This window comes from Paenibacillus sp. J31P316, from assembly GCF_056269105.1.
This window is the reverse complement of sequence record NZ_JBWDNI010000008.1, coordinates 57,672-115,342: the sequence shown is the minus strand read 5'-3', so window position 1 is coordinate 115,342 and position 57,671 is coordinate 57,672. Positions and strand designations below refer to the sequence as shown.

Genomic DNA, 57,671 nt, shown 5'->3' with positions numbered 1-57,671 from the left:
CTTGGCCGAATTGCGGAACTGGACGGTCAATGGACGACGACCCTAATCGGCATCGGGTGCGGGCTGTCGAGTACCGGATGCGCGGGAACCGGAGATGATGTTCATGGACATTTCATCATTGACGTCTCAAATCAAGGATCCGCTGATCAGGCGGGGCGTGGAGGAGGCCATTCGCAAGACGCTGCTGCCCGCGCTGCGGGAAGAAGCGTTTCGCGGTCATTTTATCGTGGACGCGGACGGTACGTTTTTCGGCAAGGAATCGGTCTTTCCGGGCTTGGACGCCTGGGAGATCGCAGGAGCTTATCTAAGCCTGGGCAAGACGCGAAGCATGCTTGATTTCTTCGCGTTCGTCCAGGCTTCTCAGCGTTCCGACGGGCATATTCCGTTCGCGGTCTTTCCCGACCAGCCGAACCTGGACCTATCCACGCATATGCGCGGCGTGAATTATCCGGAGGATGTCTTCTCTTATCCTTCGCCCGAGGCAGGGCAATCGCAGGAAGCAGGCGCGAATGAACGGCGCTGGGTTCGGCTGTTCAAGCATTGGGTGCCGACCAATCCCCTCGGCGTGTTGGCCCCGGTGAGCTATCTCCTGCTCGCGGAGGAGATCGTTCGGCATACGAATGATCTTCAGTGGTTACGCGGGAAGCTGGACTCTCTCGACAGGGCGGCCGCGTACATCCTGTCGCGCAAATCGGAGAACGGCATGATCGACGGCGCGGGCTTCTATATCGAATTGCATTCCCGTTACGATTGGGACGGCGTTACGCAATGTTATTCGATTCACGCCTTCCGCACGCTTGCGCAGCTTTATCGGGAAACGGGCAATCCCGCACGCGCGGAGGATTGGGAGCGGGAAGCCAAGGTGCTGGAGACTGATTTTCAGAAGCTGTTCTGGCAAGGCGATCATTTCGCGGAATATATCCATCCCGAGCACGGCTTGGTGGACTTTCACGGTCTGACGGACGTCAATTGGGCGGCGATCGCATTCGGGATCGCAACCGATGAGCAGGCTGCCGTAGTCTGGCCGTTGATGAAAGCGGAGGAGCGGCTGTGGCGCGGCGATATGCCGAGCCAGACGATCGCCGTTCATTATTTGTTCCGGGAATGGGAGCTGCATGAACGGCTGCCTTTCGAAGGAAGGAATATGGGGCCGCTCCATGACGTCTCCGCGATGGGCCGGGTCTGGTATTTGGAAGCGCTCTCTTGCTTGCGGATGAACGATACCGAACGATTGAAGACCTCCGTTCGTCTCGTATGCCAGATGGGCGAGCGGCATGATTGGTTCTGGTATGAGCGTTATCAGCCGATGCAGACATGGGACGTGCAGCCGACAGGCGCTTATAAATATTGCGAGTATGCAGCGATCCTTGTGCGGCTCGTGCTGGGTCACCCGCAGTTGTTCGCGTAGACAGGTTTGAAATTTTCCGTAGAAATTTTCTGTAGGATGCATGAGCGGGAAGAGACGATGATGAACGGGAGCTGAGCGCAGATGAGGGCGACATTGTTGTTGGATGCTTTAACGGAGCTGCTGGAGGATGCCAGCGACAGGCTGTTAGCGGGCGATATCCTGGGTACCGCCGATCCGAGGGAAATCGCGGATGCCATCGGGAACTTCTGCGTCAGACGCTTGAATAGTCCCGTCAAGCAATGCTTATATGCCGGCTTCAGCGTCGGGGCGTCCTTTGGCTTGGAGCTCGAGGACCGCAGGCAGGTTTTTATGAAGATCCATAAACTGACCGGCCCGGAGACGATTACGGCTAATTCCAAATTATCGCTTACCGCGTCTTCGACGGTACAGAAGCATTTGGCGGAGAGCGGTTTTCCGTGCCCGGAAGTGCTCATCATGCCGGAGGAGTTCGGAGCGGGGATCGTCACGCTCGACGCTTATTCCGCCCCGGGGGAGCTGCAGGATGCGCACAACCCCGAGATTCGGAGGGCAATGGCGGAGACGCTGGCGGATCTTATCGCGCGGACGCGTCCGTACCGATCGCTGCCGGGGCTGATCCCGGGCAGCTTCTGCGCGAGCAGCACGCTGTTCCCCGTCCCGCACAACGCCTTGTTCGACTTCGATAAGGAATATGAAGGCTCGGAGTGGATCGACGCGATCGCGGGCTCGGCCAAAGCCGAGATCGAGGCGAACCGCTCGCCGGGCAACCTGGTGCTGGGCCACGTGGATTGGTCCGTCAAGCATTTTCGCTTCGACGACGGGAAGGTCGTCATGATCTATGATTGGGACAGCCTGAAGCTGGAGGACGAGCTTCATCTGCTCGGTCTCGCGGCGGCGACGTTTCCGTCGACCTGGGACATCCCTGTCCTCCTCACGCCGTCGCGAGAAGAATCCCGCTTGTTCGTCCGCGAATACGAAGCGGCCCGCGGCATCCCCTTTACGTCACGGGAGCTGGCGACCATATCCGCCGCGGCGACCTATGTGATGTCCTACGTCGCCAGATGCGAGTTGGCCATTAATCCGAACAACGAGCGTTACGAAGGGAGTTTCCGTCAAGCGCTGCAAGCGATGAAGGGAGACCGCTTTATTGACTGGTAGACGGTGACGACCGGCGCGTGCCGGAGAGGGGTTTCCAATGAGAGCGAAGCTGAAGGTGCCTTCATTATCGCTGTATGTACGGCTCGTGCTGACATTTCTTCTGGTGCTGCTTCCCCTGTACGGGCTGACCTTGACGATGAGCGAGATCAACTCGAATGTCGTGAAGGACGAGGTGGCCAAATCGATGACGTCCCGGGTGCAGCTCTATCTGGATGTCCTGGAGGAGGACTTCGATCGCATTCTCAGCTTTCAACAGGAATTCGTCAACAACGAGGATCTGCTCAAATTAAGCACGGCCGCGAACATCATGCCCGACTTCGATAAGTCGCAGGCGATACTGCGGCTGCAGAGCCGGCTCTATCTGATCAAGGATTCGAGCCAATTCATCGAGAATGTCAGCGTGTATATCCCCTTGCTGGACCGGACGATTTCTTCGAACGTCAAGTATGTCGAACAATTTGACAGGGAGGCTTACGAAGGACTGATTCAAGAAAGCAACCGGTACGTGTCTCCCTTCGTCAATTGGCAGGACCGGCTGTACATCAGCGATTTCTACCCGGTAACGGCTTCCTTGAACGACCAGCCGCCGTTGTTCGTGGTCGGTATCGAGCTCTCGAGGGACGCGATCCGGCAAGCGCTGCAGAAGTTTACGATCGACGGCAAAGGCGGGGCCGTTCTGATTTACGACAAGGAAGCCGACCTGCTCTTCGCCAATCGTGAAACAGAGTCCCGCAAATCGATGATCAACGCCTTTCTCACCGACCGGACCAGCGATCCGGAACAGCCCGTATCGCTGGAATCGATGGCCATCGGGAAAGAGTCGAACTTCGCCGTCTTCGACACCTCGAGCCAGTTCGGGTTCACCTTGATGATGTACGTGCAGGAGAAGCACATCCTTGGACCGCTGCGGACGTTCCGGCTTGGCTATTGGCTGCTGTCCGGCGTTTCGATTCTGATCGTCGTCTTCTTCTCCTATCGGATCTTCAGGATGATCCATCAGCCGCTGACGACGCTCGTGCATTCGTTCCGCAGAGTCGAGGACGGGAATCTCAGCATGATCAAGCAGCATCACTTCAAGCATGAATTCCGCTACCTGTCCGATCATTTCAATTCCATGGTGAAGCGGCTTAACGTGCTCATCTACGAAGTGTACGAGGAGCGTTACCGGGCCAGGCTCTCCGAGCTGCGACACCTGCAATCGCAGATCAATCCCCATTTCTTATACAACAGCTTCTTTCTCCTCTATCGCATGGCGAAGCTGCAGGACTTCGACGTCATTACCCGGTTCACCAAATATCTGGGCGAGTACTACCAGTTTCTCACGCGCAGCAATACGAACGAAGTAACGCTGTTGGCGGAGATCAACCATGCACGGGCTTATACGGAAATTCAAAATTTCCGTTTTCACGACCGCATCCAAGTGGAGTTCGCCGAATTGCCGTCCGCCTTCGCCCACATCTCGGTTCCAAGGCTGATCGTGCAGCCGATCATCGAGAACGCCTATGTCCACAGCTTGGAGCGCAAGGAAGCGGATGGACTGCTGCGCGTCGCGTTCACCGAGAAGGACGGATGCGTCGTCATCACGGTGGAAGACAACGGCGACTATCTAAGCGCCGGGAAGCTGGCCGAACTGAATGCGCTGCTGCGCTCGAACGATCTGGAAGGGAACGAAAGCGCGGGCATCTTCAATGTTCACCGCCGTCTGCAGATCGAATTCAGGGCCAAGGGCGGGCTGCGTTTTGCCGTGGGCTCGCTAGGCGGCTTGCGCGCCGACATCATCATTCCGCTGACCGACGATGAAGAGGAGGCTGGCTGATATGTACCGCGTGCTCATTGTCGATGACGAGAAATATTCCGTCGACGGACTCTACGAAATGCTGCATGAGGTCGATCATATCGAGCTGGACATCTATAAGGCCTATTCGGCAAAGCAAGCGCTGGAATGGCTGGAGCGGACGAAGATCGACATCGTCTTGTGCGATATCCAGATGCCGGGCATGAACGGTCTGGAGCTGCAGCAGGTCATCAATGTCCATTGGCCGTATTGCAAGGTCATCTTCCTCACCGGCATTAACGATTTCAACATCTCCCAGGCCGCCTTTCGAGGCGGGAGCGTGGATTACGTGCTGAAGACGGAAGGCGACGAAGTGATCGTCAAGGTGCTGGACAAGACGGTCGCCGGCCTCTCCGAGCATTTCAGGAACGAGCAAATTTTGCTGAAGGCCGCGGAGCAGCTGGCGTCGGCCAAGCCCGCCCTGCAGAAAGAGTTTCTCGCGAATCTGCTGGAGTACGAAGGGGCATCGCTTCGCGTGAAGCAGGCGGATTTCGATCAGGCTTACGTGGCGCTGTCCGCCGGCATGCCCGTCGTCGTCGCGCTCGGCCGGGTGGACCGCTGGGCGCTGGATATTAGCGCTCCGGATCGAGCGCTGCAGCTGTATGCGATTCAGAATATCGCGACGGAGTATTTAAGCGGCCTGCGGCTGGCGGCGGTCATCCTGGACGAGGCGCGGTTCGCGTGGTTCATTCAGCCGGAAGAAGGCGAAGACGAGCCGGATTGGACGCGCGGCATCCGCTTCGTTCACGGGTCGATGGAATCGATTCAGCGGACATGCAGGGAGCTGCTGCATCTTCCCGTATCGCTGATCCATAGCGATTCGTTCGCCGCTTGGCCGAGCGTCGCCTCGACGTTCAAGCAGCTGGAAAACCTGCTTCTAGTCGGCATGGGGGACGGGGGCGAGATGCTGCTCACGAACCGGAGGACGGATACGGCGGATGCCGAAGCCGAGCCGGCTCGGATCAAGCCGGATCTGCGCGGCAAGCCGTACTATCCCGAGACGCTGCATGCTTTGTTTGCCCAGGAGCAGGAGAAGGATTTCTATCGCGTCGTCGATGACTATATCGGCAGGGACAAGCTGCTTTCCTATCACCATGCCGATTATCTCGAGGCCTATTACTCCATGGCGACGGCATTTCTCTCCTATATCAATCAATGGGAGCTGGCTGAGCGGATCGCCGGGGACATCGACGTGGACAAGCTGATGAATCTTCGCGCGCACCGTTCCAGAGAAGACGCATTGGCCTATTTGCGCGCGATGGCCATCGTGCTGTTCAAGCAGAAGAAGGACGAGCAGGTGCTTCGGACGAACAAGGTCATCGATCAGATCAATCAGTATCTCCAGTCGAACCTGGGGAAGGACTTGTCGCTCGCCCGCTTGTCCGAGGTCGTGTATTTAAATCCGTCGTATCTGTCGCGCTTGTACAAGCAGCATACCGGCATCAATCTATCCGAGGCGATTATTGACTTGAAAATGGCGAAGGCCAGCGAGCTGCTCTCGAATCCGGTGTACAAAATTCACGAGATCGGAGCCATGCTCGGATTTGAAAACGCCGGCTACTTTACGCGGTTCTTCAAGAAGAACGTCGGCATGACGCCGCAGGAATTCCGCGATCGCGGAAACAAGTAAAGAAAAGAGAAGGAATCTCAACATTGTGAAATAGGATGGGCGGCTTCGCTGTCCTATAATGAAAGCGTATTCACTTTTGCTTCCCGGCGCGGAAGCCGATGGAGGGAGATACGCAGGCATGGAACGCGATACGAACAAGCAAGAGGGGTCAGGTTCATCCGTGTACAAGATGGATTTATCCAGCTTTCAGCTCTCGGAAGAGCAGAAGTTTCTGTTCGATCTGAAAGGCTACTTGGTCATTCCGGGCGTATTCAGCGAGGAAGAGACGACGGCGATGCGGGAGCAGGTGTATAAGCTTACGCATGACCCGGGCACGCTGGCTTCGCATGAGCGAACGGTTCCCGGAGGCGCATCCGAAGTCGTGCTGAGCAATCCGGCCGTCAAAGGAGCACTCAACACGTTTATCGGTCCCGATGTCAGGCTGGACAATCAATTCGTCGTCTGGCGCGAGAAAGGCAAAGGGGACGCGCAGGGACCGCATCAAGGCGGGCCCGAACGCAATCCGCATTTTCATTACCATGCGGCCGACGGGCAGATCTATTCCGCGCTGACGCGCATGGTCGTCGAGCTGAACCCCGTCGGCAAGCAGGACGGCGGAACGGTGTTTCTGCCGGGCAGCCATAAGTCGAATTTCCGCATCCCTCCATCCATCAAGACGAAGCGGGAGGACATGTACGAGCCGTACTTCGATTCTTACGAATGTCCGGCAGGCTCGCTCGTTTTCTTCAGCGAGAATACCTGCCACGCCGGTCCGGTCTGGAACAATCCGAACCATGCGCGGGCGGCGATCCTGTTCGCCTTCAACCACATCGGCTGCCGCTGGCATCGTCACCATAACGTGGCTCCCGAAGTGATTGAACAGCTAGGCCCGGAAGCCAGGTGGTATTTCCGCGATATCTGGCCGTGGGACAACAATGACAAATCCGGCCGTTTCGGCGGCCGCAACGTCGTCCAGGTGCATGCGGACGGTTCCCTGACGACATCACCTTGATGAGCAGACGAAGTATGGCGCGTTTACTGAACCTATTAGTTCTTCACCAAACGAGGAGGGTATAGGATGGCAGTCAAACAAAGGCAGCTGCTAGCGATCGTCTTGGTTTTCATGCTCGTCGTCGTCACGGCGTGCTCAGGGAACAACAACGGGGGAAATAACGGTGCGAAGGCGGACAATAATGCCGCGAATAACGGGGCAGCGGCGAATAATTCCGCCGGGGAGAACAACGCGCCCGCAACGACGACCGACAACGGCGGCAATGCCGGGACGGATGCAGCCGCGGAACCGTTCGGCAAATACGATCCGCCGATCGAAGTATCCACGGTGCGGATCATCAACGATACGTACAAGTTCGCCGAAGGCGACACGATCGACAAGAATGTATGGTACAAAGCATACGAAGACGAACTTGGCATCAAGATCAAGAACGACTGGGTCGTCAGCGGCGACGGCGTCGGCGGTCCCGGCGAGCAGAAGATGAACGTATCGATCGCTTCCGGCGACCTGCCGGACATCATCCCGGTCAACCCGAACCAGCTGCAGCAGCTGATCGACGCGGATCTCGTCATGGACATGACGGACGTATTCGAGAAGTACGCGGCCCCGTTGACCAAGGAAGTCATGAACGCGGACGGCGGCTATGCGATGAAATCGGCAAGCTCCGGCGGCAAGCTGATGGCCTTGCCGAATACGGGCTCGTCCATGGACGGCGCGGCAATGATCTGGCTGCGTTCCGACTGGCTGAAGAAGCTGGGTCTGCCGGAGCCGAAAACGATGGACGACGTGTATACGATCATCGACGCGTTCACGAACAAGGATCCGGACGGCAATAACAAGAAAGACACGGTCGGAATCGCGCTGAACAAAGATATCATGGGCGGCTATGCGGGCTTGGACGGATTCTTCAACGCCTTCCACGCCTACCCGGGCATCTGGTTTAAGGACGCTTCCGGCAAGCTGGTCAACGGCAGCGTTCAGCCGGAGACCAAGGCCGCCCTGGCGAAGCTCGCCGAAATGTACAAAGCCGGACAAATCGACAAGGAATTCGGCGTCAAGGACGGCGGCAAAGCAGGCGAGTCGCAAGGCGCCGGCAAGAACGGCTTCTCCTTCGGCCAAATGTGGAATCCGCTGTGGCCGATGGTGTCGAGCAAGGACAACGATCCGAACGCCGAATGGCAATCGTATCCGCTCGCGTCCGTCGACGATCAGCCGGCAAGGCCTCAGGTGACGCTCGCCGTCGGCGGTTATTATGCCGTCAACAAGAAGGCGAAGCATCCGGAAGCGGCCGTCAAGCTGATGAATATGTACATCGAGAAGAGCTTCGGCGAAACGTCCGATCCGAATAAATTCGGCAATGCAGGCGGGCTTGAGGTGTTCAAATACGCGATCGAGCTCGCTTCGCCTCCGACGAAGAACCTGGATGCGCATAAGGCGGTCACGGCAGCAATCACGAGCGGCGACGCTTCGAAGCTGAATCCCGAACAGAAGCTGTATTTCGATAAGATCAGCAGCTGGCTGAAGAAAGAAGACGGCACGAACGAACGCTGGGCGTACGATCGCGTATTCGGCGAGACGGGATCGTTCGTCGTCATCGACAAGTACGTGAGCGAGAATCTGCTGATGAATAACGAATTCTATGGCGCGCCTACGCCGACCATGGTATCGAAGGGATCCAGCCTGAAGAAGATGGAGCTCGAAGTCTTCACGAAGATCATCATGGGCTCTTCCCCGATCGACGCGTTCGACAAGTTCGTCAAGGACTGGAACAGCGTCGGCGGCGAGGCGATGACGAAGGAAGTGAACGATTGGTACCAAGCACAGCAATAACAAGCGTGATTGATAGGGGAGCAGCTAGCGGCTGATTAGCCGCAATAGGGCTGAACCGCAGCGGGGGAAGGTTTGAGGGAAACTTCTATCTTTCCCCTTTTTTCATAGGAAGACGCTTGCCAAGATGGGAGGGATTCGGCGTGGCAACGAAAAAATGGAGACGGGAATTGCCTTTGCATCTGATGGTGATTCCAGGTCTTATTTTGGTTCTTATCTATCATTACGGTCCCATGGCGGGCATCACGATCGCGTTCCAGAAGTTTATTCCGGCCAAAGGGTTCTTTGATTCCACATGGGTCGGACTCGAAAATTTCCGTTACGTCATGGAGCTGCCCGACACGTGGCAAATTCTATGGAATACGGTCTATATCGCCATCATGAAAATTATAGCGGGGCTGATCATCCCGATCACCATCTCGCTTCTGATTAACGAGGTCGGCAAGGAGCTCATCAAGCGAGGCGTGCAGACGCTGATCTATTTGCCCCATTTTCTATCCTGGGTCATTCTCGGCGGCATTCTGATCGACCTGCTGTCTCCGTCCGAAGGGATCGTGAACCAGATGCTGGGCTATCTGGGGATCGAGCCGATTTATTTTCTGGGCCTCGACGCCTGGTTCCCCTACACGCTCGTCATCTCGGACGTCTGGAAGGAATTCGGTTTCAGCACCATCGTCTACTTGGCCGCGCTCACGAGCATCAACCCGACCTTCTACGAGGCGGCGATCGTGGATGGCGCCAGCCGGTGGAAGCAGACCCTCTACATTACGCTGCCCGGGATGATGCCGATCATCATTCTGCTCACGACGCTCAGTCTCGGGAACGTGCTGAATGCCGGCTTCGACCAGGTGTTCAACCTGTACAGCCCGCAGGTTTACGAGAGCGGGGATATTATCGATACGTTCGTCTATCGGATCGGCTTGGTCGATGCCCAATACGGGGTAGCGACGGCCGTCGGCTTGTTCAAATCCGTCGTGTCCTTCTTCTTGATTACGATCTCGTATTACCTGGCTTACCGCTTGGCGAATTACCGGATTTTCTAGTGGAAGGGGGTTCTTGCGTCCATGCACTATATGACATCGAGCAGGCGAGTGTTTATTATTTTCAACTATACGTTTCTGATCGGGTTGTCACTGCTTTGCTTGCTCCCGCTAATTCACGTACTGGCGCTCTCGTTTAGCTCCAGCGCCGCCGCGACGGCGGGTTACGTGAAGTTCTGGCCCGTCGAATTCACGACGAATTCGTACCACTTCGTGCTGAAGAAGCCGGAATTCCTCGCCTCGGTCTGGGTGAGCCTGCAGCGGGTGTTTCTCGGCACCATCGTCAACATGGCGCTGACGGTGCTCCTCGCCTATCCGCTGTCCAAGGAAGTGAAGGCGTTCCGGATGCGCACCTACTACGTCTGGGCGTTTTTCCTCACGATTTTGTTCGGCGGCGGACTCATTCCCTGGTACATGGTCATCAAGGAAACCGGCTTGCTCGATTCGATCTGGGCGCTTATCATCCCCGGTGCCGTACCGGTATTCAACGTTATCCTGCTGCTCAACTTCTTCCGGGGGCTGCCCAAGGAGCTGGAGGAAGCTTCGTTCATCGACGGGGCCGGCCATTGGACGACGATGTGGAGAATCTACGTGCCGCTCTCGCTGCCCGCGCTTGCCACCATTACGTTGTTCGCGATGGTCGGGCATTGGAATTCCTGGTTCGACGGCTTGATTCTGATGAATTCGCCGGATCACTATCCGCTCCAGAGCTACCTGCAGACCGTCGTCATCAGGCGCGACTTGTCGCTCGTATCGCAGTCGAGTCTCGCGGATTTGGCCAACGTCTCCGACCGGACCAGCAAAGCCGCCCAGATCTTCATGGGGGCGCTGCCGATTCTGCTCGTGTATCCGTTCCTGCAGCGTTTCTTCATGAAAGGGATCGTGCTCGGGAGCGTGAAGGAATAGGGATTGGGAACGGTTCTAATCCCTTCCGCAAGGAATACGATTACCAAGACGAAGACAAGTCGTTTCGAAGTTATGCATCCTATCATTCCGCGTGGAGGAGTTGTCGTTTACCGTGAAAATTACGCAGATTCGCTGCAAATCATTGATCCGCAAAGTTGAAAACGCGTCGGCGCCGTCCTGGCTGTCCGAGACGGTCATCGCGAATCCGATGTCGATGTATCCGAAGTACCATGCCCGCCGTTCGTCTTGGAACGCGCCGTTCCCGAGCACGGCCGTGCTCATCGATACGGACGAGGGAATTCAAGGGCTGGGCATCTCCTACGGCGGAGATTCGATCCGCTCGATCGTCGAGGAGCATTTCGCGAGGCTGCTGATCGGCGAGGATCCGTTCGATATCGAACGTTTATGGGATCAGATGAACAAGTCTTCCTTGCCGTACGGACGCAAGGGCTTGTCATCGTTCGCGCTCAGCGCGGTCGACAGCGCATTGTGGGATATCGTGGGCAAGGCGCTGAATCAGCCGGTGTACCGCCTCCTGGGCGGAGCGACCAAGCCGGACATGCCGGTCTATCAGACGACCAACGACCGGACGGATTGGCAGGACGAATCGTTCTTCGGCGTGAAGCTGGCCATGCCTTACGGGCCGTCCGACGGCCGTGAAGGGCTGCTGAAGAACCGCGACCTGGTCAAGGAATGCCGGGAGAAGATCGGGGAGAAACGGGAAATCATGCTGGATTGTTATATGGCCTGGGACGTGGAGTATACGTTCCGGATGCTGGACGCGCTCGAGCCTTACGGCGTTCGGTGGGTGGAGGAAGTGCTCGCGCCGGACAATATTCACGGCTACGAGAAGCTCGCCCGCTATTCGGGTCCCATCGCGATCGCGACGGGCGAGCATGAATATCTGCGCTGGGGACACCGCGATCTGCTGGCAACGGGAGCGATCTCGATTCTTCAGCCGGACGTCGACTGGGTCGGCGGGATTACGGAAGCGAGGCGGATCAACGCCTTGGCATCGGCTTGGGGCATTACGGTCTGTCCGCACGCGGGAGGATTGCAGGCGCCGGCGCTCCATCTGATCAAGAGCCAGGTCAACAGCCCGTTCGTCGAGTGGGTCCGCACGTGGGATCGCGACAAGGGCAAGCCGGATCCGGTCGTCATCGGCATTCCGGATCCGGTGAACGGCCGCATCGCTCCGAGCGACGAGCCGGGCCTCGGCATTCGTCTGAACGAGGATATCCTGGCATGATGCACAATTCGTTATTGATCGAGGAGCGTCTGCGGGCGACGAATCAGCATGCGCTTCATCGGTCCAGGCGAGATCCGCACCGATTCGTATCGCGGATGGATCCTTCGCTGCAGGCGGCGGACGGGGAGATCGCATTAAGTGGAAGCTGGCATATCTCTGGTATAGCTGGCGGTGCGGCCGTGTTGGGAGCGGTGCAGGGAGCCTTGCAGGAAGCTGAGCAAGTAGCGGTGCGGGAAGCCGAGCAAGGAGCGTTGCAAGAAGTCGTGCAAGGAGCTGTGCAAGAAGCCAAGCGAGGAGAGTTGGAAGGAGCTGTGCAGGAAGCCAAGCAAGGAGCGTTGGAAGAAGCCGTGCAAGGAGCCGAGCAAGGAGCCGTGCAAGGAGCCGTGCAAGAAGCCGAGCAGGACCTTGCTCGGTTCTTGGCATGCTTTGGCATCGAAGTCGTGGACGAAGCTGCCTCGGCCGATGTTCATATTCGGTTCGCCGTGGACGACTCGGTAGCCGAAGGTGCCTTCAGGCGCTCGGTATTCGAAGGTGCGATCGTGGAGATTGCCGCCAAGGATGCCAAGGGAATCTGGGCCGGCTTGATCGATTTGGAGCGAACGCTGTCCTTGCGAGGCGCGCCGATCCTGCCGCTCGGCAGCGTCAGCCGGGCACCGGCTTGGCAGACGCAGATCAGCCAGGCGCCGTTTGGATCGAACTATTTGGTTCCTGATCTGTCGGATGCCTGTTTGTCCGACGATGCCTTTCGCATGCTGGCGCATTCCGGCATCAACGGCATGACGATATACGGCGACTGGCTCTTGTACGTCAAGAGCAGCATCTTCCCCGAGCTGAACGGCGAGAATTACGAACGCCATATCGCGGTGCTTCGGGATGCTTCCGAACGGGCCGCGCAATTTGGCGTCAGCCTGTATTACGTGCCGGTCAGTCCGAAGCTGCTTGCGGATCATCCGTTATTCCAGCGCCGCCCGTCGGCTCAGGGAGCGAAGCTTCACCCCGGCATCGCCGCCGAACCGAAAAACATCCACAATTTATGCTCCACCGATCCGGACGTGCTGGCCTTTCACGCGGAGACGATGGCGAGCATATTTCGCGAGGTTCCTTTGCTGGGCGGACTCATCCTCATTATTGGCGGTGAATCGTATTATCACTGCTATATGAGGCCGGACCGCCGGGCGCTGCCGCGCGGACAGAAGACGAATTGTCCGCGCTGCGCGGCCGGCAGCCCGGAGGAGGTCGTCGCCGGTTTGCTGAAGGTGACGGCGGATGCCGTCCATAGCGTCAAACCGGAAGCGCCGGTGATGGCTTGGCCGTACAGCGCTACCGGCTGGTCAAGCGATCCCGCGCAGCTGCAGCTGCTCCAAACGATGGAGGAGCAAGTTGCGCTTTTAACCACGATCGATAAGGACCAGTGGGCGCAGAAGGAGAATTACAAGAAGCATATTTGGGATTACAGCGTCGATTACACGGGGCCGGCCGACAATATCGTGAAGCAGGCGGAGGTTCTGGAGCAGCGCGGGATGGACCTCTACATCAAGACGGAAACCGCGCTGGGGCTGGAGTTTATCCAGTTTCCGTACCTCCCGTGCCTGCAGCGTTTGGCTGACAAGTGGAGCCGGGTGAGCGAGCTGCAGCCGAAAGGCGTGCTTCAGTCGTGGATGTTTTTCGGCATGTGGGGATCCAGGGCGGAGGAGCTGGGCTGGTGGGCATCGTGGTATCCGGAGCGGAGCGCGGATGAGGTCATTGCGGCCATCGCGGAGCGAGATTTCGGCTGTCATGCTCCGGCGCTCATCGATGCTTGGGCGCAATGCAGCGAAGCCATCGGACATCTGCCGTACATTCCGATGTATTTTACGGGTCCCGAATTTATCGGTCCGGCCCATCCTTTGTACGTTGCCGACGAACTTCCGGGCAGGGAGACGTTCGAAGCGCTGCTCTACTATTTGCAGGAGAACGAAGAGACCTTCTCCGATACGGTCAACGAGGTCAGGCATCTGCTCGTCATGGAACAGATCCCGCATCGGCATATTGAAGCGTCCATGGAAGCAGATCCGGGCTATGAGTATTGGCCGTTGCTGCAGGCGGAGTATGCCCTGGCGCGCGATCATGCGCTGCAGGCATGGGAAACGGTGAAGGACCTGGAAGCCGCGAAAGGTAGCATAGAGCAGGAACGACTGAACGAAGAACAATGGTTGTTCGAGCTGCTATACCGAACGTTGGAAACGACCTGCAGTACTTATGAGTTTTTGGAGCTAAAGGCTCGCTATAAAAAGGGTAGGGACGGGAATGGAGAAGAGAATGGAGACTGGAATGGAGAAGAGAATGGAGAATGGAATGGAGAAGAGAATGGAGACTGGAATGGAGAAGACGGAAATGGGGACTCGGGCACGTTGCAGCGGATGGTATCTATCATGGAGCGCGAAGTAGAGAACGCCCGATCCGCTAGAATCATTTACGAGCAAGCGCCGTGGTTTGACTTGGCGCTTCGATTGGACGGTCATTATCCGTCCAGCCTCGGCATGATCGATGCGAAGATTCAGCTCATGGAAGAGGAGCTGCGCACGTTGGGAACGGCTGAGTAGCGTTGCGGGGGCATTGGGGCTGAAATTGTGCAATATCGCAGATTTTGAAGCTCCGCGAGGCGAAGCTGGGCCGAAATTGTGCAATATTGCAACTTTAGGAGCTCCACGAGGCGAAGTTGGTCTGAATTTGTGCAATCTAGCAGCTTTTGGAGCTCGATGAGCCGCAGTCGGGTCGAAATTGTGCAATATTGCAACTTTGGGAGCTCCGCGAGGCGAAGTTGGTCTGGATTTGTGCAATACAGCAGCTTTTGAAGCTCGACGAGCCGCAGCTGGTCTGAAATGGTGCAATCTAGCAGCTTTAGGAGCTCCGCGAGGTGAAGTTGGGCCTAAATTGTGCAATCTAGCAGCTTTTGGAGCTCGATGAGCCGCAGTCGGGCCGAAATTGTGCAATCTAGCAGCTTTTGAAGCTCGCTGAGTCGGAGTTGATCTGAATTTGTGCAATCTAGCAGATTTTGGAGCTCGATGAGGCGAAGCTGGGCCGAAATTGTGCAATATTGCAACTTTAGGAGCTCGATGAGCCGGAGTTGGTCTGGAATTGTGCAATATAGCAGCTTTTGAAGCTCGTTGAGGCTAAGTTGGGCCGAAATTGTGCGAACTAGCAGTTTTTGGATCTCGCTGAACCGAAGTTGGACGGAATTTGTGCGAACTAGCAGCTTTTGGAGCTCACCGTGCCCGGTATGCGGTACTCTTCCACGCTTCCGCTAAAGCGCCGCGGCATTCCGGTCCATAGCCTCAAAACAGCCATCTACTCCGCAGGCTAGCACGCGGTCGACAAACAAGGAGGGCAAAGGATGTCACCATCCTCTGCCCTCCTTGTCATGCCATCATGCGCGCCATCTCAACCGTAAGGCCCGCGCGGATGCTCGCCGAGCAGCCTGCGCTGACGCGGGTTCGCCGCCTCGTATACGGCGTCGGGCAGCTTGTAATTCAGGAACGGATAGAAGCGCTGCGATATCCACCGTCGTCCGTAGGTGACCTGCTGCACGACGCGCGGCTGCTCGTCTTCGTTCTTTGCGCCGCGATGCCACGTCTGCCCGCTGAAGATGACGACATCGCCGGCTTTGCCCGTGCAGGATACGGGACCTTGCCCGTTATAGTTCGGCACGCCGCCTTCGAGCTGTGGGAGCCGGCCGCTCCGTTGGGAGCCGGGAACGATCTGCGTCGGTCCTTTCGTCTCGTCGACGTCGACCAGATAATAGTTGCACGTGAACTTGAAGACGGGCATCCGGATAGCCGGGTCGAGCGCGCTGCCTTCGGGAATCGGGAAGAACAAATCCTCGTCCACATGCCATGTGTCGATGCCCGCGCCTTGGGGATTCCGGATCGCGTTGACCGCCACGACATGGCAATTGGCCCCCAGCACGGCTTCCGCGAACTCGATGACGCCTTCTTTATCCATCAAATCGAGAAACAAGGGATCGCGTTCGAACATTTTGACCCGGCTGATGGCGCCGTACCCGTCTTGCGGCTCCTCGTAGGCGCGCTCCACGGCCGTCCGCAGCGCGGCGACTTCGTCCGGACTCAGCACCTGCGGGATAATGACGTAGCCATCACGGTAAAAGGCTTCCAAATAATTGTCGTATTTGCCCATTTCTTCGCTCCGTCTCCTCGGCAATCGTGATAGAATACAAGTGAATTACGACCAAATGTTACCATGATCGGCGAGTCTTGTATTTCGCGTAATCGGATGAAATTTATCATTTTCCACGGTGAAAACGATGGTGCGAAGCGAGCGAAAAGGAGGAACAGGATGCAGAAGCTCTCCGACATGAAGCCGTTCATTCATGCCGGTCACTATTATGCTTTTCCGAGAGAACGAAATGCCGGAGAACGAAATCGAACGGGCTACTGCTACGCGTTTCACTATATCGCCGAAGGCCGAGGCAGCGTGACGGTCGCCGGCAAGGTCTATCCGGTACGTAAAGGCGATTTCATACGGATTCCGCCCCTTCAGCTGCACGCGTTCCACACGGGGGAGCCGCATCTGCTCGTCACGTACAATCTGTATTGCGAGCTCTGGGATCCGGCGCCGCGGACGCGCAATCCGCTCGTCTCCTACGGACAGGCAGATCCGGAACACATCGTGCGCATGTTCCCCTGTCCTGAGTTTGACAGTCTTCCGATCGTCCAGTCGCTGCGGCATCGGCCGATGTACTCCGAATTGTTCGTGCGCGCCTATGAGCTCTATGTAACAGAGCAGCCGGATGATCATAAGCTTGCGGTGCTTTACTTGCATGCGCTGCTCATGGAGCTGAGTCGTATTCCGGAGCAGCCCGCTTACGATCCTCGGATTGCCAGCTTGTCGGAGCGATTGGAGCGGGGCGAGCTGCAGGAGGCTTCGGTAGCGGATTGGGCGGCGGAATGCGGTCTCAGGTACACGCAGTTTCAATCGTTGTTCAAACGAATGACCGGCATGGCGCCTCAAGCCTACAAGACGCGCTTGAAGATGAGGAAAGCAGCGGCGGTGCTGATCGAGAGCACGCGGTCGATTTCCGACATCGCTTCCTCCCAAGGCTATTCGACGATCCATCAGTTTTCCAGGCAGTTCAGTGCGTACTACGGCGTGTCACCCTCCGCTTACCGGGGAGGCTATATCCGAAAGGAGCGTTTCTAGGATGAAGGAACGTAAGTTGCATATGGTCGGTTACGCGCACAGCGATCCGGTCTGGCTGTGGCAGTGGCAGGAAGGGTTTCAGGAAATGAAAGCGACGTTCCGCTCCGCGCTCGACCGGATGAGCGAATACGAGGACTTTATCTTTACGTCCAGCCAAGCTGCACTGTACGAATGGCTGGAAGAGCATGACGCCGGCATGTTCGAGGAGATTCGGGCGCGCGTCGCCGAGGGAAGATGGGTATTATGCGGCGGGTGGTGGGTGCAGGCCGACTGCAATCTGCCGTCAGGGGAATCGTTTATCCGCCAAGGTCTGTACGGGCAGCGTTACTTTCAGGACAAGTTCGGGAAGCTGTGCACCGTCGGTTATAATACGGACAGCTTCGGCCACCATGCGATGCTGCCTCAACTGCTGAAAGGCTGCGGGATGGATGCGTACGTCTTCATGCGGCCGGGCGGTCACGAGCGCCGATTGGCGTCGGATCTGTTCCGTTGGACTTCGAAGGACGGATCTAACGTGCTCGCCTATCGCATCCCGTTCTATACGCACATCAGTACGGGCACCGTCGAGCAGGGAATCCGCTTCGGTGAACGCCAAACCGTCGATTCGCCCTGGCAGACGGCCATGATCTATTACGGCGTCGGGAACCACGGCGGTGGACCGACGAAGCAGAATATCGAGACGGTGCTGCGGGAAGCCCAGCATGCCGCTTCCGGGCCGGTCGATATCGTTTTCAGTTCGCCGGACCGTTTCTTCGCAGAAATGCAAGCGCTTCCGGACATTCCCGTGCTCGAGGACGAGCTCCAAATGCATGCCAAAGGCTGCTACAGCGTCCAAGCCGCGACGAAGAAATGGAACCGGCAGGCCGAGCAGCTGATGGCGGCGACGGAGAAATGGGCTTCGGTATCCGCGATGCTGCTCGGACGCCCTTATCCCGAGCTGGGCCGTGCGTGGAAGAACGTGCTGTTCAATCAATTCCACGATATTTTGCCGGGCTCGAGCATAACGGCGGCCTTGGATCGCGATGCCCGGGACGCTTACGGAGAATCGCATGCCATCGCCGGACGAGCGCTTAACGATGCGCTGCAGTCCATCTCGTGGCGCATTCATATCGAGCCGGAGGAGGGAATGAAGCCGATCGTCGTCTTCAATTCCCATGCGTGGCCGGTCAAGGCGAACATCGAGCTCGACTTCGGTCATTTCGGGGAAGGACGCGAGTTTCACAGCTTCACCGATCAGGATACGCTCGTCGATGAAGCGGGCAATGAAGTCGCGATCCAGCGCGTGACGCCCTTGTCGACGACGATTTGGCGCCAGCGGCTCAGCTTCGTCGCCGAGCTTCCTGCGCTCGGCTACCGGACGTTCCGGGTCCTGCGCCGGTCGTCGGTGCGCGAACCCGTCGTCTTCGACGGCATCCATGCTTCCGACACGCGGCTGGAGAACTCGTACTTGCGGCTGGAGCTCGATCTCGCAACCGGCGGCATCAGCAGCTTGTACGATAAGAGTTCCGGCACGGAGGTCTTCGCTGCCGGCGGGATCGGAGGCGGCATAGCGGCGGTCATCGAAGACCGGAGCGATACGTGGAGCCATGGCATCGAGCGGTTCAATCAGGAAATCGGCGCCTTCCGTCCGACGAGCATCCGTCTCTTGGAGCATGGGCCGGTCAAGTCGGTCATTCGGATCGTAAGCGAATTCGGCAGCTCCAGATTGATCCAGGATTTTACGATGTACCGCGAGCTGGATTTCGTGGAGGTCAGGGCGAAGGTAGACTGGCAGGAGAAGTTCAAGCTGCTGAAGCTGCGCTTCGAGGTGGCCATCGATGCGGCAAGCGACGATTACGAGATTCCGTACGGCGTCATTACCCGCCCGAACGACGGGCTGGAATATCCGGGTCTGTCCTGGTTCAGCCGAACCGGAACGCTGCCTGGACAACAGGCGAAGGCATACGGCATCAGTATCCTGAACGACTGCAATTATTCCTTCGATACCGAAGGGAATACGATGAGCATGACCGTACTGCGCAGCCCGATCGTCGCTTACGACGAGAATGCCGTATTGGATCAGGATCATCTCGACGAGTACGAATATACCGATCAAGGCCGGCATCACTTCGCGTATACGCTGCTTCCCCATGCAGGCAGCTGGCGAGAAGGGGATACGATCAGGCGGGCGGCAGAGCTGAACCAACCGCCGATTACCGTCATCGAGACCTACCATGAGGGGCCGCTGCCGCAGCAGGGTTCTTTCATCTCCGTCAGCGGCGAAGGAGTTCAGGCGGATGTGCTGAAACGCGCCGAGGACGGAGACGGATGGATCATTCGCTGCCGGGAGACCGCAGGACTGGCCGGCGCGCAGGCGGCGCTGTCGCTCCCCGTCTTGGGACGAAGCGTTGAAGCGCTGCTCGGGGCGTATGAGATCAAGACGTTTCGAATTCCCGCGCTGCCGGAGCTCCCGGTCGTCGAGACGGATTTTCTGGAACGGCCTTTGTTCGAGACCTCCGCCCGTCTGTCGACCGGCTGTGATAAATTTTAGAAGAGGGGAATCTGATTCATGAGACTGTTGAATATCGATATCGCGAACGTGAAGGGAAAGCACGACGCTTTCTATAAAACCTGCGTCAGCACGGGGCGTGCCAACACGCTGCTCCGCAGCGACCATCAGATGCATCTCGACCGCGGAGGCAAGGAATGCGGGTTTCAGTACTTAAGATTCCACGGCCTGTTCGACGACGACATGGGCGTCTACAGGGAAGACAAGAACGGCAATCCGATCTACAGCTGGATGTACGTCGACGCCGTCTATGATCACATTCTCGATGCCGGCATGCGCCCATTCGTCGAATTCGGCTTCATGCCGCAAGCGCTGGCTAGCGGAGACAAGACGGTCTTCTGGGAAGACAGCAACGTTACGCCGCCGAACGATTACGACAAATGGGCCGCGCTGATCCGCGAAACCGTTCAACACTTCACGGACCGCTATGGCGAGGACGAAGTGAAGCATTGGTTTTTCGAGGTGTGGAACGAGCCGGACCAGCATAATATGTTTTTCACCGCGGGCCTGGAAGAGTATATCAAGCTTTACGAGACTTCCGCTCGCGCCGTTCGGAGCGTATCTCCGCACTATCGCGTCGGCGGGCCGGCTACGGCGGGCAATCCAGGCTGGATCGGCGGGCTGATCGAGCATTGCGTCCAGAACGAAGTACCGCTCGACTTTATTACGACGCATGCGTATTCCTGCCAGCCGGGAGAAGGCGGAGGGACGAAGGAAGCGCCCTACACGGGGCCGGAAGGCGCCGTTCGGACGCCGGTTTGGTCGCCGGGCACGGGCTGGGCGCAGGACAACATGTATTACAAGCCGGACGGCGTTCTCGCCGAGGTGCTTCGCGCCAAAGCGGACATCGCGGCATCGTCGATGCCGGAGCTGGACTTGTATTTCACGGAGTTCGGGCTGACCTACCATTACTGGGATCCGCTGCGCGACTCCTACCATGCGGCGTCCTTCCTGCTGTCGCGGCTGAAAGCGGTGCAGGGCCATGTCAAAGCGATGTCGTATTGCGAAATTTCGGACGTGTTCGAGGAGGACGGTCCGCCGACCGGCCATTTCCATGGCGGCTTCGGGCTGATGAACCTGCAGGGCATCCGCAAGCCGGCGTATTTCGCTTACCGCTACTTGAATCTTCTCGGGGATACGGCGCTGGCGTGCGAAGATGCGGACGCGTTCGCCTGCCTGGACGAGAAAGGCGCGCAGGTGCTGTTCTGGGACTGCAGCGTCCGACAGGACGAGGAGAACAAGCTTTACTACGGCAAAGAGCAGCCGGCGCTGCCGGCGGGACCGGCCAAGGTGGCCATCGCCGGACTGGAGCCGGGCGATTACGAGCTTTGCGTCTACCGCACGGGATACCGCAGCAACGATGCGTACACGGAATATTTGGACCTGAATCCGAAGAGCACGCTGAGCAGGGAGCAAGTGCGCCGCCTCGACGAGCGCAACGCCGGATTGCCGGAGCTCGCCCGCAAAGTGACGGTTGCGGAAGGCCAGGCGTTTACGTACGAGACCGACATGCTGGAGAATGACGTCTGCCTCGTGACATTGAAAAAAATGTAAGCTTGACGACAAGCGTTGACCCTGGGGGCTGACGGTGAACGTCAAGAAATAACGGAAGACTAACGATAGCAATCAAGAGCGCCTAGGCATGCAGGCCTTCGGCCGTCCTTCGGGACGGTCGGGGGCTTTTGCTGATTGCAAGGGGGGAATCGCATAACAAGATCATAGGATCGGCCCTCTCATAAGCGGAACCATCTCATGTATGATAGCGAGGTGGAATTTTATCAAACAGGCGATATCATCCGTTCAACTCATTACGGCTGCAGGTTGATGAAGCGAAAGGGAGCAAGCAACATGAATATTATCGAGTCAGTCAGAGCCGGCAACATCGTACGCGAAAATTGGCCGGCCGATCAGCAGGAGCATGTGGACCTCTATCTTGGCAGCGGCAGCTTCGGAGGCTGCTTCGACGAGTTCGGACTCATGAATAACGGATACGGAAGCGCCGGAGCGGCGAGGCAAGGAAGTAACTTCTTGATGCATGCCGACCATTGGGACGGCACGGGCAATCAGCAGGCCTGGCTGCCGCTTATGCGGCTGGCTTGGCTTCAAGGGTACGATCGGGGCGTGCCTGAATCGTATAGGCAGGAGCTGGACCTGTATGCCGGCCGATTGGAAACGGTGCTGCAGCATCCGGGGCTGCGGGTGACGATCCGAAACCGATTCCATCCCGGTCAGCGGGATTTGATGGGACTGGAGATCGAATATACGGCGGCTGACCCCGAGGAGAGCTTGCCGCCGATTATCCTTGCATTGGAAGCCTATGCGCTCGCTGATCGGAAGCAGGAGGTGCTGCGAGCTGGCATGGACGAAGTCGCGCTTCGGGTTCGTTCGGGGACGGCGGATACGGCGGTCGCGCTGCGAGCGCATACGATGGCTGGACAATTGCAGCTTCTTCCTGCGGATGCTGGCGTAGAGATTCATTTCGGCGGCGGCCGCGGTCATTTCTTCCTGCTGATCGGCGCTGCTTCTTATGATCGGTTCGATGGGCTATCGGAGCAGATGAATGTCTATGAGACAGCCGAGTCGTTCGCGGAGGCTGCGGATGCCGGCTGGAAGGCGAGATGGGGCGACGCCTACATCGAAATTCCCGTTGCCGAGCATCAGGCGATGTGGGCAAGATCGCTGTATTATGTCTTCTGCAGCTATAGTCCGGATGTTCGCTGCCCCGCTCCGCCGGGAGGCTGGACGGGCGACGGCTGGGGTTACTCGTTCCCGCAGGACCTCTCGTATATCCATCCGGCCTTGCTTCGGCTGGGCCATCTCGACATTGCCAAGGCGTGGGTGGAATTTTATGCCCGCATGATCGACGGGGTCAGAACCTTCACGAAGGAGACCTTCGGCGCGGACGGGACGATGTGGATCTGGGAGTTCCCGATCGGGATGGATTGGAACGGTTTTGCGGAAGGGGCGCCGAACCATTATCACTATGAGATTCATAACGCCGCCTATCCCGCGCGGATGGCGAGGGAGACGGCGCTTTATCTCGGCGATGCGGCATGGACCTCGGAGGTCTGTTGGCCGGTCGTCCGGGAGTCGGCCCGCTTCTACGCTTCCGTCTTGGTGAAGGAGGAGGACGGCAGCTGGGGGATTCACTTGACGCCTTCCATGGGACAGGATGAGTCGGGCGGTCAGAATCAGTGGAATTATCTCTGTTCGCTGTTTAGCGCGGAATATTGCCTGCGAATTGCCGCGCAGCTGGCCGAGGAGTTTGGCGTGGAGATGGATGATGCGAAGCGGTGGAATGAAATGTTGGCGGACGGGCTGGCTTACGAACGTCTGCTCGACCCGGAGAAAGGGATTTATCGTACGTACGAGAATCAGCAGCTGCGGGAACAAACCGGCAGACAGAAGCATCCCGTGCAGCTCAATCCGCTTTTTGCGATACCCGTGGGCCGCAATGACGACCGACTGGAGAAGGCGTACCGCCATCGGTATGCCCTCTGCGTCGGGGCGACGGGGGAGAAGCAGCAATTTGAAGGCTGGACGCTGCCGGCCTTCCTAATCGCTTCGGCGCACGCCGGCGATGCGGAAGGATTAAGCCGGGGACTCTCGGAGCTGGTCCCTTCGACGAACGTATCGCCGGACTGGCTGCAAATCTATGAATCTTCGCTTTCGCTCGGATATACTTACCTGCCGTACTATACGACGAGTCATGGCTTATACCTGCAGGCCGTTCAAGACGCCATTATCAATGATTATCACGGAGAGATCGTCATCGGCAGTGCATCTCCCGCGGAATGGGCGGGTGCCGCTTACCATAACCTGCGGTTTCCGGGCGGGCAGAAGAGAAGCGGGGTCGTGGAAGGAGCGGAGCACTAAGCTCCGTCGCCGTCGAGAGCACAATTGAAGAACAGAGCTTCGCTTCTCCGCGAACCCAGCTTTAAGCTTTATCGAGAGCCCGGTTCAAGCGTGTTGCATCATCGAAAAGAAACGATATGAAGCAGGCTGCCTGAAGGCGGTCTGTTTTTTTGTTGCGGGAGCGCGTTGACGTCGGGCGTCCCGCAGGCCCGGTAGACTCCCCGGACGGTTTCGAAGGACCGCCGACAGGGTAACGTTTGGTTCGAAGCCGTCACCGAATCGACGCTTGACGCGGGCCGCGACTCGGCTGAACGTACCGAAAACCGCTCCGCTCTGCGAAAGAGTATCCATGACGCATACAGCTTGAATGGAAGAGCCTGGGGGAAACAGCATGAAACCAATCGTGAACGAGAAGCAAGAAACGACGCGTGCAACGAAGAGAAAAACAAATCGCGAACGAAACGGAAAAACGCGTTTGCCGTGGAAGAAGCTTATCTTTGCCATCATCGTGGCGGGAATCCTGATCGTCGCGGCCGGCTCGGTCGTATTTGCCAGACTGGTCGATCATCAAAATATTGCGCAGCTTGAGGAGCCGCTGCCTGCCGCGACGGTGATCTACGGCCAGGACGGGAAGGAAGCGACCCGGATCTCGCTGAACGCGATCGAGCCCGTCAAGTACGAGAGCTTGCCGAAGTCATTGGTCGACGCGGTGGTCGCCGTGGAGGATAAACGCTTCTTCGAGCATGGCGGGACGGACATGTGGGGAATCAGCCGCGCGCTGCTGACCAACCTGACGAACGGAAAGACGGTTCAGGGCGGGAGCACGATTACGCAGCAGCTGGCCAAGAACGTGTTCTTGACCCAGGAGCGGACCTGGACGCGCAAGTGGAAAGAGGTGCTGCTCGCCCAGAATATCGAGAAGCACTACGACAAGCAGCAAATCATGACCATGTATCTGAATCAGATTTATTTCGGCGATGGGGCATGGGGCATCAAGCGCGCGGCGGCGGCTTACTTCGGCAAAGAGGTGAACCGGCTGACGCTCTCGGAGGCGGCTATGCTTGCCGGCATTATCAAGGCACCTTCCGCGCTGTCGCCTTTCAAGCACCTCGAACAGGCAAAGGCACGCCGTAATGTCGTGCTGCAGCTCATGAAGGAGCAAGGCAAAATCGACGCCGCTGCTTATGAGACGGCGGTACGCGAACCGATCAAGCTCCGCAGCTCCGAAGCCGGCAAGGACGAAGCGATGAAATACCCGTACTACATCGACCAGCTCATACGCGAAGCGGGCGACAAGTTCGGTATCACGGAGAACGAAGTGCTCCATGGCGGGCTGCGCATCTACACGGCGCTGGATACGCGCATGCAGCAGGCTGCCGAGCAGGTCTACGCGCAGGAATCGCTGTTTCCGGCGAGCAAGCCGGACCAGCTCATCCAAAGCGGAGCCGTGCTGGTCGACCCGCGAGACGGCGGGATCCGGGCGCTGATCGGCGGACGGGGCAAGCAGCCTTTTCGCGGCTTCAACCGCGCGACGCAGCTGAAGCGTCAGCCCGGCTCAGCGATGAAGCCGATCTCGGTCTATACGCCGGCTTTCGAACGCGGCTATACGCCGGAGGATACGCTCTTGGACGAGCCGGTGAACTTCGGCGGCTATCAGCCGAAGAACGCCGGGGGCGGCTACCATGGCGAAGTAACGATCTACGATGCGATCGTCAATTCCTACAATATCCCGGCCGTTCGGCTGTTGAACGAGATGGGCATCGATGCGGGAATGGAGGCGGCCAAGCGTTTCGGCATCGAGCTGTCGGACGCCGACCGGACGCTCGGCTTGGCGCTCGGCGGCCTGTCGGAAGGCGTGTCGCCGCTCGACATGGCCGAAGCCTTCGGCGCGTTCGCGAACGACGGTACGCGGATGCCGGCGCATGCGATCGTCCGCATCGAATCCGCCGACGGCGTGCTGCTCGCGGAAGCAGCCCCTTCGGGAGAAGCGACGACGGAGCCGGCGGTTGCCCGTACGATGACGGCCATGCTGCAAGGCGTCGTGCAAGAGGGCACGGGTGAAGCGGCCGCGCTGAACGGCCGTCCGGTGGCCGGCAAGACGGGCACGACGCAAATGCCCGGCGTGGCGGAAGGCATCAAGGATAATTGGTTCGTCGGCTATACGCCGCAGCTCGTCGGAGCCGTGTGGCTCGGGTATGACCATACGGACGCGGAGCATTATTTGACCACCACGTCTAAAGCGGCCGCGGCGGTGTTCAGCAAGCTGATGGACGAAGCGCTTCGAGGCGAGCCGGTTATGGCTTTCCCGAAAGCGAAGGGGTTGCCGAAGAAGAAGAACGATGAGCCTCCCGCAGGGCAGAGCGAGGAGAAGCCGGGCCGCGGTAAACCCGACAAGGAAGACAAACCGGGCAAGAAAGATCGGGACGATAAGCCGGCGAAGGGTGACAAGGGCGGCGAAGGCGGTAAAGACGGCCTCAAGGATGACCCGGGTCCGCCGGATAAGCATAAGCCCGACCATCCGAAGGAGCACGGCAAAGGGAAGCCGGGCAAAGAAGAGCGGGACGATTGACCACGGCCCGAAACCTAACCGGTCCTGCCCCGTATAGAACCTTGAATAACGTTATTAGGAGGCGAAGCGGCTTGAATTGTCCGATTTGCGAAAATTCCCGTATGCGGGAAGTGGAGAAGGACGGTATTCTGATCGACGTCTGCCCGAGCTGCAAGGGCGTATGGCTGGACCGGGGCGAGCTGGACAAACTGATGAGCGACGTTCGCGAGGTTCGGGACGAATACAACGAATGGCATTATCGCGATGGAGACGATCGTCGCAGAGCGAACAACAATCCGCCCGGAGGCAGTTATCCTCCGCAGCCAGCAAGCGGACAGCCCGGCTATTACAGCAGCCAGGGCCAGAACGGGTACGATAAGCGGCATGACGATAAATACAATCCCCATCACAAGAAAAAGAAGAAGTCCGTCCTGGATGTATTCGGCGATTTGTTCGAGTAAGATCCGGTTGTCGGCGAAGAGAGGCTGCTTGCGGTAGTTACCGCAAAGCAGCTTTTCTTATGATCGAATCAACCTGAGGTCCAGCAGAGCTAAACAAGGAGGCAACCAGGGATCAATCAGCGTTCAACAGAAATCACCCAGCGCTCAACAAGGGGTCAACCAGTCTTTACTGGTTGGCTTTTTTGCTTGCCGGCGGTATCGTTCGGGTGAAACGACTGTGGAAGCGTTTTTTTTGTGGATTGACACCGGTAGGGGTATAGTGAATAATGTATATATATTATATTAAACATATACAGAAAGCTGGTGCCCTTATTTTCACTCTTCGTCCTTCTTCCGTGCCTCTCGTCGCCGTGGATCCCTATTTCAGCGTTTGGTCGGCTGCCGACCGCTTGACGGATGATTTTACCCGCCATTGGACGGGTCAGCGTCATGCCATGACCGGCCTTCTTCGCATCGACGGAACGGCCTGGCGCTTCGCCGGCAAGGTTCAAGCGAACGCCGAGCGTTATTATACGGAGCCGCCTGCGATGACGCAGACAAGCTTGAACGTTACGCCGCTCAGCACCACGTATTCCTTCGAGGCGGCAGGCGTTGCCCTGACGGTTCGGTTCACGACGCCGCTGCTGCCGGACGACTTGGACGTGCTGTCCCGGCCGGCTTCTTACGTTGCGTTCGAAGTGCGGTCCCTGGATGGCCGGCCGCATGAAGTGAGCTTGTATTTCGACGTCACCGGCGAATGGGCCGTAGACTCCCCGAAGCAATCCGTCATGGGGCATGCGGTAGAGCGCAAAGACTATAACGCGATAGGCTTGTCCCACGTGGAGCAGTCGTACATGAATCGCTCCGGGGATGACCATCGGATCGATTGGGGAACGTTTTATTTGGCCGCCAGGCCGTCGGATCGTACGCGTGCCTGCTTGGGTACGGCGGAGCTGCGGAAGCTGTTCGTCCGGAATGAGGCATTGGACGCGCAGGAATGGGCGGGAACGCCGGTTGCCGTTGCTGACTGCCAGCCCGTCATGGCGCTCGTTCACGAGTTTGGCTCCGTTGCCGCTGCCCCGGAGACGACGCTTGCCGTATTGGCCTACGACGATATCTATGCCATCGAATATTTCGGAGACAAGCTGCAGGCCTATTGGAAGCGAAACGGCTTGAGCACGGAGGATATGCTAGCGGCGGCTTGCTCGGAGTACGAAGCGCTATCGGCACGCTGCGACGCCTTCGACAAGCAAGTGCTGGCGGACGGAGCGGCGGCGGGAGGAGACCGTTACGCGGAGCTGCTCGCCATGTCGTACCGGCAGGCGATTGCTGCGCACAAGCTGGTAACCGACGCGGACGGGGAACTGCTCTTCCTCTCCAAGGAGTGCTACAGCAACGGCTGCATGGCAACGGTAGACGTCAGCTATCCTTCCGTTCCGTTGTTCCTGCTCTATAATCCGGCGCTTGCCGAAGGGATGCTTCGCCCGATCTTCAAGTATGCGACAAGCGACGCGTGGCCTTTCGATTTTGCGCCGCATGATATCGGCCAATACCCGATCGGCAACGGTCAGGTGTACAGCGAAAACGCCATCGAAGGCCAAATGCCCGTCGAAGAATGCGGCAATATGCTGATCATGGCGGCAGCTACCTGCTTGGCAGGCGGAAGCCCCGACTTGACGCTTCGCCATATGGAGCTGCTGACGACTTGGGCGGATTACTTGGTGGAGCACGGCTTGGATCCCGAGAACCAGCTGTGCACGGATGATTTTGCCGGCCATCTGGCTCGTAACGCGAACTTGTCCGTCAAAGCCGTAATGGGCGTGGCCAGCTTCTCGATCCTGAAGGGGATCCAGGGCGACTTGGAAGCGAAGGAACGCTATCTGAAGATCGCGCAGCAAATGGCCATGAAATGGGAGGCGCTTGCGGACGACAACGGGCATACGAAGCTCGCATTCGGCCAAGAGGGAACCTGGAGCTTGAAATACAACCTGATCTGGGACGTCCTGTTCGGAACGGAGCTGTTCCAGAAGGAAACGATCCGCAGAGAGACGGCATGGTACTTGAAGCAGCGCAATCGTTACGGCACGCCGCTGGACAGCCGCGCGACGTACACGAAGGCCGACTGGGTTATCTGGTCCGCCACGCTTGCGGATAGTCGCGAAGATTTTATCGCGCTGACGGATCCGATCTGGACGATGCTGAACGAGACGCCGGATCGCGTGCCGTTCTCGGATTGGACGGACACGCACACGGCCCGGCAGCTGAACTTCCAGCACCGCAGCGTCGTTGGCGGAATCTTCGTGAAGGTACTGAAGGATAAAGGGATATTGCGTAAGGGGTAATAGGCGGTAACCATAACAGGCCGGGAAGTCGACGAGACTTCCCGGCCTGTTCGTTGTCGACCGATCCAAGGAGCGGGAGGCGAATGGCAAGTTAATAGCGGTTAAATTTGCACTTGATCCGCGGCCGAGAGATGCTTCGCCCACGATTCCCGCTCCGCCTTCAGCTCTTCGAGCGTTCTCGTACGGAGCCTGGCCGCCCCGCGGTAGCCTTCCCGCGTCGGCAGCAGGTCGTCTGCCGCCTGCCGCGTTTTCGCATTGGCAATCGCATCAGCGTACTGCGGCAGCCATTTCTCCCCCGCGACGAGCATCTCGTCGACCAGCTGCCAGATTTCGGGCGGATTGCAGACCGCGCCGACGAGCGGATCCAGCATGAACGCTTGGCGGAGGAGCAGATCGTCGCCGTGGATCGCGGCTTCCACGGCCAGGCGCTGAACGGAGATGCTCGCATTGCAGACCGCGGCGGGACCGAGCGGCAGTTCCCCTGCGACGGGCATATGAATGCCGGAAGCGTCCACGTACCCCGGCGCCTCGATAATGGCATCGCTCGGCAGGTTCGAGATGACGCCGTTATTGACAACATTGAAATACCCGCGATAGATGCGGCCTGTCTCGAGCGCTTCCACGATATACGAACCGTGCTCTACGCCGCGTTCTTCCTGTCCGTAGACGACGGCCGGCGCTTGCAGCCAATTCGGGAAATCCGCCTTGAACCATTCGCGCTCTTCCATGCAGATGCGCAGGTAGCCGCCCGTCTCGCCGGCAATCCAACCGCGAATGTCGATCCAGTCCATGATTTCGTCCGGCCGCTTGCGGTACCAGGGCAGATATTCGCTTAAGTGCCCGTTGGATTCCGTGCTGTAATAGCCGAACCGGCGCAGCATGTCGATGCGGACCTTCTCGAATTCGCGCATGTACGGGTCGTTCTCGAACGCTTCGAGCAGCTTGCCCGTCACGTCCTCGCCTGCGTGCCGGACTTGAATGTACCAGGTCTGGTGGTTGATGCCCGCGCAGACGATGTCGACTTCCTCCTGCTTGAGCCCGAGCGCGGAAGCGATCTGGTGATGGCCGCCCTGCACGCCGTGGCACAGGCCGACGGTGTTGACGCCGCCGTATTTGTTGCATGCCCACGTCAGCATCGCGAGCGGGTTCGCGTGATTGAGCAGCAGCACGTCCCCGGCAGCAGTCTCGCGAATATCCCTGCACAAGCGCATCATTTCGGCGATGCCGCGCTGTCCGTACATGATGCCGCCGGCCGAGAGCGTATCGCCTACGCATTGGTCGATACCGTACTTGAGCGGGATCTCGATGTCGGTCTCGAACGCCTCTAGTCCGCCGACACGGAAGGTGCAGAAGACGTACTTGGCGCCGCGCAGCGCCTCTCGCCGATCGGTGGTCGATTGAATGCGCACCGGCAAGCCGTTGGCATCGATATCGCGCTGGCAGAGCTCGGCGACCATCGCCAAGTTGTCGGCGCTGATATCCGTGAACGCCACCTCGATCGCGCGGAATTCCGGCACGCTGAGCAAATCCCGCATAATCCAGCGCGTAAATCCGATACTCCCCGCGCCGACGATCGTAACCTTGAAAGCCATTCCGCTTTCCTCCATCCTCCATGGTTTGCCATGCGGGTTCCGCCTGCAGCCGGTCTGATCGACACCGTGACGCGAGGCAGGGTCGCCGTTTATGGCTGATACGTCGAACGAACGGAGCCAGGCTTCCACCGGCATTGCCATGAAAGCCTCGGCGTTGGCGGAATAGGCGAATGTCGACGTTCTTCATCCCGCTCGGCTGAACTTGCCTTCATTTAAACACGATCCGGAGCAGTGCGCCAACCACGAATTTCGATGTCATGTCCGGCGCGACGGCGATGAGGCGTAACCCGCGCAAATCCGTTATGATTAGGATAAGCCAATTTGTTGGATTGCCAAGCTATAACTACTTGAGAGGTGTCGGACCATGACCTTGCAGCAGTTGAAATATATGATCGAGGTGGCTAACCGGGGATCGATTAACGAAGCGGCCAAACGCTTGTTCATCTCGCAGCCGAGCCTATCGAACGCCATTCGCGAATTGGAAGAGGAGATGGGCATCTCGATCTTCGAGCGTTCGAACAAAGGCATTTTGCTCTCCAAGGAGGGGGCGGAGTTTCTCGGTTATGCGCGGCAGGTAGTCGAACAGGCCGAATTGCTCGAAAACCGCTACCTGAACGCCAAGCCGTCGCCGCAGCATTTCTCGGTGTCGACGCAGCATTACGCGTTCGCGGTGAATGCCTTCGTCGCCCTTGTCCGGGAGCACGGCCAAGAGGAATACGAGCTTGCCCTGCGCGAGACAAGGACGCACGAAATTATCGAGGACGTGAAGCAGCTGCGTTCGGAGATCGGCATTCTGTATTTGAACGAGTTCAACGGCAAGGTGCTGCGGAAGCTGCTTCAGTCCGCGGGTCTTCAGTTCACGAGCCTGTTCACGGCCAAACCGCATGTGTTCATCAGCGTGCAAAACCCACTGGCGAAGCAATCGATCGTGACGATCGAGCAGCTGCAGCAGTATCCGTATCTGTCCTTCGATCAAGGCGAATACAATTCGTTCCATTTCGCCGAGGAAATTCTAAGCACGCTGGAGCACAAGAAGAGCATCCGGGTTCATGACCGCGCCACGTTGTTCAATCTGCTGATCGGTCTGAACGGCTACACGATCTCCACGGGCGTGCTCAGCTCGGATTTGAACGGCAACGAGATCATTCCCGTCCCGCTCGACTGCGACGAGACCATTAACGTCGGCTGGATCAGCCACCGCAGCGCGGCGCTATCGAAGCTCGGCATGGCGTACGTCGAGGCGCTTCAGCAGGCAATCGCGACTGCTTGACGTTTCCAGTATAGCTTGTGGCTATAGCTAGTCATAGATAATGGGAGTTACGCTATAGCCGAGCACGCATGATATCTTTCTTGTAACGAACAACGCGTCGGCAGGGAGCGTTTCCCCGGGGCGAACCAAAGGAGATGTCATGATGGTGAAGAGCAGCGTACTTGGCTACCCGCGAATCGGGGCTGACCGCGAATGGAAGAAAGCATTGGAAGCCTATTGGGCCGGTAAAATAACAGAGAAAGAGCTGCATGCAGCTCTTCGCGATATCCGCCAGGCGCATTGGCGAAAGCAGCAAGAAGCGGGCATTGAACTCATTCCCGTCAACGATTTCAGCTATTACGATCAGGTGCTGGATACGGCCGTCATGTTCGGCTTGATTCCGAAGCGCTTCGGTTACGCGGGAGGCGCCGTGCCGCTGTCGATCTATTACGGGATGGCGCGCGGAACGGCCGAGGCGACTGCCTGCGAGATGACCAAATGGTTTAATACCAATTACCATTACATCGTGCCGGAACTCGGCGATACGGCTCCGACGCTGACGGATAACAAGCCCTTGGCCGCATACCGCGAGGCGAAGGAAGCGCTCGGAATCGAAGGGAAACCAGTCCTCGTGGGACCGCTCACATTCCTGAAGTTGTCCAAAGGCTACCGTCCGGAGGAAGCCGATTCGTGGTTAAACCGGCTGCTGCCGCTATACGTGCAGGTGCTGCAAGAGCTTGAACATGAAGGCGTGCAATGGGTCCAACTGGACGAGCCGGTTCTGAACGGCGTACTAGGCGAAGAGGATCAGCGGAGGCTACGCGAAGTATATGAGACGTTCGCAACTGCCGTCCCGGGACTGAACATCATGCTGCAGACGTATTTCGAATCCGCGGAGCATTACAGCCAGTTGATCGCATTGCCGGTACAGGGCATCGGCCTGGATTTCGTTCATGGCCGCGCGGGCAATTTGGAAGCCTTGCGCGAACAAGGCTTTCCGCAGGACAAAACGCTCGGCGCAGGCGTCATCGACGGCCGCGGCATCTGGCGGGCGGCGCTGGGCGAGAAGCTGGCGCTGTTGGAAAAGCTGTCCGCATACGTATCGCAGGATCGCCTGATCGTGCAAACCTCCTGCAGCCTGCTTCACGTTCCGGTCACGACGAGCCGGGAATCCGGGCTGGCGCCGGTTCTGAAGGACGCGCTCGCTTTCGCGGACGAGAAGCTGGTCGAGGTCGTCCAGCTCGCGAATGGTCTGAACGGCCGCTCGGAATCGTTCGAGGCTGCGCTTGCGGATAGCAACCGTGCCATCGAGGCACTGCGCGCATCTGCCGATCGCAATCGCTCCGACATTCAACAGGCCGCGGGCCGAATTGCAGCCGGGCCGGCCGTACGCTCGCTGCCGTTCCAAGCGCGCCGTCCGCTGCAGCAGCAGCACTGGCAGTTGCCGGTTCTGCCGACGACGACGATCGGAAGTTTCCCGCAGTCGGCCGAGGTGCGCAAGGCGCGTCAATCCTGGCGCAAGGGCGAATGGAGCCAAGCGAACTACGAGGCCTTCGTGGATGGGCAGATCGATATCTGGATCAAGCTGCAGGAAGAGATCGGACTCGACGTGCTTGTCCACGGGGAATTCGAGCGAACGGACATGGTTGAATTTTTCGGCGAGAAGCTGGCTGGCTTTGCATTTACCGCGAACGGCTGGGTGCAGTCATACGGCTCTAGATGCGTAAAACCGCCCGTCATTTACGGGGATGTCGCGTTCCTCGAACCGATGACGGTCCGCGAAACGCAGTATGCGCAGTCGAAGACCGCGCTGCCGGTCAAAGGAATGCTGACGGGACCCATTACGATTCTTAACTGGTCCTTCGTCCGGGAAGACGTCGCGCGCGAACAAATCGCGTATCAATTGGCTTATGCGCTGCGGCAGGAAGTCGAGGCGTTGGAGAAAGCCGGCATTGGCATGATTCAGGTGGATGAGCCGGCGGTTCGCGAAGGTCTGCCGCTGAAGCCGAGCGAGCAGGCGGATTATCTCGCTTGGGCGGTCAAGGCCTTCCGGGCCACGACGTGCACGGTCAAGGACACGACGCAAATTCATACGCATATGTGCTATTGCGAATTCCACGACATGATTGCGCCGATCGAAGACATGGACGCGGACGTGATCTCGATCGAGACATCGCGCAGCCACGGCGAACTGATCGCAAGCTTCGAGCATCATACGTATCCGCTCGGCATCGGACTTGGCGTCTACGACATCCACAGTCCGCGCGTACCTTCCGTGGACGAGATGACGGCCATGATCGATCGGGCGCTGCGCGTGCTGGATCCGAGCCTGTTCTGGATCAATCCCGATTGCGGTCTCAAGACGCGCGGACTTCCGGAAACGGAAGCCTCCCTGCGCCACATGGTGGAAGCGACGAAGCAGGCGCGGGCCAAGCTCACGGCGCTGGTATAGATCGGATAGTCGCTCGGCAGCCGCGTACTAAGCTCCACGCGGCTCAAATATGCAGAAAAGCTGCCTCTCGGCAGCTTTTCGTGTCTTACACGACCGAAATACGCCGCAAAGCTGCAGAGCGTCGGCTTTGTTAGCAAAATCCACATTTTAGATAATTATGTAATATTCAGTATTCTTCTGCTATAATCTTCTACACGCATGGAAACACCGCTGCATTCCTACCTTTCGTTCCTCCCGATTATCCTTCCAAATCGAAGAACAAGGAGATCATGATTGGATGAATGACATTCAAGAAACCTACCGCGCCGCGCTTGAATCGGTGACGGAACAGCTGCGCCAGGACAACCGCGTCTTGGCGGCTTTTGTGCTTGGCAGCCTGTCGTATGACGTCGTCTGGGAGAAATCGGATATCGACATGATGATCGTCGTCGATGACGATAAACGACCGAACGTATCGATGGCGCTCGTCGAACAGGGGATTTGTATTTCAGCTTGGGTCGTGAACAGGCAGCAATTCAAGACGAACTTGGAACGGTCGATGCAAACGAGCTTCTTCCACTCCTTCCTGTCCAAAGGCACGGTGCTCTTCTGCGATGACGCCTCCATTCGCGACTTGTATGAACGGGTCCGGCATGTCGGCGAACGCGATTTGGACGTGCAGCTGTTGATCAACGCCTCGATTGTCGTCACGCTGCTGGAGAAGGCGGAGAAATGGCTGGTCGTCAAGCAGGATCCGACTTACAGCTTCCTGTGGATCCTGAAGACGGTGGAAGAACTGGCGCGGGTAGAAGTGATGCTGAACCGCGACATTCCGACGCGCGAGGTGATCCAGCAGGCGCTGAAGTATAACCCGGCATTCTTCACCCGCATGTACACGGAGTTGATCGAGGGACCCAAGACGCTGCAAGCGATGGAAGAAGCGGTTCGCTTAGCCGACCGCTATGTCGAAGAACGGCACGAGCGGATGTTCAAGCTTGTCACCGATTATTTGTCGCAGGAGAATGACGTTCGTCCGTTCTCCGAACTGATGCTTCATCTGAAGCAGCGTTACCGGATGGAGGAGGCGCTGATCGTTCACGGCTGCGAATGGCTGGCGCAGAAAGGCTTCATCGAGCGTGCCTCTTATCCTGTCCGCCTGACCGCGAGAAGCCGGGTCGAGCTGGACGAGCTGGCTTATTTCGATACGAGGGGGCTCGGACGATGAGACAAACGATATCCATTCGCGGCGCGCGCGAGAATAACTTGCAGAACGTGTCGGTCGACATCCCGCGGGAGAAGCTGACCGTCGTGACAGGCGTAAGCGGTTCCGGGAAATCGTCGCTGGCCTTCGACGTCATCTATGGCGAAGGGCAGCGGCGGTTCATGGAGTCGATCTCTTCGTCGTATGCGAAGCGATATATTCCGCAGTTGAAGAAACCGGACGTCGATTTCGTATACGGCTTGTCGCCCGTCGTCTCCATCGAACAGAAGACGGGCACGCCGAATCCGCGTTCTACGGTCGGAACGATGTCCGACGTCTACGATTATGTGCGCCTGCTGTTCGCGACCTTGGGGACGCCGCACTGCCCTCGCTGCAGCGCGGAGCTCGAAGCCAAGACGCCGAATCAGATCGCCGAGCATATTCTGGCTTTGCCGCCTGGATCGAAAGTGGAAATCTATGCGCCGGTTCAGCGAATATTCGGCGAAACGTACAGCGTCCTGTTCGACGAGATCCGGACGAAGGGCTACCGGATGTTCAAGGTCGACGGCGTGCTGCACGATACGAGCGACCGCATTGAATTGGACGAGCATGCGTCCTATGAGCTCGAGGTGCTGATCGATAAGTACGAAGTCAAGCGCGACGTCTATAAACAGCTTGTCATCTCGATCGAGCTTGGCATGAAGATCGGCGAAGGCTTCCTTCATATCGTGCCGAGCGGACCGAAGCTTTCCGAGGGCGATATCGAGCGGTTTCACCGCCAATTCGCCTGCAAGGAGCATCAATATGTCGCGGGCGAGCTGTATCCGGGCTACTTTACGTTCAACGACACGGACAGCGCGTGCCGGACCTGCCTCGGGATCGGCGCCTATAAGTACGCGCAGCCGGAACTGATGATCGCGAGCCGGGATCGCAGCCTGCGCCGAGGCGCGCTGAACGAACGGCTTTACAACTTGAAGAACCCCCGGGCTTGGCGGAATATGGTTATCTACAGCCTCTCGCAGCATTACGGGTTCAGTCTCGATACGCCGTTCAAGGACCTTCCGGCCGAGATCGTCGACATGTTGTTTTACGGCACGAAGGGGGAGCGGTATACCTTTATCGGCTCGGAGGACAACCGTCAGGATCGCTGGATTCAGGAGCATGTCGGCAAACAGTGGACCTACGAAGGCATCGTCGGCGAGATCGACCGCTGGTATCGTAACTCCCGCAAGAAGCAGGAGCTGAAGGGTTATGAGGAATCGATGTTCAATCTCGTCATGGTCGAGCAGATTTGTCCGGAATGCCACGGCATGCGGTTCAAGCCGGAGAGGCTACTCGTTACGCTCGCGGGCAAGACGATTCATAATCTCGTATCCATGCCCCTGGATGAGTTGAAAAGCTTCCTGCAAGCATTCGAGTTTCCGCCGCGCAAGCTCCAGGTCGGCACGCAAATCATGAACGAGCTGATCGGCCGGATCGATCTGCTGCTCGAGATCGGGCTCGGTTATCTGAATCTCGACCGCCGCTCGGACACGCTCTCCGGCGGCGAATCGCAGCGAATTCGCTTATCGACGCAGATCGGCTCCGGCCTGATGGGCATGCTCTATGTGCTGGACGAGCCGAGCATCGGGCTTCATCCGCGCGACAGCCAGAAGATGATCGATACGCTTAAGAAGCTTCGCGACTCCGGCAATACGGTCATCGTGGTGGAGCATGACGTCGAGACGATGCTCGCGGCGGATCATGTCATTGAAATCGGGCCCGGACCGGGCCAGCACGGCGGCTGCGTCGTAGCGGAGGGGACGATCGCGGAAGTCATGGCGAACCCGGCTTCCTTGACAGGCCAGTTTCTGAGCGGGGTGCGGAACATCGCTATGCCGGCAGCGCGCAGGGAGGTCGGCGACAAGGCACTGCGAATCGTCGGAGCGAGAGAGAATACGCTGAAGGAGGTCACCATCGCCATTCCCCTTGGCGTCATGACGTGCGTGACGGGAGTATCGGGCTCGGGCAAGAGCAGCTTAATAAACGACGTTCTGTACAAGGCGCTGCACAAACACTTTCAGGATGCACGCATTATTCCGGGGCAACACGATCGGATCGAAGGCTTGGAGCAGATCAGCGGCGTCATCAACATCGACCAATCTCCGATCGGCCGCATGCCGACATCGAGCCCGGCGACGTACGTCGGCTTTTACGATCGCATTCGCAAGCTGTTCGCGGGGCAGGAGCTGTCGATTGCGAGAGGCTATACGGAGACGCATTTCAGCTTCAATACGAAAGGCGGCAGATGCGAGGAGTGCAAGGGGCATGGGACAATAACGTCGCAGCTGCTGTTCATGGCCGATGTGGAATCGATCTGTCCTTCTTGCAAAGGCGCGCGTTTTACGAGCGAGCTGCTTGATGTGACGTACAACGGCAAAACGATCGCCGACGTGCTGGAGATGTCGATCGAGGACGCGGAACCGTTCTTCCAAGGCGAAAAGTACGTCGCGCATAAGCTCAAAGTGCTGAACGAACTCGGCGTCGGCTATTTGCGGCTCGGGCATTCCGCCACGGTGCTCTCCGGCGGCGAAGCGCAGCGCATCAAGCTGGCGGCGGAGCTCGGCAAGATGAAGCGAGGCGCCCATTATTTGTACATCTTCGACGAGCCGACGACCGGTCTGCATTTGGCCGATATTCAGAAGCTGCTCGATTGCATGAACCGTCTGTTGGAAGCAGGCCATACCGTGCTTGTCATCGAGCACCATCTGGACGTAATCAAGACCGCCGACCACGTGATCGACATGGGTCCGGAAGCCGGCCGAGGCGGCGGGCATGTCGTCGCGGCCGGCACGCCGGAGCAAGTCGCGCAAGTCGCCGCGTCCCACACCGGACGCTGCTTGCGGGAGCTGGCGGAGTTTGCCGGAAGAGACGGCGTGCACGCATAAACGGCGAGCAAGGCGAGAAGCATCAGGCATCGAGGATAACGGATATTGCGGATAGCAGGTAACGCCATACAACTTGAACAAGAGAACCTTTGGAACCGACCGCGATTCTGGCGGAACCGAAGGTTCTTAGTGCAGGAATGAATGAACAAGAGAGCGCTTGCAGGCTGCGAGTGATGAGGTATAATCGATTACGAGAACGTCCATCCACGGAGGAGAGATCAGCATGCCCGAAATGATTCATTCCGTCCAAACGTCGAGCAAAGCGATAGCCATCACGTTCGACGACGGACCGAACACGGTCTATACGCGTCAAACCGCGGATTTATTCAATGCGGTGTCAGGCAAAGCAACCTTCTTCGTCGTCGGGGAGAAGATTGAATCCCATGCGGCATTTATCCGGGAAATTCATGACGAAGGCCACGAAATCGGCAATCATACGTTCTCCCACCCCTTCTTGACCCAAATCGCCCCAGAAGAAGCGTTCGACCAAATCGACCGGACGGACAAGCTGATCGAACAAGCCATCGGCCGGCGCACGGCCGTATTTCGCGCTCCGTATCTGGATAGCAACGAGGAGACGCTAGCGCTTGCGGACCGATTCGGCTACAGTTCGATCGGCGCGCTGAATCTCGCAACTCGCGATTGGGAGATGCCGGGCGTCGATTACATCCTGGAGCATACGTGGGACCATATCCAGGACGGGGCGATTCTATTGTTCCACGACGGCGCGGGCGACCGTTCCCAGACGATGGAAGCGATCCGTATCCTGCTGGACAAGCTGACGTCCCAAGGCTATGAGCTCGTGACGGTCAGCGAGCTGCTGTCGCGGCGGGACCGCTAAGGGAGCCTTATATGTCCGCCTAGTAAAACACGAAAGCCCCGGCAGCGATGAGTCATTCATCGCTGCCGGGGCTTTGTTTAATGATAGGGAAAAGGACGATTATTTATTCAGCATGTTGTAAACTTGCTCGACATCTTTGTCGCCGCGTCCCGACAGGTTAATAATGATGATTTGGTCTTTGCTCATCGTCGGCGCGAGCTTCTTGGCGTAGGCAACGGCGTGCGCGCTCTCGAGCGCGGGAATGATGCCTTCGGTGCGGGACAATTCCTGAAACGCGGCGAGCACTTCCTCATTGCTGACCGTCACGTACTCGGCGCGGCCCGTGACTTTCAGGTTGCTGTGCTCCGGTCCGATGCCCGGGTAGTCGAGGCCTGCGGCAATGGAATAGGTTTTCTTCGGATTGCCTTCCTCGTCCAGCAGCACGAGGCATTTGAAGCCGTGAATGATGCTTGGAACGCCTTCGGTCAGCGAAGGCGCTTGGTCCGGCTCCACGCCGATCAGGCGCACGGAAGGGTCGTCCAAATAATGCGCGAATGCGCCGATCGCGTTGCTGCCGCCGCCGACGCAGGCAAGCACGGCATCCGGGAGACGGCCTTCTTTCTCCAGAATCTGCCGCTTCGATTCCTCGCTGACGACGGATTGGAAATGCTTGACCATCGTCGGGAACGGGTGCGGGCCGACAGCGGAGCCGAGCAGGTAGAACGTATTCTTGTAATTCTCGACCAGATCGTTCAATGCTTCGTCGACGGCATCCTTCAACCGGCCTTGGCCTTTTGCTACCGGCACGACTTTAGCGCCGAGCAGCTCCATCCGGAACACGTTGAGCGCTTGTCGGCGCGTATCCTCGGCGCCCATGTAAATGATGCATTCCATATCGAACATGGCGCATGCCGTCGCGGTGGCAACGCCGTGCTGTCCGGCTCCGGTTTCCGCGATGATCCGCTTGGCGCCCATCCGTTTGGCGAGCAAAATCTGCCCGATGACGTTATTGATTTTGTGCGCGCCGGTATGGTTCAGGTCTTCGCGCTTCAAGTAGATTTTGGCGCCGCCCCACTTGGCGGTCAATTGCTGGGCGAACGTCAGCGGGTTCTCGCGGCCGACGTATTCGCGCAGGTAGTAACGGAACTCCTCGTTGAATTCCGGGTCATCTTTGTATGTATGGAACTGATCGCTTAAGTAATTCAGAACTTCCTGCAATTCAGGTGGAACGAAGCTGCCGCCGAACTCGCCGAAATAGCCGTCTAGTGGTTGATTTTGGCTCATTTTGTAATCTCCTCCATAGTGTGAGATAGGTTCTATCGATTTAATCGTACCATATTTTTCTCGTTTGGTCTTGACAGCGAATGCCAGTTGCAGCGGACTTTTTTCTCGTTTTTACCGTGGAAACGATACGATTCCCCCATACAATTACTAGAAAATAGAGTGATATAATGGAAGGTATCTTTACGCGCGCTTTCCGTAGTAAGCGCTGGAACAGGAAGGGGAATGCGATGAACTTGGGCTGATTATCGAAAGCGCTTTCAAAAAAACCGATCATTCAGGAGGTATCATTCATGACGTCAAACTTAAGAATTCGCCGCATAAGTGTTTTTCTTTGTTTTGTGTTTCTAATGAATCTCTTTCTCATCTCCACGAAATCCGAAACAGCTTTCGCAGCAGCGCAGAACGTCGCCGGATCAGGCACTGTCATCGCGAGCGTGACCAACCCGTCGGGCGGCGGCAATCATGATATCAATGTTATCCGCGACGGCGTCAAGCCGGCCGCAGGCAGCACGGATCCTTCCAAGCAGTACGATACGTTCAGCTGCTGCGGGACGTCAGATCAATACTATGGCTATACGTTCAGTTCGAACCAAACCTTCACGCAGCTGGTATTCCAGGAAGGTCTTCACAACTCCAACGGCGGCTGGTTTGCTGACGGAACCCTCAAGGTCCAGGCAAGACAGGGCGGCGTGTGGGTCGATGTCGCGGCATCGGTCAGCCCTTCGTATCCGAACTCCAATTCCCAATCGGGCTTCGGACAATCCTATGAGACGTATACCTTCACGCTTAGCAACGTCGTTGCGGACGGACTTCGCATCTACGGGACAACAGGTGGTCTTGCCCACTATGTGAGCATTGGCGAGCTGGAGGTTTGGGCGGATAACGGCGCACCTTCGACCGTGGCGACGCCGACGTTCTCGCCTGCTGGCGGCACGTATACGTCGACGCAATCCGTATCGTTGTCGACTTCGACGTCGGGAGCATCGATCTACTACACGACGGACGGCAGCACGCCGACGACGGGTTCGACGCTCTACAGCGGCGCGATCAGCGTGACGTCGACGAAGACGATCAAAGCGATCGCTGTCAAGTCGGGGATGACGAACTCCGCGGTTGCGAGCGCTACATACACGATTTCGATTCCGGCAACGGTAGCGACGCCGACGTTCTCGCCAGCGGGCGGTACGTATACATCGACGCAATCCGTAACGTTATCGACTTCGACATCGGGCGCATCCATCTATTACACGACGGATGGCAGCACGCCGACGACGGGTTCGACGCTCTATAGCAGCGCGATCAGCGTGGCATCGACGAAGACGATCAAAGCGATCGCGGTCAAGTCGGGGATGACGAACTCCGCGGTAGCGAGCGCGACGTACACGATCTCGATACCGTCGACGGTGGCGACGCCGACGTTCTCGCCAGCGGGCGGCACGTATACATCGGCGCAATCGGTGTCGTTATCGACTTCGACATCGGGCGCATCCATCTATTACACAACGGATGGCAGCACGCCGACGACGGGTTCGACGCTCTACAGCAGCGCGATCAGCGTGGCATCGACGAAGACGATCAAAGCGATAGCGGTCAAGTCAGGCATGACGAACTCCGCGGTAGCGAGCGCAACGTACACGATCTCGATTCCGGCAACGGTGGCGACGCCGACGTTCTCGCCAGCAGGCGGCACGTATACGTCGGCGCAATCCGTAACGTTATCGACTTCGACATCGGGCGCATCCATCTATTACACGACGGACGGCAGCACGCCGACGATAAGCTCGACGCTCTTTAGCAGCGCGATCAGCGTAACGACGACGAAGACGATCAAAGCGATCGCCGTGAAGTCGGGCATGACGAACTCCGCGGTAGCGAGCGCGACGTACACGATTTCGACCGGTACGGGCGGCCAAAGCATTCCGGCCAAAATTCAAGCCGAGAGCTACAGCAGCTATAACGGCGTCGCCCAATTCACGTCCAGCACCGGTGACGTCTATATCGGCAATACCCTTCCGGGAAACTGGATGGAATACAACGTTAACGTCCAAACAGCCGGCTATTACAATGTGACGTTCCGCGTCGCCGCGCCAAGCGATCAACGCAAATTCGAACTGCGGAACGCAGCCGGCACGGCTTTGGCTTCGATGACGTTCAACAACACGGGCGGCTGGGAATCGTGGACCACGATCTCCGTCACGCTTAATCTGTCCGCAGGCAGCCAAACGCTGCGCGTCTACAGTTTGACCGAGGGTTGGAACATCGATTGGATCGATTTCGCCTATCTGACGCCGCCGCCTGCAGGCCCAATCTCCATCACGACCTGCGGTGCCACGGCCAATGATGCTACGGACGATCTGGCCGCGATCAACGCTTGCGCCGCCCAGGCCAAAGTGTTCGGCAGAGTACTGTCCATTCCGGCCGGCAACTTCTTGCTGAGCGATATCATCACGTTTGACGGCGTCAGCGTGAACGGCGCAGGCAAGACGGTGTCGACGCTGACATCGACGAACCCGAACCGCGGTTCGATCGACGTTAAGGGCGACGGCATCACGATCAGCAACTTCAAGCATGCCTTCGCGACCGTCGTTCCAAGGGGAGACGGCAACGATACGAAGAACAGCTTCACCATTCGCGGCGCTACGAATTTTACGATCGACAACATTTGGGTCTATACGGCCAGCACGGCCGGCATTCTCGTTCGCGGCGGCTCCAATGGCATCATCAAGAACAGCACCGTTGAGAACACGAACGCCGACGGCATTCATATGACGAACGGCGCATCGTATATGACGGTGGATTCGAACCTGGTCAAAGGCACGGGCGACGACTGCATCGCCGTCGTCAGCTACACGCAGGACGGACCGCGCGATCACCATATTACGATCAAGAACAACGACGTCGGCTACAATGCGCAGGCTCGCGGCATTTCCGTCGTCGGCGGCGCGGACGTCAATATCGACGACAACTTGATCAACAATACCGAGATGGCGGGCATCTACATTTCCGTCGAAGCGGAATGGAACACGGCCGACGTCGACCGGATCACGCTGAACCGGAACACGATCGACCATACCGGCCTTCGCACGGCTAACGGCCATCCGAACGTGCTCGTGTATTGCTCGCAGGGCAACCTCAACAGCGTCACGTTCAACGATAATATCATCAAGAACGCGGCAAGCGGCGGCATCGGCGTATGGGGCGGCGGTTATATCGGCACGATTACGTTCAACACCAACACCGTTACCAATTCCGCCGGAGCACCGACGACGTTCCTGAACGGCACGATCGTGCTGAACGGAAACACAGGCTTCTAGAAGTCTAGCAAAAGAGCTGTATCTTGGGTCTTGAAACAGCGGATCGTCCGCGAATCGTCGCTCTCCGCCCGCCATCGCGAGCGGAGAGCAGGCGTTTCGCTAACACAGCTTCATTTCAGCCAGGGAGGGTAATTCATATGCTAGGAAAGAAGAAAACGCTGTCCATGTTAATGAGTTTCACAATGTTGTTCGGAATGTTTGCCGCAACAGCGGGAACGGGCAGGGCTGCTGCCGATGGGGCGCCGGTTTCACCGGGGAAAATCGAAATCGAAGCTTTTGAGAATATGAGCGGCATTAAGACGGATGCGCTGCCGGGGGGCACGGATAAAGAGGAATACATCGGCTGGACCGATGCCGGCGACTGGATGGATTACCGATTGAACGTTGCGCAGGACGGGCTCTACCGTATCGAGTTCCGGGTCGCAAGCCCGCTCGACACCTCCAAGCTGCAGATCAAGAACGAAGCGGATCAAGTGAAAGCGACCGTGAATATCCCCAAAACAGGCGCTACTGGGGACGATTGGTTCGATTGGGTGACAATAAGTGCGGACGTGAACTTAACGGCCGGCTCGCAGCTGCTTCGCATCTACGTGCTGAGCGCCGGATTCAATATCGATTGGATGAATATCACCTATCTCTCCGAGCCGGTTCCGGAAGAAGAGAATCCGGAAGAGCCCGCGCCGGAGCCTCGCGCGCTGAACGAGCTGCCTGGCAAAGTAGAAGCCGAGAGTTATGGAGCGACGCGCGGCGGAGTGAAGGGAGCGTCTACCGACGCTGCGAACAGCCAAGCGGTATCCTTGCCGAATGCCGGCGATTGGATCGACTTCCCTTATGCGCATGCCGCGCAAGGCGGGACTTATGATATCTCCTTCCGGGCTGCGAGCGGGAGCGAGGGTAAGCAGCTGAAGCTGGAGAATGCGTTCGGGGACAAATTGGCCGAAATAACTGTTCCGAATACGGGTGGCGAAGATACATGGCAGACGGTTCATGCCTCCGTTACGCTTCCGGCAGGCGTGCAAACGCTGCGCGTCAGCGCTCCGACTGGTGGAGTGCGCCTGGAATGGCTGAACGCCGAGTTGGTCACGCCGGTGTCCAATACGAGGCCGGAGCCGGAAAATGCGCTCAACGTCGTCGACGATTGCGGAGCGACGGCAAACGACGATACGGACGATACCGAAGCTATCCAAACTTGTATCGACCAAGCCAAGGATGCTAAAAAGACGGTCTACGTCCCGGAAGGTAAATTCCTCTACAGCGCCATCTTGACGCTGGACGGCGTAGATCTGACGGGAGCTGGACCTGCATCCATCCTGCACAGCACGAACCTAGCGGAGCAATGTCTCCAAATTACGGGAGATGGCACGGATGTCAGCTATGTCCGACTGACGACCAAGCGCGCGACGCAGCGGCTGTCCACGGACGTCTCCGCTCGTATTTACGTAGATTCCAAAGCAACCAAGTTTACGATCACGCATACCGAGATCGACGGTGCATCCTCCGCGGGCATCATCAACTTTGGCGCATACGGCGTCATCAGTGACAATCTCGTAGCGAATACGCTGGCCGACGGTATCCACAATACTGGATTGTCGCACGATCTCGTTATCGAGAACAATATTTGCCGCGACAACGGCGACGATCAGATTGCGGTCGTATCCTACGAGAAGAACAGCGGCTGGGTGAAGAACGTCACGATTAGCCATAACGACGTCGCCGGCGGACTCGCGCGCGGCATCACGCTTTCCGGCGGCGAGAAGCTGACGGTCCAGAATAACCGCATCTCCACCGTGGGCGGAGCGGGCATCTTCCTCGCTTCCGAAGGCAGCTACCAGACGTACACGGTCAAGGACGCGACGGTTTCCGGCAATACGGTCATTAACGACAGCCAGAACGGCTCCGTACCGGAGAAGGGCGGGCTTCGGCTGCAAGCGACGTACAAGGACCCGAGCATTCAGAACGGGTTGTTCGAGAACAATCATTTCTACGGCTCAGGGGACAGCGGTATTCTGGTTGTCGGCACGGCCGTCATCGACGACGCCGTATTCAACAACAACGTCATCGAGAAGCCGGCAGCTTACGGCATCAGCCTCGTGAAGACCGTGGTCGGCAATCTGACGTTCGCCGGCAATACGGTCACGGACTCCGGCAAAGCGGCATTCTCGAATCTGGCTTCCGGTGCGACGGTCGTCAGCGACATGACGAACGAAGGCAACGGCGAAGAAGGACCGCAGAGCGATTACGTGGCGGTGAAGGCCACGCCGGTCATTGACGGAGAAGTCGACAAGCTGTGGAAATATTCCACGGCGCTCCAGATGGGCGCATCGGCATCAGGCACGACCGGAACCGTAAGAATCGCTTGGGATGAAGACGCGTTGTATTATCTATTCGATATGAAGGACAGCACGCCATTCGCGGAGGGTACCGACGAGAAAAACGACTCCGTCGAAGTGTGGGTGGACGAGCTGAATGCCAAGCATGGCGCACGCTCGACAGGCGATTATCACGCTCGATTAGGCTTGAATGACGTACTGTCTACGGCATCAGGGCTCGACCTTACGAACGTGCCGCACAAGGTTACCACGACCGAAGACGGCTATATCGCGGAGTTTGCCGTTCCGTATACGGCGTTGACGCCTGCGGTCGGCAAGCTGATCGGCTTCAACGCGAGCGCCAACGATGACGCTAACGGCGACGGGCAGCGTGATGACTACATCAGTTGGATCGACAAGAATCTGCCGTATTGGGCGGATACCAAGGTATACAACGAAGTGGAATTGATCGGCACGCCGGCCAGCACGCTGCCGCAAGCGACGAAGGGCAAGCCGGTCATCGACGGCACGGTAGACAAGCTGTGGAGCCACTCCACGACGCTGCAGATGAGCGATACGTCCAAGGGCACGACAGGCACGGCGAAGATCGCTTGGGATGAAGACGCGCTGTACTATTTATTCCAAATGAAAGACAGCACGCCGTTCGCGACGGCAGCGAACGAGAATAACGATTCCGTCGAGGTATGGACCGACGAGCTGAATACGAAGAACGGTTCGCGCACGATAGGCGATTATCAGCTTCGCTTGGATCTGAACGACGTCTTATCGAGCGCTACGGACCTGGATCTCTCGAGCGTGACGCATAAGGTCGTTCCGACGAGCGATGGCTACATCGCGGAGTTCGCGGTTCCGTATTCGGAACTGTCGCCGCAGGTAGATTCGATCATCGGCTTTAACGCCAGCGCCAACGACGACGAGAACGGCGACGGCAAACGCGATAATTATATCAGCTGGATCGATAAGAACTTGCCTTATTGGGCGGACACCAAGGTGTACAACGAGGTAGCGCTGGCGAAAGCGGCAGCGGATCCGGATCCGCAGCCGGACAATTCGACTCCGTATATCCCGCTGCCTGACGCTTCGACTGTCATTTCCACGGATACGAACGGAGCCGCAGTAGTCGTGCCGCGTGCTAGCGTGAATGCCCAAGATGGGTCTGTATCCGCGGCAATCACCGCGCAAGATTGGGAGAAGGCACTGAAGGCGGCGAAGCCGGACGCTGATGGCGGCGCACGGATCTTGATCGACTTGAAAGGCACCGGCGATTCCCATGATTACGCACTGAAGCTGCCGGCAGGCGCGCTGTCTGGCGCCGATGGGAACGCTGTCCAAGCCCAGGTTCGGACTTCGACCGCAACGATTACGTTGTCAAACGACATGTTCGCGGCAGATGAGTGGGACGCAAGCGACGTGACGCTCCGTATTCGCCAAGTGGACGCAAGCAGCTTGGATGCAGATGTGAAAGCGAAGATCGGCAACCACCCGGTCATCTCTCTCGATTTTCAAGCGAACGGTCAACCGCTTGCATGGAACAATTCGGAGGCTCCGGTTACCGTATCGATTCCTTATCAGCCGAGCGCGGAAGAGCTTGCTAATCCCGAGCTGCTCGTGATCTGGTATGTCGACGGCAGCGGCCATGCCACGCCGGTCACGAACGGTCATTACGATGCGCAATCCGGCACCATAACATTTGAGACGACGCATTTCAGCCAGTATGCGGTCGTTTATGCAGCACCTTCGTTTACCGATATTGGTGCTTTAGGCTGGGCTAACAAGCAAATCGACGCCCTTGCGGCAAAAAGCATCCTGAATGGTATGTCCGAAGGCAAGTTCAGTCCGCTCACGAACGTGAAACGCGCCGACTTCGTCGTCATGCTGATTCGGGCACTCGGCTTGAACGCAGCATCGGGCACGTCATTTGACGACGTAAGCGCTCAGGACGGCTTCAGTCAAGCCGTAGGCATCGCACGCACGCTCGGCATCGTGAACGGAACGGGGGATAACCGCTTCCTTCCGGGCGCGCTTATCACTAGGGAAGACATGCTCGTCATGGCCGACCGTGCCATGATCGTCGCCAGGAAGTTGAACGCGAATCAAGGCACGGATGAAGCGCTCGGCGCCGTGAAGGATGCGGAGGCGATCGCCGGCTATGCGGCAGACAGTATCTCGAGACTGCTGCATGCGGGACTTATCCAAGGCAGCGGCGGCATGGTAGCGCCGAAGGCGTGGTCGAACAGAGCGCAAGCCGCGGTCCTGATTTATAATCTTATTCATTATCCGTCCGGCACGAAGTAGTACCGGGGCGGCAATCGAAGAAGCGCGCAGTCTCCTGCAGGCTGCGCGCTATTTTGTTGGAACGCTTGCGTTGGATCAGATCGATTAACATTTTCATAGGCGACGATTAAGATATTCGCTTATTAACAGCAAAGGTACCTACTACAATGAAGAGGAAATGCGCCACCTGGAATAACAGATTGGATCTTGCTTCCAGGCTGGCCAATCGTTCAGTTGCTTGGGTAAGGGAGCAATATATTCCAGTTTAAAGGATTTTTGGAACGCTTCTCGAAGGAGTTAATACAGGCTGCACGCTCAGGCGCAGAAGGAAAGCGGCGTCCAACAAAACAGGATGAATACAAGCATCATGCGAACATTCGGAAGGAGATTAACGATGAGTAAAGTAATCAAGCTTGGTCTAATTGGCCTTGGAGAAGCAGCGCAGGTCATTCATTTGCCCGTCCTGCAGGCCATGGGGGATGTATTCGAAATCGCGGCGGTGTGCGATATTTCCCCGACTCTCGTGCAGGTTATCGGAGAACAATACCGGGTTGCCGGTCGTTATACGTCCGCGGAAGATCTGCTGGATGACGAGGCGGTCGAGGCGGTGCTTGTCTTGAACAGCGACGAGTATCATGCCGACTGTATCGTTGGCGCGTTGGAGCGCGATAAGCATGCATTCGTAGAGAAGCCGATGTGCTTGACCAAGTCCGACGCGAATCGCATCATCGCGGCGAAGAACGCTTCGGCCGGCAAGTTGATGGTCGGTTATATGCGTCGTTATGCGCCAGCGTTCGTCGAAGCCGTTCAGGAAGTGAAGAAGCTCGGCCGGATCAATTACGCGCGCGTGCGCGATATTATCGGACAGAACAGCTATTTCATTCAGCAAAGCGCGAACGTGCTGCGTTTCACCGACATTCCGGCCGAGCTGGCAGAAGACCGGCGCCTGCGCGGCCAAGCGCTCGCTAAGGAAGCGCTCGGCGAGAAGGCAGACCGCTTCTATGGCACGTATCGCCTGATGGGAGGGCTTAGCAGCCATGACTTGTCCGCGATGCGCGAAATGCTAGGCATGCCGGCTCGTGTTCTGGCGGCTTCACGCTGGAACGACGGCCAGTTCATGAGCGCCATGTTCCAATATGATGACGGTTTCAACGTGCTGTTCGAGACAGGCGTCGACCATCAAGGGCGCTTCGATGCTTCCATCGAAGTGATGGGCGAGACGGGCACGGTGCGGGTCGATTACGATACGGCCTATATCCGGCACCTCCCGACGGTGCTGACGGTTACGGAAACGACGGGCGATCGGTTCAAAGAAACGGTTACCCGACCGACGTTCACGGATGCGTATACGATCGAGCTGCGGCATTTCTATGAAGTGATCGTGAACGATGCGCCGATCAAGACGACGCCGGAGGATGCGGCACAGGATCTGGAATTGTTCCAGATGCTGATTGAAGCGATGGACGAATCCGAGCAGCGCGCGTCGCGCGCGCAGACGATTTCTTAATACGAGTCTCGGGTAACAAAAGTCGGCGGATACCGGCGATATTCAAAACATTCCAATATGAAAAGTTGTGGAATAGATTTTCAATCGGTATGATAGAGTAGGAACGGAACTGCCAAATGTTTGAAGCATGCACGTTCGGCAGGTTCGTTACTTACGAATCTCATTCTGGGAGGTTAAGGCATGGCAGAAATTGCGATTATCGGAGCAGGACCGGCTGGCGGAAGCGCCGCCTTGTTCGCAGCGAAGGCAGGCAAGCAAACGCTGTTGATCGACAGCGATCAGAGCATTACGAAGAAGGCATGGATCGAGAACCATTACGGCGTATCCGAGATCAAAGGTCCGGATCTGGTGGAAATCGGCATTCAGCAGGCGAAGAAATTCGGCGCTGAGTACGTGCAAGCCAAAGTGACGGAAATCGCGAAGACGGATGACGGCTTCAATATCGTCACGGAATCCGGCGAAACGCATCAGGCGAAAGTCGTTATCGTAGCCTCCGGCTTGTTCCTGGACTTCGCCGAGAAATCCGGCTTGCAGACGAAGCCCGGCACCGAGCCGCGGATCAAAACGATTCTCGAAGCGGACGCGGACGGTCGCACCAACGTCGAAGGCATCTGGGCTGCCGGCACTTGCGCCGGCGTCAGCGTGCATACGATCGTTACGGCAGGCGACGGCGCGAAAGTCGCAATCAACGTCATTAGCGAGCTGAACGGCGCGCGTTATGTCGACCATGACCTTTTGAAATAGGCATCTTCCTGCTCTCTCTCTTCTTATGATGCAGCTACCTGCATAATTTTGAAGAGGGGGAGTTTTTTTTTGCATGCGTGCAGGAGTTGTCGAACCAAGGTGGAAAGTGTTTACTGAAAGCGCATTCTTGTGAGACGTATGTATCGCATCAACTCAAAAAAGCGGAGGGTGAAGCATGCAGTTAAGCCAAGCGCAAATCGATTTTTTCGAGACGTTCGGATTTATCAAGTTTCCGCAGCTGATGGCGGACCGCCTGGATTGGATCATCGAGGAATTCACGAAGACGTTTCCGGAGGAGAACAAGCATGACGGCTCGAAGCGGACGTGTATCGTGCCGTTCATCGACCAACGCATGTCCGTGCTGCTCGACGATCCGCGTATTCTCGCGATCGGCCGGCAATTGCTAGGCGAGGATTTCAATTACATGGGCAGCGACGGCAATTATTACACCGGCGATACGGGCTGGCACCGGGACGGCTATCATGAGAAATACAGGCATATTAAGATCGCGTTCTACCTTGACGAGCTGGACGGGGATTCCGGCGCGCTCCGCGTCATTCCGGGCACGCATCGGCTGCATGATAAATACGGCGATGATCTGACGTTCAGAATGAGAGATCCGCTCAAGACATGGGATGTTGCGGGAGCAGACGTGCCGGCACAGGTGCTGGACGTGACGCCGGGCGATATTCTGGTGTTCGACCACAATACGTTCCACTCTTCATGGAATGGCAATACGAGCCGCAGAATGTTCACCATCAACATGTGCCAGCGTTATGCGCAAGAAGACGTTCAGGAGCTGCGGGACTATATCGCCGGCGCAGCGAGATTCTGGATCGACCGCGCATTCTCCGAGACGATGATGAATACGGCGTCGCCGGAGCGCAAGGTGCATTTGGAGCAGGTGATGGCGAATGACGACCATTTGGCAGCGCTCAGCGCCAAGGCGCGCCAGGAGATGGCGGAGCCGGCGCGGGGTTGATGGCCGGCGGTCTCAGAAGTAGAACTAGAACTAGAAGTAGAACTAGAAGCAAATGCGTCTGTAGTCCCCCTGTTGGCTGGACGGCCGGCAGGGGATTTTTCGTCTGATGCACGGCTCGATCGTCATGCATGATCAGTGAAAAGGAGAAATGAAGCATGCGCATAGACGCCCATCAGCATTACTGGAGCATCGCCCGGACGGATTACGGCTGGCTGACGCCGGAGACGGGCATACTCTACCGGGACTATCAGCCGGACGAGCTGAAGCCGCTGCTTGAGCAGCATGGATTGGACGCTTCGATCGTCGTGCAGGCGGCGCCGACGACGGAGGAAACCGCCTATATGTTATCTTTGGCGGATCGGGATTCCACGATAGCCGGCGTCGTCGGCTGGCTGGATTTCGAAGGCGACTCGTTCGATAGCGATTACAGGCGGTTTCGCGCCAACCCGAAATTCGTCGGCGTTCGGCCGATGATTCAGGATTTGCCCTCCGAGTGGATTCTGCGCGAGCGCGTCATCGAACGCTTTCGGCTGCTTGCCGCCGAGCAGTTCCCGGTAGATTTGCAGGCCAATCCGCGGCATCTGCCCTTCATCGCCGAGCTGCTGCAGCAGGTTCCGGACCTGCGGGCCGTGATCGACCATCTTGCTAAACCATTGATGGACGGGGCGAAGCGGGAGCCGTGGTCAGCGCAGATGATGGCGATCGCGGACTATCCCGGCGTCATGTGCAAGCTCTCGGGCATGGTGCCCGACAAGCATGACGCAGCATGGTCGGAAGCGGTTATTCGGCCGTTCGCGGAGCATGTCCTGCGCGTCTTCGGTCTGAAGCGGGTCATGTTCGGCAGCGATTGGCCGGTTTGCCTGAACGGCGGAACGTACGAGCAGGTATGGGAGCTGGCCGCTTCCTTGCTGGGAGAGGGACTGACGGAGGAAGCGAAGCAGGATGTCTACGGAGGGAATGCCGCGCGATTCTATCGCATTGGTTAATGAACGAATATAGCGTGTCATGGCAGCAAAAAAACCAGCCTTGCCGCAGCAGTTGCGGGGCTCGGCCGGCTTCTGAGCAGGCGATTCGTTTGGAGAGCGGCAGGTTTTGTTCAACTGAGTCATCCGTTCAACGGGCAGCAATTCTCAATCCATGCAGGCGTCCGTGCGATCCAGCTGCTAGTGCAGGCGTCCGTACGATTCAGCTGCTAATCAACGGACTCCCTTGCGCCGTCTGTTCTTGGCGCCTCGTCTTACGCTGGCAACATCTGCGCCTTCGGCAGCAGCGCCTCCGGCAGGCGAGTTGGTCTCCGCGTTGTTTTCCACGACGCTCTTGTTCGTATCCCTTCCGACGATGGGAAGGATATCCGCGTTCCCGAACAGAATCGTCCCGTTGTTGGTGACGATGATCGCGGTATGGATCCAGCAGGCCATCGGGGCATCATCTTCCTTGTTCTATGTTGTCCTATGCGTACGTTGCAGCGTGCTAGTCTAGCATATGACGAAATGGCAGCGCCCGAATTGGCGCATGTCCGGCATTCAAGGAACATATTTACGCCTTCCTTCGTCATGAGACTGAAGAGGAGCGTGGGGGTTCTTATGAAGATCAATAAGCAAGCGTGCATGCAACTGATGCTCGTCCTGATAATCGGCGCATTAAGCGCTGGAGTGCTGTCTGCATGCAGCATGGCGAATCACGACGAGCCCGTGCAGGCGAACGGCATGGCGACGCATAACCCGACCGCGCAGGAAACGCTGCAAGCGGATCCGAATGCGGATTTCTTCCAATGGGGCGATGTGATTTATTCGAATGCGTCTTCGATCGATTGGGTACAGGCCGAAACCTTGAAGGCGGAGGAAAAGGTCGGCACGATCGGGAAGAAGTATGAAGCGGGTGCGTCGTTCGAGAACGGCATGGCAACGAAACTGCCTGTTGGCGCCGAAATTTACGGGGCGTCCGAAGGCGCGTCCATCTTAATCGTCAAATGGAACGGAAACGAAGTTCGTTATCTTGCGATGCTGGAGGGATGATGATATGGCGCTTCCAATGACATTCACGCGCGAGGAGGCGGAGGCATTCGCCAGGGAAGGCTGTCTGGAGGAATGGGTGCATCTGTTCCTGAAGACAGCGGGGAATAACAAGCCCTTCTCTGACGGGCTAAAGCTGGATAGGCGGTATTGGGCGGGACCGCTGCTGCTTCCGCTGCAGGAGCTCGTTCGCTGCTGCGGTCCGGAGCCGGAGATGGAATACGTGACTCCGCAGGATAGCTGGAATACGCATGTCGATTCGTTGAAGTCGCTGCTCCAGGAAGGTTGGTCTTATCCGCCGCTCATCGTCCAGGTCGTGGACGGGCGCTTGTCGGTCCGCGACGGTAATCATCGGCATGAAGCGCTGCGCCGACTTGGCGAAGCCGCGTGCTGGGTCATTTTATGGGGCAGCGAGAGCGAGGAAGCGCTGTCGGGGTGGGACTAACCGTCAACGCGCAAAAAAGCGGCAGCTCCGGTTGGACGTTATGGCTAACGTTCCGAAGCGCCGCTTATTTGTGTTTAACTTGCATTCCGCGCTAGGTTCTACATGCTAATGTTCGACGCGGTTTAAGAGGCTACAACACCAATATCCTTGCCCCGTACTCCAAATGCTCCACCATGCGCCGCTTGGCTTCCTCGCCATTGCCGGCGAGAATCAATTCGAAGATCTCGAGATGATCGCGGTAAGACGCGATAATGCGGTCATTGTCCTTCCGAAGCACCTTCAAGGCCAGCTGGAACAGGCGGTCCTGCAAATTCTCCATCATCTGCACCATTTCGCCGTTGTCGTACACTTGCGCGAGACGGCGGTGAAAATCCGAATCGGCATGCGTGAACGCCAAGTAATCATGCTGCTCGGCCATCTGCCGCTGAAGCTCCAGGTTCTCGCGGAACCAGGCGATCTCGCCGGGCGACAGCTTGCGGTTCGACAGCTTGAAGACGATATGGCTCTCGAGGGCGATGCGGAAGTCGAAGAAATCCCCCACGCGCTGCAGGGACAACTCCGGCAGGCTCAGCCCTTTGTTCGGCGACAGGTTCAGCAGCCCTTCGGCGGCGAGCTTCTCCAGCGCGGCGCGGATCGGCGTTCGGCTCATCTGCAGCAGGTCGACCAAATATTTCTCCGTCAGCTGTTCATTGCTGCTGATCGTGCCTTCCAGCAGGAAGGCGCGCAGCTGCTCATAGGCTTTCTCTTTCAACGTTACCGGTGGCATATCTCAAATCCTCTTCTATAAAATGAACGGACCGTAAGTACGCGATGCTTTCTTCCATCCAGCGGGTTTCGGTCGCGATCGTCTCCTCGACGGAACCCGCGTAAGGCGTCCACAATTCCAGAATCGCATTGACGCCGGCCTTGCCATTCGCTTCGATAACGGCCTTCAGCCGCGGGATGTCCAGTCGTCCGGCGCCGGCAGGCGTGCCGAGAATCGTAAAGCCCATCATATGGTCGACCCTCTGGATGTCGAAATCCTTGATGTGCAGGTTAACGAGATACGGCGACAGCGCCGCGATGACGGTATCCGGCGCTTCCAGCGCGCCGAAGGAATTGACGGTATCCATGCAGCAGCCGACATGGCCGTGATTCAGGTTCTGAAATAATTGTACCAGCTGTCCCGTTGTATGCAAGCCATGATTTTCGACCGCGAGCATGACGTTCGCCGCTTCGAACGCCGGAAGTACTTCGCGAATCTGCGCTTCGGCAGCTGCCATGTCGGACGTCGTAATGAGCGTGCGAACGAGGGATGACCCTAATAGGCCGGCGATAGCGAGATACCGCAGCAGCAGCTCCGGCTCGGTTCCTCTCGTGCCGACCTCAAGTTCAACGCCTTCTTCGTCGGCGGTCCGTCTCAGCTGGCGGAGCTCTTCTTCGTTCATGGGATGCAGCGGCAAGTTGTCCCCGATTTGAAGCAGCGAGAGGCCGCGGCTGCGCGTAAGCTTGACGAGCGCTTCAGCCGTGAGCGGCTCCAGCGGGCGTTCGTAGCCCGGAACGCCGACAGACCAGGCCAAGGTGTACGTACTAAGTCCGAGTTTCATTCGAATTCCTCCTGTCCGTATTCGCGAAGCTGCCGAAACGACGTACGCTAGCCGGCAGCCTGAAGCGGGCGTTTCCGCGGAAATATTGCATTTAGCATAGCAGGAAACGGCTGGTAGATCAACAGATGATATATAAATTGTATACATTTTGTATTGATCATGTTTTTGTTATCGGTTATGCTAGTGGCATCATCTCTGCGGCAGTCATTTCAATTGGAATGAATCCGCCATCATTTTGATTGGCAAAGGAGCATAAGACCATGAGCAATGCGATTCAAATCGCCGTTCTAGGCGCAGGCGGCAAGATGGGCTGCCGGATAACCGATAATTTGAGGAGAACGGACTACGGACTTCTGCTATGCGAGCAGGCGGATTCCGGCAAAGCACGGCTGGCGGAGCGCGGACTGTCGATAACGCCCAACGAGGAAGCGCTGGCTGTCGCCGACGTCATCATCCTAGCCGTTCCGGACGCCGTTATCGGGCCGTTGTCGAAGACGATCGTACCGTTGCTAAAGCCGGATGCCACCGTCATATTGCTCGATCCGGCCGCAGCATACGCGCAGCAGGTCGTGCTGCGGGACGACTGTCATTTCGTCGTGACGCATCCATGCCATCCGGCCTTGTTCGAGGAGCAGGATTCGCCGGAAGCGCGCAAGGATATGTTCGGAGGCATCTCCGCCAAGCAGGATATCGTAATCGCGCTGCACCAAGGGGAGGAAGAGAAACTGGCGGTCGCCGAGCGAATCTGTATCGCCATGTTTGCGCCTGTTACCCAATGCCACCGCATTACGGTGGAGCAAATGGCGCTGCTCGAGCCGGCAGCGGCAGAGGTCGTCGCGGCCGCCGCGGCTTGCATCATGAAGGAAGCGATGGACGAGGTCATCCGCATGGGCGTTCCCGAAGCGGCAGCCCGTTCCTTCATGCTCGGCCATATCCAAATCCCGCTCGCGATCGCTTTCAACAACGTGAATCCATTCTCCGATGCCGCTAAGATCGCGATCGAGTACGGCTTCGAGAAAATTTTCAAGCCGGACTGGAAGCAAGTGTTCACGAAAGAATCGCTCGATGAAGTGCTGCGCCTGATGCTTCACCTAGACGAGAAGAAGGGCTGAGAAGGATATGGAAAAAATATGGAAGATCGGACTCGTCGGGACCGGCTTCTGGTCGGATAAGCATCTGCAGGCATGGAGCCGGATTCCCGGTGTTCAAATTACCGCGCTGTGCAACCGTTCCGCGGAGAAGCTGCAGCTGGCTGCCGCCAAATACGGCGTGCCGGCAGAGCAGTTGTACAGCACCGTCGACGCGATGCTGGCGAACGCGGATATCGACATCGTGGATATCGTCACTGGCGCGGAGACGCATCTTGAATTCGTGACGAAGGCTGCCGACGCGGGCAAGCACATCATGTGCCAGAAGCCGTTCGCGCCTTCGCTTGCCGAGGCCGAAGAGATGGTTGCGCACGCGCGGAAGCGCGGCGTGCGGCTGATGGTGACGGAGAATTGGCGCTGGCTGGAGCCCTTCCAGACGATCAAGGGCGTCATCGACAGCAGCGAGCTGGGCAAAATCCACGTGGCGCGCTATATTCACACGGACTACTATACGCCGCGGATGGAACCGGAAACCAAGCTGCCGCAGCCTTTCTTCCGGACGATGCCGAAGCTGTTGTTCTATGAGATGGGCGTCCATTGGTTCGACACCTGGCGCTATCTGTTCGGCACGCCGAAACGGCTCACGGCCGAGGTCACACGGGTAAGCGATTATATTGTCGGCGAAGACAGCGGCATCGTGGTGCTGGGACATAACGATTTCTACGGCTTCATGGACATGAGCTGGGCTACGCGGCAGAAGCTGGATCAGCCGCTTGGCGACAGCGTCGGCCCTGTTCATTTGGAGCAGTTTGTCATCGACGGGAGCGAAGGGACGCTCAAAATGTACACCGACGGTACGATAGCGATCGTGTCGAGAAACGGCAGCGAAGAGCGAATCGTCAAGGCGAAGACGGGGCTGGATCATGAGGAAAGC

The 57,671-nt window shown here is 57.7% G+C and carries 38 protein-coding genes (1 of these 38 only partly in view); 32 read left to right on the top strand and 6 right to left on the bottom strand.

The window, feature by feature from the left end:
• The first annotated feature begins 103 nt into the window (after positions 1-103).
• The 10 genes from AC0YNU_RS21860 to AC0YNU_RS21815 all read left to right on the top strand — a co-directional run bounded on the left by AC0YNU_RS21860 (position 104) and on the right by AC0YNU_RS21815 (position 14,604).
• Complete coding sequence (locus AC0YNU_RS21860) at positions 104-1,408, top strand: glucosidase family protein (protein ID WP_475760575.1); 1,305 nt, start codon at positions 104-106, stop codon at positions 1,406-1,408.
• An 81-nt stretch (positions 1,409-1,489) separates the two neighbouring features.
• A complete protein-coding gene (locus AC0YNU_RS21855; RefSeq protein ID WP_475760573.1) occupies positions 1,490-2,545 on the top strand; it encodes a phosphotransferase in 1,056 nt (351 codons plus the stop codon).
• A gap of 37 nt (positions 2,546-2,582) precedes the next feature.
• Positions 2,583-4,361 (top strand): sensor histidine kinase, encoded by a 1,779-nt coding sequence (locus AC0YNU_RS21850; RefSeq protein WP_475760571.1) that lies wholly within the window; start codon positions 2,583-2,585, stop codon positions 4,359-4,361.
• A 1-nt stretch (position 4,362) separates the two neighbouring features.
• A complete protein-coding gene (locus AC0YNU_RS21845) occupies positions 4,363-6,009 on the top strand; it encodes a response regulator (RefSeq protein ID WP_475760569.1) in 1,647 nt (548 codons plus the stop codon).
• A gap of 118 nt (positions 6,010-6,127) precedes the next feature.
• Positions 6,128-7,000: a phytanoyl-CoA dioxygenase family protein gene (locus AC0YNU_RS21840; protein WP_475760568.1), complete on the top strand. Its 873-nt coding sequence runs from the start codon at positions 6,128-6,130 to the stop codon at positions 6,998-7,000.
• Positions 7,001-7,066: 66 nt separating this feature from the next.
• Positions 7,067-8,830 (top strand): extracellular solute-binding protein, encoded by a 1,764-nt coding sequence (locus AC0YNU_RS21835; protein ID WP_475760567.1) that lies wholly within the window; start codon positions 7,067-7,069, stop codon positions 8,828-8,830.
• 140 nt (positions 8,831-8,970) lie between these two features.
• Positions 8,971-9,870: an ABC transporter permease gene (locus tag AC0YNU_RS21830; protein WP_475760565.1), complete on the top strand. Its 900-nt coding sequence runs from the start codon at positions 8,971-8,973 to the stop codon at positions 9,868-9,870.
• A gap of 21 nt (positions 9,871-9,891) precedes the next feature.
• The gene (locus AC0YNU_RS21825; protein WP_475760563.1) at positions 9,892-10,773 is read left to right on the top strand and encodes a carbohydrate ABC transporter permease; all 882 of its coding nucleotides are present in this window, start codon (positions 9,892-9,894) and stop codon (positions 10,771-10,773) included.
• A 112-nt stretch (positions 10,774-10,885) separates the two neighbouring features.
• The gene (locus AC0YNU_RS21820) at positions 10,886-12,022 is read left to right on the top strand and encodes an enolase C-terminal domain-like protein (protein WP_475760561.1); all 1,137 of its coding nucleotides are present in this window, start codon (positions 10,886-10,888) and stop codon (positions 12,020-12,022) included.
• Positions 12,019-14,604: a hypothetical protein gene (locus AC0YNU_RS21815; RefSeq protein WP_475760559.1), complete on the top strand. Its 2,586-nt coding sequence runs from the start codon at positions 12,019-12,021 to the stop codon at positions 14,602-14,604. Before AC0YNU_RS21820 ends, AC0YNU_RS21815 begins: the two co-directional genes overlap by 4 nt.
• An 838-nt stretch (positions 14,605-15,442) precedes the next feature.
• Here AC0YNU_RS21815 and AC0YNU_RS21810 read toward each other — a convergent pair.
• Positions 15,443-16,195, bottom strand: a complete 753-nt coding sequence (locus tag AC0YNU_RS21810; RefSeq protein ID WP_475760557.1) for a phytanoyl-CoA dioxygenase family protein — start codon at positions 16,193-16,195, stop codon at positions 15,443-15,445.
• Between the two features lie 159 nt (positions 16,196-16,354).
• Between AC0YNU_RS21810 and AC0YNU_RS21805 the strand changes: the two genes are divergently transcribed.
• From AC0YNU_RS21805 to AC0YNU_RS21775, 7 genes are all read left to right on the top strand, one after another.
• Entirely contained in the window at positions 16,355-17,218 is an 864-nt protein-coding gene (locus tag AC0YNU_RS21805) for an AraC family transcriptional regulator (protein ID WP_475760555.1), read from the top strand.
• Position 17,219: 1 nt separating this feature from the next.
• Complete coding sequence (locus tag AC0YNU_RS21800) at positions 17,220-19,748, top strand: alpha-mannosidase (RefSeq protein ID WP_475760553.1); 2,529 nt, start codon at positions 17,220-17,222, stop codon at positions 19,746-19,748.
• 18 nt (positions 19,749-19,766) lie between these two features.
• Positions 19,767-21,320 carry a GH39 family glycosyl hydrolase gene (locus AC0YNU_RS21795; protein WP_475760551.1) on the top strand — a complete coding sequence of 518 codons (1,554 nt, stop codon included), beginning with the start codon at positions 19,767-19,769 and terminating at the stop codon, positions 21,318-21,320.
• A gap of 294 nt (positions 21,321-21,614) precedes the next feature.
• On the top strand, positions 21,615-23,642 hold the full coding sequence (locus AC0YNU_RS21790) for a hypothetical protein (protein WP_475760549.1): 2,028 nt from the start codon (positions 21,615-21,617) through the stop codon (positions 23,640-23,642).
• Between the two features lie 370 nt (positions 23,643-24,012).
• A complete protein-coding gene (locus AC0YNU_RS21785) occupies positions 24,013-26,190 on the top strand; it encodes a transglycosylase domain-containing protein (RefSeq protein WP_475760547.1) in 2,178 nt (725 codons plus the stop codon).
• A gap of 71 nt (positions 26,191-26,261) precedes the next feature.
• Positions 26,262-26,630 (top strand): TFIIB-type zinc ribbon-containing protein, encoded by a 369-nt coding sequence (locus AC0YNU_RS21780; protein ID WP_475760546.1) that lies wholly within the window; start codon positions 26,262-26,264, stop codon positions 26,628-26,630.
• A gap of 266 nt (positions 26,631-26,896) precedes the next feature.
• Positions 26,897-28,951, top strand: a complete 2,055-nt coding sequence (locus tag AC0YNU_RS21775; RefSeq protein ID WP_475760544.1) for a glutaminase family protein — start codon at positions 26,897-26,899, stop codon at positions 28,949-28,951.
• 101 nt (positions 28,952-29,052) lie between these two features.
• On the opposite strand, the gene melA is transcribed toward AC0YNU_RS21775, so the two are convergent.
• Positions 29,053-30,543, bottom strand: a complete 1,491-nt coding sequence (melA, locus tag AC0YNU_RS21770) for an alpha-galactosidase (RefSeq protein WP_475760542.1) — start codon at positions 30,541-30,543, stop codon at positions 29,053-29,055.
• Between the two features lie 364 nt (positions 30,544-30,907).
• Here melA and AC0YNU_RS21765 point away from each other — a divergent pair, with 364 nt between their 5' ends.
• The 5 genes from AC0YNU_RS21765 to AC0YNU_RS21745 all read left to right on the top strand — a co-directional run bounded on the left by AC0YNU_RS21765 (position 30,908) and on the right by AC0YNU_RS21745 (position 39,192).
• Entirely contained in the window at positions 30,908-31,813 is a 906-nt protein-coding gene (locus AC0YNU_RS21765; protein ID WP_475760540.1) for a LysR family transcriptional regulator, read from the top strand.
• Positions 31,814-31,955: 142 nt separating this feature from the next.
• The gene (gene metE / locus AC0YNU_RS21760; RefSeq protein WP_475760539.1) at positions 31,956-34,244 is read left to right on the top strand and encodes a 5-methyltetrahydropteroyltriglutamate--homocysteine S-methyltransferase; all 2,289 of its coding nucleotides are present in this window, start codon (positions 31,956-31,958) and stop codon (positions 34,242-34,244) included.
• A gap of 277 nt (positions 34,245-34,521) precedes the next feature.
• Positions 34,522-35,448 carry a hypothetical protein gene (locus AC0YNU_RS21755; protein WP_475760537.1) on the top strand — a complete coding sequence of 309 codons (927 nt, stop codon included), beginning with the start codon at positions 34,522-34,524 and terminating at the stop codon, positions 35,446-35,448.
• Positions 35,445-38,351 (top strand): excinuclease ABC subunit UvrA, encoded by a 2,907-nt coding sequence (uvrA, locus tag AC0YNU_RS21750; RefSeq protein WP_475760536.1) that lies wholly within the window; start codon positions 35,445-35,447, stop codon positions 38,349-38,351. Before AC0YNU_RS21755 ends, uvrA begins: the two co-directional genes overlap by 4 nt.
• Before the next feature lie 223 nt (positions 38,352-38,574).
• Entirely contained in the window at positions 38,575-39,192 is a 618-nt protein-coding gene (locus AC0YNU_RS21745) for a polysaccharide deacetylase family protein (RefSeq protein WP_475760534.1), read from the top strand.
• A 99-nt stretch (positions 39,193-39,291) separates the two neighbouring features.
• Here the strand turns inward: AC0YNU_RS21745 and trpB are convergent, their stop codons facing one another.
• Positions 39,292-40,455, bottom strand: coding sequence for a tryptophan synthase subunit beta (gene trpB, locus AC0YNU_RS21740; protein WP_475760533.1), 1,164 nt, complete (start codon positions 40,453-40,455; stop codon positions 39,292-39,294).
• A 290-nt stretch (positions 40,456-40,745) separates the two neighbouring features.
• On the opposite strand from trpB, the gene AC0YNU_RS21735 reads away from it, so the two are divergent.
• The 6 genes from AC0YNU_RS21735 (at position 40,746) to AC0YNU_RS21710 (ending at position 52,592) form a co-directional block, all read left to right on the top strand.
• Positions 40,746-43,769, top strand: a complete 3,024-nt coding sequence (locus AC0YNU_RS21735; RefSeq protein WP_475760531.1) for a chitobiase/beta-hexosaminidase C-terminal domain-containing protein — start codon at positions 40,746-40,748, stop codon at positions 43,767-43,769.
• Positions 43,770-43,951: 182 nt separating this feature from the next.
• On the top strand, positions 43,952-48,394 hold the full coding sequence (locus AC0YNU_RS21730; RefSeq protein ID WP_475760529.1) for a sugar-binding protein: 4,443 nt from the start codon (positions 43,952-43,954) through the stop codon (positions 48,392-48,394).
• Between the two features lie 373 nt (positions 48,395-48,767).
• Positions 48,768-49,880: a Gfo/Idh/MocA family oxidoreductase gene (locus AC0YNU_RS21725; RefSeq protein ID WP_475760527.1), complete on the top strand. Its 1,113-nt coding sequence runs from the start codon at positions 48,768-48,770 to the stop codon at positions 49,878-49,880.
• A 180-nt stretch (positions 49,881-50,060) separates the two neighbouring features.
• A complete protein-coding gene (locus AC0YNU_RS21720) occupies positions 50,061-50,624 on the top strand; it encodes an NAD(P)/FAD-dependent oxidoreductase (protein WP_475760525.1) in 564 nt (187 codons plus the stop codon).
• A 175-nt stretch (positions 50,625-50,799) separates the two neighbouring features.
• Positions 50,800-51,606: a phytanoyl-CoA dioxygenase family protein gene (locus AC0YNU_RS21715; protein ID WP_475760523.1), complete on the top strand. Its 807-nt coding sequence runs from the start codon at positions 50,800-50,802 to the stop codon at positions 51,604-51,606.
• 155 nt (positions 51,607-51,761) lie between these two features.
• Positions 51,762-52,592 (top strand): amidohydrolase family protein, encoded by an 831-nt coding sequence (locus AC0YNU_RS21710; RefSeq protein ID WP_475760521.1) that lies wholly within the window; start codon positions 51,762-51,764, stop codon positions 52,590-52,592.
• A 210-nt stretch (positions 52,593-52,802) separates the two neighbouring features.
• On the opposite strand, the gene AC0YNU_RS21705 is transcribed toward AC0YNU_RS21710, so the two are convergent.
• Positions 52,803-53,024, bottom strand: a complete 222-nt coding sequence (locus AC0YNU_RS21705) for a hypothetical protein (protein ID WP_475760519.1) — start codon at positions 53,022-53,024, stop codon at positions 52,803-52,805.
• A gap of 165 nt (positions 53,025-53,189) precedes the next feature.
• Here AC0YNU_RS21705 and AC0YNU_RS21700 point away from each other — a divergent pair, with 165 nt between their 5' ends.
• Positions 53,190-53,621, top strand: coding sequence for a hypothetical protein (locus tag AC0YNU_RS21700; RefSeq protein WP_475760517.1), 432 nt, complete (start codon positions 53,190-53,192; stop codon positions 53,619-53,621).
• Positions 53,622-53,625: 4 nt separating this feature from the next.
• Positions 53,626-54,063 (top strand): ParB N-terminal domain-containing protein, encoded by a 438-nt coding sequence (locus tag AC0YNU_RS21695; protein WP_475760515.1) that lies wholly within the window; start codon positions 53,626-53,628, stop codon positions 54,061-54,063.
• A 130-nt stretch (positions 54,064-54,193) separates the two neighbouring features.
• Here the strand turns inward: AC0YNU_RS21695 and AC0YNU_RS21690 are convergent, their stop codons facing one another.
• Together AC0YNU_RS21690 and AC0YNU_RS21685 are read right to left on the bottom strand one after the other, a co-directional pair.
• Positions 54,194-54,829, bottom strand: a complete 636-nt coding sequence (locus tag AC0YNU_RS21690; RefSeq protein ID WP_475760513.1) for a GntR family transcriptional regulator — start codon at positions 54,827-54,829, stop codon at positions 54,194-54,196.
• Complete coding sequence (locus AC0YNU_RS21685; protein ID WP_475760511.1) at positions 54,795-55,649, bottom strand: sugar phosphate isomerase/epimerase family protein; 855 nt, start codon at positions 55,647-55,649, stop codon at positions 54,795-54,797. The genes AC0YNU_RS21690 and AC0YNU_RS21685 overlap by 35 nt, the downstream gene beginning before the upstream one ends.
• Positions 55,650-55,909: 260 nt before the next feature.
• On the opposite strand from AC0YNU_RS21685, the gene AC0YNU_RS21680 reads away from it, so the two are divergent.
• A complete protein-coding gene (locus AC0YNU_RS21680) occupies positions 55,910-56,761 on the top strand; it encodes a phosphogluconate dehydrogenase C-terminal domain-containing protein (RefSeq protein WP_475760509.1) in 852 nt (283 codons plus the stop codon).
• 7 nt (positions 56,762-56,768) lie between these two features.
• Positions 56,769-57,671 carry the 5' portion of a Gfo/Idh/MocA family protein gene (locus AC0YNU_RS21675; RefSeq protein WP_475760507.1) on the top strand. 147 nt of this gene lie beyond the right edge of the window, so 903 of the gene's 1,050 nt are visible here — the first part of the coding sequence; it begins with the start codon at positions 56,769-56,771; its stop codon lies beyond the right edge, outside the window.

What these genes read in the sequence shown, in the direction of transcription:
- AC0YNU_RS21860 (WP_475760575.1), top strand. Translation starts at nt 104, where the DNA reads ATGGACATTTCATCATTGACGTCTCAAATCAAGGATCCGCTGATCAGG.
- AC0YNU_RS21855 (WP_475760573.1), top strand. Translation starts at nt 1,490, where the DNA reads ATGAGGGCGACATTGTTGTTGGATGCTTTAACGGAGCTGCTGGAGGAT.
- AC0YNU_RS21850 (WP_475760571.1), top strand. Translation starts at nt 2,583, where the DNA reads ATGAGAGCGAAGCTGAAGGTGCCTTCATTATCGCTGTATGTACGGCTC.
- AC0YNU_RS21845 (WP_475760569.1), top strand. Translation starts at nt 4,363, where the DNA reads ATGTACCGCGTGCTCATTGTCGATGACGAGAAATATTCCGTCGACGGA.
- AC0YNU_RS21840 (WP_475760568.1), top strand. Translation starts at nt 6,128, where the DNA reads ATGGAACGCGATACGAACAAGCAAGAGGGGTCAGGTTCATCCGTGTAC.
- AC0YNU_RS21835 (WP_475760567.1), top strand. Translation starts at nt 7,067, where the DNA reads ATGGCAGTCAAACAAAGGCAGCTGCTAGCGATCGTCTTGGTTTTCATG.
- AC0YNU_RS21825 (WP_475760563.1), top strand. Translation starts at nt 9,892, where the DNA reads ATGCACTATATGACATCGAGCAGGCGAGTGTTTATTATTTTCAACTAT.
- AC0YNU_RS21815 (WP_475760559.1), top strand. Translation starts at nt 12,019, where the DNA reads ATGATGCACAATTCGTTATTGATCGAGGAGCGTCTGCGGGCGACGAAT.
- AC0YNU_RS21810 (WP_475760557.1), bottom strand. Translation starts at nt 16,195, where the DNA reads ATGGGCAAATACGACAATTATTTGGAAGCCTTTTACCGTGATGGCTAC.
- AC0YNU_RS21805 (WP_475760555.1), top strand. Translation starts at nt 16,355, where the DNA reads ATGCAGAAGCTCTCCGACATGAAGCCGTTCATTCATGCCGGTCACTAT.
- AC0YNU_RS21800 (WP_475760553.1), top strand. Translation starts at nt 17,220, where the DNA reads ATGAAGGAACGTAAGTTGCATATGGTCGGTTACGCGCACAGCGATCCG.
- AC0YNU_RS21795 (WP_475760551.1), top strand. Translation starts at nt 19,767, where the DNA reads ATGAGACTGTTGAATATCGATATCGCGAACGTGAAGGGAAAGCACGAC.
- AC0YNU_RS21790 (WP_475760549.1), top strand. Translation starts at nt 21,615, where the DNA reads ATGAATATTATCGAGTCAGTCAGAGCCGGCAACATCGTACGCGAAAAT.
- AC0YNU_RS21785 (WP_475760547.1), top strand. Translation starts at nt 24,013, where the DNA reads ATGAAACCAATCGTGAACGAGAAGCAAGAAACGACGCGTGCAACGAAG.
- AC0YNU_RS21775 (WP_475760544.1), top strand. Translation starts at nt 26,897, where the DNA reads ATGTATATATATTATATTAAACATATACAGAAAGCTGGTGCCCTTATT.
- melA (WP_475760542.1), bottom strand. Translation starts at nt 30,543, where the DNA reads ATGGCTTTCAAGGTTACGATCGTCGGCGCGGGGAGTATCGGATTTACG.
- AC0YNU_RS21765 (WP_475760540.1), top strand. Translation starts at nt 30,908, where the DNA reads ATGACCTTGCAGCAGTTGAAATATATGATCGAGGTGGCTAACCGGGGA.
- metE (WP_475760539.1), top strand. Translation starts at nt 31,956, where the DNA reads ATGGTGAAGAGCAGCGTACTTGGCTACCCGCGAATCGGGGCTGACCGC.
- AC0YNU_RS21755 (WP_475760537.1), top strand. Translation starts at nt 34,522, where the DNA reads ATGAATGACATTCAAGAAACCTACCGCGCCGCGCTTGAATCGGTGACG.
- uvrA (WP_475760536.1), top strand. Translation starts at nt 35,445, where the DNA reads ATGAGACAAACGATATCCATTCGCGGCGCGCGCGAGAATAACTTGCAG.
- AC0YNU_RS21745 (WP_475760534.1), top strand. Translation starts at nt 38,575, where the DNA reads ATGCCCGAAATGATTCATTCCGTCCAAACGTCGAGCAAAGCGATAGCC.
- trpB (WP_475760533.1), bottom strand. Translation starts at nt 40,455, where the DNA reads ATGAGCCAAAATCAACCACTAGACGGCTATTTCGGCGAGTTCGGCGGC.
- AC0YNU_RS21735 (WP_475760531.1), top strand. Translation starts at nt 40,746, where the DNA reads ATGACGTCAAACTTAAGAATTCGCCGCATAAGTGTTTTTCTTTGTTTT.
- AC0YNU_RS21730 (WP_475760529.1), top strand. Translation starts at nt 43,952, where the DNA reads ATGTTGTTCGGAATGTTTGCCGCAACAGCGGGAACGGGCAGGGCTGCT.
- AC0YNU_RS21725 (WP_475760527.1), top strand. Translation starts at nt 48,768, where the DNA reads ATGAGTAAAGTAATCAAGCTTGGTCTAATTGGCCTTGGAGAAGCAGCG.
- AC0YNU_RS21720 (WP_475760525.1), top strand. Translation starts at nt 50,061, where the DNA reads ATGGCAGAAATTGCGATTATCGGAGCAGGACCGGCTGGCGGAAGCGCC.
- AC0YNU_RS21715 (WP_475760523.1), top strand. Translation starts at nt 50,800, where the DNA reads ATGCAGTTAAGCCAAGCGCAAATCGATTTTTTCGAGACGTTCGGATTT.
- AC0YNU_RS21710 (WP_475760521.1), top strand. Translation starts at nt 51,762, where the DNA reads ATGCGCATAGACGCCCATCAGCATTACTGGAGCATCGCCCGGACGGAT.
- AC0YNU_RS21705 (WP_475760519.1), bottom strand. Translation starts at nt 53,024, where the DNA reads ATGGCCTGCTGGATCCATACCGCGATCATCGTCACCAACAACGGGACG.
- AC0YNU_RS21700 (WP_475760517.1), top strand. Translation starts at nt 53,190, where the DNA reads ATGAAGATCAATAAGCAAGCGTGCATGCAACTGATGCTCGTCCTGATA.
- AC0YNU_RS21695 (WP_475760515.1), top strand. Translation starts at nt 53,626, where the DNA reads ATGGCGCTTCCAATGACATTCACGCGCGAGGAGGCGGAGGCATTCGCC.
- AC0YNU_RS21690 (WP_475760513.1), bottom strand. Translation starts at nt 54,829, where the DNA reads ATGCCACCGGTAACGTTGAAAGAGAAAGCCTATGAGCAGCTGCGCGCC.
- AC0YNU_RS21685 (WP_475760511.1), bottom strand. Translation starts at nt 55,649, where the DNA reads ATGAAACTCGGACTTAGTACGTACACCTTGGCCTGGTCTGTCGGCGTT.
- AC0YNU_RS21680 (WP_475760509.1), top strand. Translation starts at nt 55,910, where the DNA reads ATGAGCAATGCGATTCAAATCGCCGTTCTAGGCGCAGGCGGCAAGATG.